Here is a 55,639-nt window from a genome sequence, read left to right on the forward strand (position 1 = left end):
TCCCCCACCCTCCCTCCCCCCGCCCCCCCTCCCACCCCGCCCCCCCCTCACCCTCCTTCCCGGCGCCGCCCCCCCCCGGGCCCCCCCCCCCGCCCCCCCCCACCGCCGTTCACCTCACCTCACGATGTGTCAGACGAGCTGCGCATCCAGCGTGATGTTCTTGACCCCCGCCAGCGCCTGGCTCACCGGGCAGTTCTTCTTGGCGTCCTCGGCGGCCGCCTGGAATTCCTCCTCGGACAGGCCCGGGACGCTCGCGCGGACGGTCAGCACGATGCCCGTGATGCCCTCGCCCGGCTGGAAGGTGACATCGGCCTGGGTGTCGAGCGCGGCGACCGTGTACCCCTTGCCCGCCAGGCCGTGGGAGAACGCCATGGAGTAGCAGGAGGAGTGGGCCGCCGCGATCAGCTCCTCGGGGCTGGTGACGCCGTTCGGCTGCTCCGCGCGGGCGGGCCAGTTCACGTCGTACGTACCGACCTTGGAGGACTCCAGGGCGACGGTGCCCTTGCCCTCCAGGAGGTTGCCTTCCCAGTGGGTCTTGGCGGTGCGTGTGGTTGCCATGGTGGATAGCTCCTGGTTGTGGGCGATAAGCGTCTGCCGGGCCAGCTTAGTGATCCCCGGGCCCCGCGACCGGGTGATCGGGCCGCCGCCCGGTAGCATCCGAGGCCGTACGCACGGTGCGTACGACGTGTGCGTACGGCGCACACGGCGCGACCTCGAGGGAGCCCACCGGTGGCGGGAGAACCGCAGGCCGACTGCCTGTTCTGCAAGATCGTGGCGGGGGAGGTGCCCGCGACCATCGTCCGGGAGACCGAGACCACCGTCGCGTTCCGCGACATCAACCCCCAGGCCCCGACCCACGTCCTGGTGATCCCCAAGGTGCACTACCCGGACGCCGCGGCCCTCGCCGCCGCCGAACCGCAGGTCATCGCCGACATACTGCGCGAGTCGCGCGAGGTCGCCGCCGAGGACAAGTGCGAGGACAGGGGCTACCGGGTCGTCTTCAACACCGGCGCCGGCGCCGGCCAGACCGTCTTCCACGCACACCTGCACGTCCTGGGCGGCCGCGGCCTCCAGTGGCCTCCCGGATAACCAGCCATGTCCGTACGTGAACTGGTCGTCCTCGGCACCGCCAGCCAGGTCCCCACCCGGCACCGCAACCACAACGGCTATCTGCTGCGATGGGACGGCCAGGGGGTGCTCTTCGACCCCGGTGAGGGCACCCAGCGCCAGATGCTGCGCGCCGGGGTCGCCGCGCACGACCTCAACCGGATCTGTGTCACGCACTTCCACGGTGACCACTCGCTGGGCCTGGCCGGGGTGATCCAGCGGATCAACCTGGACCGGGTGCCGCACCCCGTCACCGCCCACTATCCGGCCAGTGGCCAGCGCTTCTTCGACCGGCTGCGGTACGCCACCGCCTACCGCGAGACGGTCCGGCTCAAGGCGCGCCCGGTGGCCGAGGACGGCGAGCTGGACCGCTCGAAGTCGTACGCCCTGGAGGCGCGCAAGCTCTCCCACCCGGTCGAGTCGTACGGCTACCGCCTGGTGGAGCCGGACACCCGGCGGATGCTGCCCGACCGGCTGGCCGAGCACGGCATCACCGGCCCCGACATCGGCCGCCTGCAGCGCACCGGCGAGCTGAACGGCGTCCGCCTCGAAGAGGTCAGCGAACTGCGGCCCGGCCAGAAGTTCGCCTTCGTGATGGACACCCGGCTGTGCGAGGGGGCGTACGCGCTGGCGGCGGGCGTGGACATGCTCGTCATCGAGTCGACCTTCCTGGACGAGGACATCCAACTGGCCATCGACCACGGTCACCTGACGGCCGGACAGGCCGCTGGCGTGGCCCGGGATGCGGGCGTACGCCATCTCGTCCTGACCCACTTCTCGCAGCGCTACGCCGACCCGGACGAGTTCGAGCGGCAGGCACGCGCAGCGGGGTTCACCGGCGAACTCACCGTCGCCCAGGACCTGATGCGCGTGCCGCTCCCCAAGAGGCACTGACCGCCCCCGGACGCCCGCGGCCTGCGGCTAAGGCAGGTAGTACATCGGGTTCGGCATCTTGAAGGTGCGGTCGCCGAAGCCGCCGTTCAGGTCGCTGTACTGGTCCCCGAAGTTGGCGACGATGTGGTAGCCGAGGGACTCGATGTGCTGACGGGTGCCCGACTTGAACTCGGTGGTCGTGCAGTCCGCGCCGCAGGGGAGGTACGGCGGCGGGTTTTCCTTGTTCTTCAGGTAGACGTGCGTGAGGTCCAGCGGCACCCCGTAACCGACGTTCTTCAGGTTGCGCACGCTCCACTCGCGCTGCGCCTCCTTGCGGCCGGTGAGGAAGAAGACCTCGGCGCCCTTGCTGTGCGCCCAGTTGACGAGCCGGTTCATGCCGAAGACCGGGTCCATGTCGGTCGTGGCGAGGTACTTGTCCTGGCTCTCCGGGGTGAAGTGGAAGCCCACCTGGAGCTCGTAGTTGTACGTGAGCAGGGTGGTGTCGTCCATGTCCAGGACGATGGCGGGCCTGGTGTGCTTGCCGGAGCGGGCGGCGGGCTTCGCGAGTTCCTTGGTCAGGTAGCTGCGGGCCTTGGCCTCGATGCCGCGGACCTGGCGGGCGTAGTTGCTGCGCGGGGAGGCGTAGTGCTGGCCGTCGGCCGTCACCGTGTCGCCGTAGTACGCCGTGATCTGGTCCTGCACCCGGGTGAGATTGGGAATCTCCTTGTCGGTGCGGGGGACCGAGTGCTCGGCGGTCGCCTGGCCGATGCCGAAGACGGCGGTGCCGGTGACGAGCGCGGCGACCGTCGCGGCGCCGAGGCGGGCGCGACGGGAGAGGCGACGGAAGGGGGCGGGACGGGGCATGCGCGGCTCCTTCGGATGACATGGACAGAATCAGAACGGCATTCAGGTAGGTGTCTAACAGAGCCGCCAATTCTGTATCTACGCGCGAAGATTAAATGGTTGGTAAAGCCTTATGGGGGTGGGGTGTTGACGTCCACTGCGCGGGCTCCTTACGCTCCGGATTCATATACGGACTGCACCCACATATACGAACACCCCTTATGGCGCCCCATGAACGACCGCCCATGGCCCTCGACCGTGCAGGAGTCACCCCGTGGACAGCCTCACCATCACCGAGGTCCGGCTCACCCCGGTCCTGGTGGCCGATCCGCCCCTGCTCAACACGCAGGGCGTACACCAGCCGTACACCCCCCGGCTGATCGTCGAGGTGGTGACGGAAGGCGGCGTCGCCGGGCTCGGTGAGACCTACGGCGACACCAAGTACCTCGACCTGGCCCGCCCGTTGGCGACCGCGCTCGTCGGCCGTACGGTCACGGATCTGAACGGGCTGCCCGAGCTCGCCGCGCAGGTGTGCGGGGAGTCGTCCGCCGCAACCGGTGCCGACGCCGTCGACGCCGGCGGACTGCGTGGCGCGCAGACCGCCGGCAAACTGCGCCTGTCGGTGGTCTCCGGCTTCGAGGTGGCCTGTCTGGACGCCTGGGGTCGCGCCACCGGTCTGCCGGTGCACGCCCTGTTGGGCGGCAAGGTCCGGGACCGCGTCGAATACAGCGCGTACCTCTTCTACCGGTGGGACGCACACCCGGGCGGCCGCGGCGAGCCCGACGACTGGGGCGCGGCGCTCGACCCGGCCGGCATCGTCGCGCAGGCCCGCCGCTTCGCCGACACCTACGGCTTCACGTCCTTCAAGCTCAAGGGCGGCGTCTTCGAGCCCGCGCAGGACATCGCGGCGGTCCGGGCGCTGGCCGCCGCATTCCCCGGCCGGCCGCTGCGTATCGACCCCAACGGAGCCTGGAGCGTGCCGACTTCGCTCCAGGTGGCGCACGAGCTGCGCGATGTCCTGGAATACCTGGAGGACCCGGTGAGCGGCACCGCCCGGATGGCGGAGGTGGCCGCCGCGTTGAAAGGTACGGGGCGAAACCCGTCCGGCGGGGGCGGTGGCGGGCGACGGGAGGGCCTCCCCCTGGCCACCAACATGTGCGTGACGAGCTTCGACGAGATCCCCGAGGCATTCACCCGCGACGCCGTCCAGGTCGTGCTCTGCGACCACCACTACTGGGGCGGCCTGCACCGCACCCGCGAACTGGCCGCCATCTGCCGCACCTTCGGCGTCGGCCTGTCCCTGCACTCCAACACCCACCTGGGCATCAGCCTCGCCGCCATGACCCAGGTCGCGGCGACCGTCCCCCGCCTCGACCACGCCTGCGACACCCACTACCCGTGGCAGACCGAGGACGTCCTCACCGAGCGCCACACCTTCCGCGACGGCCGCCTGGCCGTCGGCGACGCCCCGGGCCTGGGCATCGACCTCGACCGGGACCGGCTCGCCGCGCTGCACCGCCGCTGGCTGGAGGACGACGGCGGATATCGCTCCCGTGATGATGCGGCGGCGATGCGGGTGGCGGATCCGGGGTGGGTGAAGCCCACGGTGCCGCGCTGGTGAACCCGGGGCCCGGCGGACGCCGCCGCCCGTCCGCCACCTGGCCGAGCGGACCTCCTCCCCGGCCATACCGCACCCGCATGCGGTATGGCACGGCTCGGTCGCCATGCGCCACAGTGGTCCCCAGGTGATCTTTGAGAGGGGCTGTTCATGGCACAGGAAGTGCGCGGCGTCATTGCGCCGGGGAAGAACGAACCGGTCCGGCTGGAGACGATCCTGGTGCCGGATCCCGGCCCCGGAGAGGCCGTGGTGAAGATCCAGGCGTGCGGGGTGTGCCACACCGATCTGCACTACAAGCAGGGCGGGATCAACGACGAGTTCCCGTTCCTGCTGGGGCATGAGGCGGCGGGCGTGGTGGAGTCGGTCGGGGCGGGTGTGACGGATGTGGCGCCAGGGGACTTCGTCGTCCTCAACTGGCGTGCGGTGTGCGGGGCGTGCCGGGCGTGTCTGCGCGGGCGTCCGCAGTACTGCTTCGACACGCACAACGCGCAGCGGAAGATGACCCTGAAGGACGGCACCGAGCTGAGCCCCGCGCTGGGCATCGGAGCGTTCGCCGACAAGACGCTGGTCGCCGCCGGGCAGTGCACCAAGGTCGACCCCGAGGTCTCGCCGGCCGTCGCCGGGCTGCTGGGCTGCGGGGTGATGGCGGGCATCGGCGCGGCCATCAACACCGGCGGTGTGGGGCGCGGCGACTCCGTCGCGGTCATCGGCTGCGGCGGGGTGGGCGACGCCGCCGTCGTGGGCGCGCGGCTGGCAGGGGCGGCGAAGATCATCGCGGTGGACATCGACGACCGGAAGCTGACGACGGCCCGCTCCATGGGCGCCACCCACACCGTCAACTCCCGTACTACCGACCCCGTCGCGGCGATCCGCGAGCTGACCGGCGGCTTCGGCGCCGATGTCGTCATCGAGGCGGTCGGCCGGCCCGAGACGTACCAACAGGCCTTCTACGCCCGCGACCTCGCCGGAACCGTCGTCCTGGTGGGTGTCCCCACCCCGGACATGACCCTGGAACTTCCCCTCCTGGACGTGTTCGGGCGCGGCGGCGCCCTCAAGTCCTCCTGGTACGGCGACTGTCTGCCCTCCCGCGACTTCCCGATGCTGATCGATCTGCATCAGCAGGGGCGGATCGACCTTGCCGCGTTCGTCACCGAGACCATCGGCATCGAGGACATCGAGCAGGCCTTCGAGCGGATGCACGCGGGCGATGTCCTGCGCTCGGTGGTGACGCTCTGATGACGGCGCGCATCGATCACCTGGTCACCTCGGGGACCTTCTCCCTCGACGGCGGCACCTGGAACGTCGACAACAATGTCTGGATCGTGGGCGACGACGTCGAGGCGGTCGTCATCGACGCGGCGCACGACGCCGAGGCCATCCTGGCGGCCCTCGGCGGCCGGACGCTCCGCGCGATCATCTGCACCCACGCCCACAACGACCACATCGACGCCGCCCCGGCGCTGGCCGCCCGCACCGGCGCACTGATCCATCTGCACCCCGACGACCTGCCGCTCTGGAAGCAGACCCACCCCGACTCCGCCCCCGACGCGCACCTGTCCGACGGGCAGGTGATGACCATCGCCGGTACGGATCTGACCGTGCTGCACACACCGGGGCACGCACCGGGCGCGGTCTGCCTCTACGCGCCCGACCTCGGCACCGTCTTCACCGGCGACACCCTCTTCCAGGGCGGCCCCGGCGCCACCGGCCGGTCCTTCTCCGACTTCCCCACGATCATCGACTCGATCCGCGACCGGCTGCTGACCCTGCCGCCGAGGACCGAGGTCCGTACGGGGCACGGCGATCCGACGACCATCGGGGACGAGGCCCCGCACCTGGAGGAATGGATCCAGCGCGGCCACTAGCCGGCCGGGGCCTGCCGGCGGGACGGCACAGGGACCGCATCCTGCGTGCCGTCCGGACGGACGCCGGTCCCTACCCCTCCCCGGCCGCCCGCTCCAGGATGCGGGCGGCCACCGCGGGGGAGTCCACCAGCGGATGCAGCGCCAGTGCCCGCAGCGCCGCGCCGCGGTCCTTGAACGTCGCGGCCTCCACCGCCGCCCGCTCCACCGCCTTGACCTGCAGCATCAGCCCCAACTGGTCCTCGCGCAGCGGCGCACACGGCAGTGGGCGGGCCCCCTGCGACGTCACCTCGCACACCGTTTCCACGATGGCGTCCGGTGCCAGCTGCGGCACCGTCGACCCGTTGCGGACATTGAGGATCAGCCGGGTGCCGCGGTCGCCGGCGATGGCGTGCATCAGGGCCAGCGCGACCCGGTCGTAGCCGCCGCCCTCCAGGTCATGGCTGTCGCGCTGCCACCCGCCGCTCGCCTCCCGGCTCTCCGCCATGTACGTCTCCTCGCGCTCCCGCCGCGTCCGCTCCCACAGCTCGTACGCCGCCTGGGGCCCGCCCGCCGCCGCGGCCCGCTCGAAGAAACCGCCCTGCTGGTGATCGAGGAATTCGCCGCGGGTCTCCTTGGCGGCCCGTACGGAGTCGAGGGTCTCGCGGCGGAAGTAGTAGTAGTGCAGGTACTCGTTGGGGAGCGCCCCCAGGGTGTGCAGCCAGTCGGCGCCGAAGAGCCGGCCCTCCTCGAAGGAGCCCAGCGCGGCTTCGTCGGTCAGCAGCCGCGGCAGCAGCTCGGCACCGTCGAGGGTCAACGACCGCAGCCAGCCGAGGTGGTTGAGGCCGATGTAGTCGTATGCCACCCGGTCCGGGTCCGCGCCTGCCGCGCGGGCCGCCCGCCGCACCAGCCCCACCGGTGAATCGCAGATCCCGATGACGCGGTCGCCCAGCACCTGCGACATCGCCTCGGTGACCATGCCCGCCGGGTTGGTGAAGTTGATGACCCAGGCTTGGGGGGCGAGGGCGGCGACCCGTTCGGCGAGATGCAGCGCCACCGGGATGGTGCGCAGGCCGTACAGGACGCCGCCCGCGCCGACCGTCTCCTGCCCCAGCACCCCCTCGGCCAGAGGGATGCGCTCATCGCGTACCCGGCCCGCCGTACCGCCCACCCGGATCGCGGAGAAGATGAAGTCGGCGCCGGTCAGGGCCTTGTCCAGGTCCTGGGCGACGCGTACGGTCACCGGATCGGGACGGCCCTGCGCCAGCCGCGCCAGCACGTCGGCGATCACCGCCACCCGGCGCGCGTCGGTGTCGTACAGGGTCACTTCGGAGACGGAGCGCGCCGGGTCGTCCAGCAGCGCGCGGTACACCAGGGGCACCCGGAAACCGCCACCGCCGAGAATCGTGAGCCTCATGAGGCGGAACGTACCGCAGCATCGGGCAGACTGGCGGCACGTGCCGATAGGAGAGGGGCGAGCGCGGTGAGCAGTGGCCGACGCGATGTCCAACCGCCTGCTGCGGGCCCGGCCGCCGTGCCGACGGCCCTCGACCCGCTGGCCGAGGTGCGCCGCGCGGACGATCCGCCCACCGACGTCTATCTGACCGGCACGGTCTTCCTGGACATCATCTTCACCGGCCTGGATTCCGCGCCGGTCCGCGGCACCGAGTCCTGGGCCCGCGGCATGGGCTCCAGCCCGGGAGGCGTCGCCAATATGGCCACGGCGCTGGCCCGGCTCGGGCTGCGCACCTCTCTGGCCGCCGCATTCGGCGACGACATGTACGGCGAGTACTGCTGGGAGGCGCTCGAGAGGGGCGAGGGCATCGACCTGACGATGTCACGTACGGTTCCCGGCTGGCACTCCCCGGTGACGGTCTCCATGGCGTACGAGGGCGAGCGCACGATGGTCTCGCACGGCCACGAGGCGCCGCCGCCCGAGTCCGCCTTCGACGGGGCGCATGCGCCGGGCTGCCCGCCGCCCTCCCGCGCCTGCGTCGCCTCGCTGGTGCCCGGCCGCCGGGAGGGCTGGCTGGGCTGCGCGGCCGGCCGCGGCAGCCGGATCTTCGCGGATGTGGGCTGGGACGACAGCGGCCGCTGGGACCCGGCCGACCTCGCCGACCTCGAACACTGCGAGGCCTTCCTGCCCAACGCCGAGGAGGCGATGCGCTACACCCGCACCGACTGCCCGCGCGCGGCCGCCCGCAAGCTGGCCGAACGCGTCCCGCTCGCGGTGGTCACCATGGGCGCCGAGGGCGCCTGCGCCGCGGACGGGCGGACCGGCGAGAGCGCCGAGGTGCCCGCCATCGCCGTCGAGGCGCTGGACCCCACCGGCGCCGGGGACGTCTTCGTCGCCGGGTTCGTCACCGGCACCCTCGCCGACTGGCCGCTCGCCGACCGGCTGGCCTTCGCGGGCCTGAGTGCCGCCCTGTCGGTGCAGGAATTCGGCGGCTCGCTCTCCGCGCCCGGCTGGGCCGAGATCGCGGCCTGGTGGCAGGGGGCGCGGATGGGTGAGGCCCCGGCCGCGCTGCGCCGCCGGTACGGGTTCCTGGACGATGTGCTGCCCGCTGCCTACCGGCCGGCACCGCTGGCCCGCGCCGTCCCGACGATCGGCTTCCGCCGCCCGGCCTGAGCGGCGGCGGGGGCCCCTCCCTTTCCCGCCGCGAAAAGCCTTCGGCCTTGTCAGTGCCCCGTCGTACTCTTGTATCCCAAGGAGAGGTCAGGCCGCGGGCGCCTTTTCGCGAGCGCAGGCGCCTCCGAAGAGCAAAGGATGGGGGTTGAGCAGGCTACCGAGCCGGCCCATGACGCAGACACCCATGCAACCGCAGGCGAGCGCCCAGTTCACCGTTCCCGCCAAGCACCCGATGGTGACGGTGCTGGGATCCGGGGACTCGCTGCTGCGGGTGATCGAAAAGGCCTTCCCGGCGACCGACATCCATGTCCGGGGCAACGAAGTCAGCGCCGTCGGGGACGCTCATGAAGTCGCCCTCGTCCAGCGCCTGTTCGACGAGATGATGCTGGTGCTCCGCACCGGACAACCGATGACGGAGGACGCAGTGGAACGCTCCATCGCCATGCTGCGCGCGGCGGAGGACGGTGGGGGCGCGATAGGCGAGACCCCTGCCGAGGTACTCACCCAGAACATCCTCTCCAACCGGGGCCGCACGATCCGCCCCAAGACCCTCAACCAGAAGCGCTACGTCGACGCCATCGACAACCACACCGTCGTCTTCGGCATCGGCCCGGCCGGCACCGGCAAGACGTACCTGGCCATGGCCAAGGCCGTCCAGGCGCTCCAGGCCAAGCAGGTCAACCGCATCATCCTGACCCGCCCCGCCGTCGAGGCCGGCGAGCGCCTGGGCTTCCTGCCCGGCACCCTCTACGAGAAGATCGACCCGTATCTGCGCCCGCTCTACGACGCCCTGCACGACATGCTCGACCCGGATTCGATCCCGCGGCTGATGGCGGCGGGGACGATCGAGGTGGCGCCGCTGGCATACATGCGGGGCCGCACCCTCAATGACGCCTTCATCATTCTCGACGAGGCGCAGAACACCAACCCCGAGCAGATGAAGATGTTCCTCACCCGCCTCGGCTTCGAGTCCAAGATCGTCATCACCGGTGACGTCACCCAGGTCGACCTGCCGGGCGGCAAGAGTGGTCTGCGCCAGGTGCGGGAGATCCTGGACGGCGTCGAGGACGTCCATTTCTCCCTCCTCACCAGCAAGGACGTGGTCCGGCACAAGCTGGTGGGCCGTATCGTCGACGCATACGAGAAGTACGACAGCCGCAACGGCAGCCAGTAGGCCACCTCGCGGGCACGCCAGACCGAGAAGCGAGACGAAACCTCCCCATGTCGATCGACGTCAACAACGAGTCCGGATGGGACATCGACGAGCAGGCCGTCCTGGACGTGGCCCGCTTTGCCATTGCCCGGATGCGTATCCACCCGCTGTCCGAGCTGTCCGTCATCGTCGTGGACGCCGAGGCCATGGAACAGCTCCACATCCAGTGGATGGACCTGCCGGGTCCGACCGATGTCATGTCCTTCCCGATGGACGAGCTGCGTCCGCCGGCCAAGGACGACGAGGAGCCCCCGCAGGGGCTCCTCGGTGACATCGTGCTGTGCCCCGAGGTCGCCAAGAAGCAGGGCGAGGAGGCCGCGACGGGGCATTCCATGAACGAGGAGCTCCAGCTGCTCACCGTCCACGGCGTGCTGCACCTCCTCGGCTACGACCACGAGGAGCCGGACGAGAAGGCCGAGATGTTCGGCCTGCAGGCGGCGATCATCGACGGCTGGCGGGCCGAGCGGGGCCTGACCGGTCCCTCGCCGGCCCCCACCGTGTCCTGACCGGGCGCCCCCATGACCACCCAGCTGATCGCGGTCGCGGTCCTGCTCGTTGTGATCGCCTGGCTCGCCGCCTGCGCCGAGGCGGGCCTCGCCCGTACGACGAGCTTCCGCGCCGAGGAGGCCGTCCGTTCCGGCCGCCGTGGCAGCGCCAAGCTCGCCGCCGTCGCCGCCGACCCCACCCGCTATCTGAATGTCGCGCTGCTGGTGCGGGTCGGCTGCGAGATGGCCGCGGGCGTCCTCGTCACGTACGCCTGCCTGCGGTCCTTCGACAAGACCTGGCAGGCCCTGAGCGTCGCCATCGCCGTGATGGTGCTGGTCTCCTATGTCGCCGTCGGCGTCTCACCACGCACCATCGGCCGCCAGCACCCGCTGAACACCGCGACCGCCGCCGCCTACGTCCTCCTCCCGCTGGCCCGCATCATGGGCCCCATCCCGCAGCTCCTGATCCTCATCGGCAACGCCCTCACTCCCGGCAAGGGCTTCCGCAAGGGTCCGTTCGCCTCCGAGGCCGAGCTGCGCTCCCTGGTGGACCTGGCCGAGAAGGAGTCGCTGATCGAGGACGAGGAGCGCCGGATGGTGCACTCCGTCTTCCAGCTCGGCGACACCCTCGTCCGCGAGGTGATGGTGCCGCGTACGGACCTGGTGTCCGTCGAGCGCTTCAAGACCATCCGCCAGGCGCTGACCCTCGCGCTGCGTTCCGGTTTCTCCCGTATCCCGGTGACCGGCGAGAACGAGGACGATGTGGTCGGCGTCGTCTACCTCAAGGACCTGGCCCGCAAGGTGCACATCAGCCGGGACGCGGAGACCGAGCTGGTGTCGTCGGCGATGCGGCCGGCGGTGTTCGTGCCCGACACGAAGAACGCCGGTGATCTGCTGCGGGAGATGCAGCAGGACCGCAATCACGTCGCGGTGGTGATCGACGAGTACGGCGGCACGGCCGGCATCGTCACCATCGAGGACATCCTGGAGGAGATCGTCGGCGAGATCACCGACGAGTACGACCGCGAGCTGCCGCCCGTCCAGGACCTCCGCGACGGCCGCTACCGCGTCACCGCCCGCCTCGACATCGGCGCGCTCGGCGAGCTCTACGGCCTGGCCGAGCTGGACGACGAGGACGTCGAGACGGTCGGCGGGCTGCTCGCCAAGCTCCTGGGGCGGGTGCCGATCGCGGGTGCCACGGCCGAGGTCGATCTCTCCGACGACGCCTACGACCCGGGGCTCAAGGCGCTGCGGCTGACCGCGGAATCCCCGGCCGGCCGCCGCAACAAGATCATTACGGTGCTGTGCGAGCCGATCCGCCAGGAGGCCGGCAGCGGCGCCGGCGCACAGCGCTCCGGGAACTGATCCCGCTCCTGCCCTGCGGCGGCGTACCCTCCCCGCAAAGCGGCCGTTTTCCCTTTCCCTCGTACTGATCCCGAGTGCACCACAACTTTTCTGCATTCCATGTTTCGGGAAGCTAGATTCCGTCATGACGGCCATGGAAAGATCGCTCGGGAGGTCGCCGATAACGCGCCGACCGCTCTGTGGGAGAGGGACGTGGCAAGGAATGCGTGCGAGCAGGGCCACGGTGGGTATGGTCGCCGTGGTAACCCTGCTGGCGGGCTGTTCCGGCAGCTCGGAGGGCAAGGGCGGCGCCCCGGGGAGCGGTGCGGGGAAAGTTTCCGTGAAGTTCACGGTGACGTCGAATCTGTCGCTGAATATCGCCATGACCGGCACCAAGGGTTCCGGTGGCCACACCGTGGAATTCAAGAAGGTCAAGGCGCCGTGGTCCGCGACCGTGCGGGTGGAAAAGGGCCGCTATCCGGCCGTTGCCATTGCGCCGCTGGACGCCGCCAAAAAGGGGGAGGTGGGGTGCGAAATGCTGGTCGACGGCAAACCGGCCGACGAGGATTCCGGCAAGGGCACCGGCCCCTCCCTCGTTGTGGACTGCAGCAGCGCCGTATGACGGCCGCTGCCTGCTGAAGAGCGGTTGCCCCGGCGCAGGGGAGCGGGGCAACCGCCGTCTTCAGCCTCATCCGGCTCGGGGCCCGTCCGGCGGACATGGCCCGACGCGCCCTATCCGCGCGCTGGCGTACGGGCCCTCCGCAACCCGGTGGCGACCAGTACCGCAACCACTGCCACCACGGCCGCGTCCACGCCGAGTGCCGGCTTGATGCCGCCGAGGGTGGCGTCCGCGAAGCCGTCGCCGTCCGCGCGCAGCGCGGCGCTGTGTGCCGCGGCGACCGCGCTCAGCAGGGGAATGCCGAGGGTGATCCCCACCTGCTGCGAGCTGGTGACCAGGCCCGTCGCCAGGCCCTGTTCGGCGTTCGGCACACCGGAGGTGGCGATCACGCCGTACGACACGATCACCCACAGGTGGAAGACGCTGCCGAGCGTCACCGCGACCAGGGCCAGCCACATCCCGGGGCCCGCGTCCCGCCCCAGCCCCAGCAGCGCGGCGGTGAAGGCGGCCTGCAACGCCAGCCCGGCCACCAGGGTGTTACGGGCGCCGAGCCGCCCGATGACCTTCGGCGCGACGATGCCGGAGGCCGCCGAGAACACGCCCTGCACGCCGAAGACCAGCCCGGTCCGGGAGGCGGACAGCCGCAGCACCTCCTGCAGATACAGCGTGAGCAGGAAGACGACGGTGCTCATCATCGAGAAGGTGATCAGCCCCGCCAGGTTGCCCCAGGCGACGCTGCGGCGGCGCAGCATCGGCAGCGACACCAGCGGCTGGGCGGCCCGCGATTCGACGACGACGAACAGGGCCAGCAGCACCAGCCCCACGACCAGCGCCGCCACCACGCCCGGCCGGCCGAAGCCCTCCTCGGCGGCGGTGGACAGGGCGTAGATCACGGACAGCAGACCGCCGGTGACGGTGACCGCTCCGGGGACGTCGATCCGGGGACGGAAGGGGGGCCGGGATTCGCTCAACAGCAGCGGCGCCGCGGCCAGTACGCCCGCTCCGGCCACCGCCGGCACACCCATTGTCGAGCGCCAGCCCAGTACGTCCGTCATCACACCGCCGAGCACCATGCCGACGGTGAAGCCCATCGAGAGCAGTGTGCCGCTGATGCCCAGCGCCCGCTCCCGCTGCGGCCCCTCGGCGAAGGTGGTGGTCAGCAGGGACATCCCGGTCGGCACGATGACCGCCGCCCCCACACCCTGAAGGGCGCGCCCGGCCAGCAGCACGGCCGGCTCCCAGGCCAGCGCGGCCAGCACCGAGGCCCCCGTGAACAGCGCGAGCCCGGTCAGGAACAGCCGACGCCGCCCGAAGAGGTCGGCGATCCGTCCGAACAGCAGCAGAAAGCCGCCCGACGGCAGCGCGAAGGCGGTGACCGCCCATTGCAGATCGGCCTGCCCCATACCGAGGTCCTTGCCGAGGACGGGCAGCGCCACATTCAGGATGGAGAAGTCGAGCGCGACGATGAACTGCGCCGCGCACAGGAGCAGCAGGATGAGCTTGGCGCGGGTGGTCATCCGCGCCGCACCGGGGGCGGCGGCCGTCCGCGCAGCGGCGGCGGCCGGGGTATCGGTAACTGACATGCAAGGAGCCTGCGGCCGCGGAAGGCGCCATGGGGAGCGGCAACTTATCGTGGTGTCCGCACCACCAGCCACGCAGACAAGGGGGAGCCACGTGGCCTCGAACTCCGCCGCCCAGGACTCCTCGCGCCGCCGCCAGGAGCTGCGCGACTTCCTGATGAGCCGCCGGGCGCGGGTCAGCCCCGCCGAGGCGGGGCTGCCGGCCGGCGGCCGCCGCCGTACGCCCGGACTGCGCCGCGAGGAGGTCGCCGTCCTCGCCGGCGTCGGCGCCTCCTGGTACCAGTGGCTGGAGCAGGGGCGGGACATCAGCGTCTCGCCGCAGGTGCTGGATGCGGTGGGGCGGGTGCTCCGGCTGCGCGACGCCGAACTGCGCCATCTGTACGTCCTGGCGGGCCTCAACCCGCCACTGCCGCGCGCCGAATACGGTGCGGACCATCTCCGCGACGGGCTGCAGCGGCTGATCGACGGCTGGATGCCCTTCCCCGCGCACATCATGGATGTGTACTGGAACAGCATCGCCTTCAACGAAGCGGCGAAGCTGGTCCTGCGGCACGGCCGCCCCGGCGTCTCGTCCAACTGCCTGATCGCCTTCTTTACCGACTCCGTCTACCGTGCTCGCGCCCTGAGCTGGGAACGCAACGCCCCGGTGGTCGTCGCCCAGTTCCGCGCGGCGTACGCGCAGCGTCCCGGCGACGAGGGCTTCGAGGCGCTGGTGGACGAACTGTCGTCGGTCAGCGAGGACTTCGTACGGCTGTGGGCACTGCGCGACATCGAGGACAGCGGCCAGATCCACAAGGAACTGGAGCACCCGCTCGTCGGCACGCTCCACTTCGAGAGCACCAAACTGCGGGTGCCGGCCCGGCCCGACCTGTCCATCGCGATGCACAACCCGCTCCCCGACTCGGACACCGCGGCCAAGATGGAGTGGCTCACCTCGCCGGAGGGCCGCCGCGGCCACATGTATTCGGTGGCGGGCTGACAGCGGGGCGTCGGGCCGCCCCGCATATGCTCGGCCCCATGACCGACTCCGCACCGCTGGACCCCGAAGACCGCAAGATCATCACGCTCGCGCGCTCGGCGCGGGCCCGTAACGGTGTGCCCGAGGGGGCCGCCGTACGGGACGAGACCGGCCGTACCTATGTCGCCGGGACCGTCGCCCTGGACTCGCTGCGGCTGAGCGCGCTGCAGACGGCCGTGGCGATGGCCGTGGCCAGCGGTGCCACGTCCCTGGAGGCCGCGGCCGTGGTCACCGAGGCCGAGCAGGCCGCCGACGCGGACCGTGCGGCCGTCCGGGACCTCGGCGGGCCCGGGACGCCGGTGCTGGTGGCGGGCCCCGACGGCGCCCTGCGCAGCAGTGTCCCCGCGGGCGGGCCCGGGGCCTGACCCCCCGCGATGGTCGGCGTGGCCCCGGCGATCAGGGAGAATGGGCGCCATGAGCGTCCGTACAGACTCCTCCGTCCCGCACCGCGCCGGCTTTGCCTGCTTCGTCGGCCGCCCGAACGCGGGCAAGTCCACCCTCACGAACGCTCTTGTCGGTACGAAGGTGGCCATCACCTCCAACCGGCCGCAGACCACCCGCCACACCGTGCGCGGCATTGTGCACCGCCCCGAGGCCCAGCTGGTCCTTGTGGACACCCCCGGCCTGCACAAGCCGCGCACCCTGCTCGGTGAGCGCCTCAACGACGTCGTACGGACCACCTGGGCCGAGGTCGACGTCATCGGCTTCTGCCTGCCCGCCGACCAGAAGCTCGGCCCCGGCGACCGCTATATCGCCACCGAGCTGGCCGGGATCAAGAAGACCCCCAAGGTCGCCATCGTCACCAAGACCGACCTGGTCGACTCCAAGGCCCTGGCCACCCAGCTGATCGCCATCGACCAGCTCGGCAAGGAGCTGGGCATCGAATGGGCCGAGATCATCCCGGTCTCGGCCGTCGGCGACAAGCAGGTCTCGCTCCTCGCCGATCTCCTCGTCCCTCTCCTCCCGGAGAGCCCGGCGCTCTACCCGGAGGGCGACCTCACCGACGAGCCCGAGCAGGTCATGGTCGCCGAGCTGATCCGCGAGGCCGCGCTGGAGGGCGTACGGGACGAGCTCCCGCACTCCATCGCCGTCGTGGTGGAGGAAATGCTGCCCCGCGAGGACCGCCCGGCCGACAGGCCCCTCCTCGACATCCACGCGAATGTCTATATCGAGCGCCCCAGCCAGAAGGGCATCATCATCGGCCCCAAGGGCAAGCGCCTGAAGGAGGTCGGGGTGAAGTCCCGCAAGCACATCGAGGCGCTGCTCGGTACGCCCGTCTTCCTCGACCTCCACGTCAAGGTCGCCAAGGACTGGCAGCGGGATCCCAAGCAGCTGCGCAAGCTCGGGTTCTAGAGTCTTTTCGGGCTTTATGGCCTATTGCGCTCTGTTGTGGTCCTGCTGAACCGCCTCCGCCCGGCCCAGCAGGTGACCTCAACATCTCGAGAACAGAGTGATCCGGAGAGCTGAGCTGTCCGGAGAGCGGAACCGTCCGGAGAACGGGACTGTTCGCGGTCTCTGTTTCAACTATTCGTAAACTTCCTCCATGTGCACGATCTGACCATTTTGGACCTTCACTTCGTAGAAGTTCCCGCCGTCGCAGTATTCTCCGGACTCTTCCGCGCTCTGGTGCTGCCCATCACCTTCCGGCTCTGCGCAGGTCTTGACGTGTGAGACGGCGGTTTGGCTCTTCGCAGGCTGCTCATTCCTGTGCCCGCGCTTGTCATCGATGAAGGTGATGGAGGCGTTGACAATGGAGGAGTACGTCTTCGATTGGCCCACGGGGTACAGGGGAGCTCCGCTCGTCCCCGGACGGTCGATGCACCGCCTTGCGGCATCAGTGGCGGTGAGGTTGTTGTCCGCGCCTGTGATGCTGTCGACCTTGATGAGCTTGGCACCCGGGGATATCCGCGGGCAGTTGTTGGCCGGAGGATTGCCGTCGCCGTCGTTGTCCTGGCTGGGCGACGACGGCTGCGCGCTCGGAGGGGCTGTGGTGCCGCTGCCGCCGCTCGTGCCGTCGTTCTCCTTCTTCTTGCCGTCACCCGGCGTGGCGGTGGCGCTCGCCGGGGTGTCCTTGCCGCTCGCGGAATCCTTCTTCTCGTCCGCGTTGCAGGCGGTCAGGAGCAATGCCGCGGAAACCAGCGCGGCGGTGGTGGCCATATGGCGTACGGAAAAGATCTCCAACTCCGTTTCTGTGCAGGCGATTTCGCATGAGTGGCCCCATGGTGGGGCGATGCCGAAGCTTCAAGATCGTACCGGCGGAGAGGGCATGCTCATGTCATTCGACTGCGCCGGGAAGCTGCTTTCCGGCAGCCCGTCCGCGCCGCACAACCCCTACGCCACACCCCGGATACGCCGTACCAACAGCGCCCCCACCAGCCCGATCGCCGCCGCCACCATGTACAGGACGCGATAGCCGCCGAGATGGTTCACGATCGGCGCGGCCAGTGCCGGAGCGGCCACCTGGGGCAGTGAGTTGGCGATGTTGATCAGGCCGAGGTCCTTGCCGCGGTGGGCGGCGGCCGGGAGGACGTCCGTCATCAGGGCGAAGTCGACGGAGGTGAAGACGCCGAAGCCGATGCCGAGCAGCGCGGCGGCGCACAGCGCGCCGGTCCAGGTCTGCCAGGTGCCGAGCAGCAGGGTGGCCGCCGCCATGATCACCCCCGCCCACAGGACGAACGGCTGCCGTCGGCCCGCCCGGTCCGACCAGATGCCGCCGACGACCACGGTGGCCAGCAGGGTCACGCCATTGACCGCCGTCAGGATCAGCACACCGCCGTCCGGGTCCGGGTGGTGCAGCGCATCCCGCAGGTAGTACAGGAGATAGAGCAGCGCCAGCGCATTGCCGAGGTTGATCAGGAAGCGGGTCAGCCAGGCCCAGCCGAGGTCGGGGTGGCGGCGGGGGCTGAGCCAGAAGCCCGCGAGGAAGGCGCGCCAGGTCAGCGGCGGGCGGGCGGCGGCCGGCAGCACCGGATCCCGGTGGAGGAGCGGGTGGGGGAGGGTGCCCAGGAGGGTGAAGGCGGCGCAGGCCAGATAGCCCGCGGTGATGCCGCCGGCGACGGTGGCCAGGCCCGCGCCGACGACGACGCCGAGCACCTGGGCCGCGCCCAGCCAGCCGCCCACCGCGCCGCGCTGGAGGCGCGGGACCCGGTCCGGGACGGCCGCGGTGACGGCCGCGAACGCCGCGTTGAGGGTGAGCTGGACCAGGCACCAGCCGACCGCCATCACGGGGACCGTACGGGCTCCCGCCAGCAGCGCCAGTGCCGCCGCCCCGCCCAGCACACCGGCCAGGATCCAGGGCGTACGGCGCCCGTACCGCGAGGTCGTACGGTCCGAGAGGGCACCGAACAGCGGGTTGGAGAGCAGGGAGACCGCGGCGCCCAGGCCGGTCACCCAGGCCAGCACGGATTCCTTGGACGTGCCGGGCGGCGCGAGTTCGGCGGCCTGGAGAGCGAGCAGGATCTGGATCGGGCCGTACCAGCCGACCCAGATCGCGCCGTTCGCCAGCGAGAGGGAGGCTGTCCAGCCGCGGCCGACCCGCTCGGCCGGCTCCGCCGATGCCGACACCGGCGAGGAGGCCGGCGGGCGCGCCGCGGCAGCGCTCACCCCTGGGCCTGGTGCCGCAGCGCGTCCCGCAGCCAGTGGAACGAGGCCTTGGGGGTACGGGCCAGCGTCGCGTAGTCGATGTGGACGAGCCCGAACCGGCGGGCGTACCCCTCCGCCCACTCGAAGTTGTCCATCAGCGACCAGACGAAATAGCCGCGGACATCGGCCCCGGCGTCCATCGCGTCGTGCAGCGCCCGCAGATGTCCGTCCAGGAAGGCGATCCGGTCGGTGTCCTCGATGCCCTCGTAGGAGCATCCGTTCTCGGTGATCATGACCGGTGGCAGGCTCGCGCCGTAGCGCTCGCGGAAGGAGCCGAGCAGTTCGGTGAGGGCATGGGGGACCACGGGCCAGCCGAAGTCCGTTTGCGGGTAGCCCTCGATCTCCCGCGGGGAGAAGGGGAGTTCGGGGGGCAGCGCGATCCCCGCGAAGTCGGCGGGGCCGGCCGGGTCCGCCACCGGGGCGCCCACCAGCGTCGGCTGGTAGTAGTTGATCCCGTACCAGTCCAGCGGCTGGGAGATGATCTTCAGGTCGTCGGCGACCGGGCCCGGCAGCATCGCCGCGAGGCCCTCGTCCGGATAGCGGCCGAGCAGGATCGGGTCCGCGAACAGCCGGTTGAGCAGGAGGTCGTAGAAGTCGGCGGCCTCGGTGTCGGCCGCGGATTCCGACGCCGCCCAGGTGGGGCCGTGCGAGTTGGCGATGCCGATGCTGGTGGCGCCGCGGGCGCGCAGGGCCTGGACGGCGAGGCCATGGCCGAGGAGCTGGTGATGGGCGGCGGGCAGCGCGTCGAAGAGCAGCGTGCGCCCGGGGGCGTGCTGCCCCAGCCCGTAGCCCAGCAGGGTCAGTTCGGCGGGCTCATTGAGCGTGATCCACCGCTCCACCCGGTCCCCGAGCCGCGCCGCCACCGCATCCGCGTACGCCGCGAAGTGCTCGGCGGTCTCCCGCAGAAGCCAGCCGCCGCCCGCTTCCAGGGCCTGCGGGGTGTCCCAGTGGAACAGCGTCGGTACGGGCGTGACGCCGGCCGCAAGGAGCGCGTCCACCAGCTGGTCGTAGAACTCCAGCCCGGCACCGTTGACCCGCCCGCTCCCGTCGGGCACCACCCGCGGCCAGGCGACCGAGAAGCGGTACGCGCCGACGCCGAGCTCCTGCAGCAGCGCGACGTCCTCGCGATAGCGGTGGTAGTGGTCCGTGGTGACCCGGGCATCGGACCCGTCCTTGATCCGCCCGGCCCGGGCCGTGAACTCGTCCCAGGCGGACCGCCCCCGCCCGCCCTCGTCCACCGCGCCCTCGATCTGCGCGGCCGAGGTCGACACGCCCCACAGGAAGTCGCGGGGGAAGCGGGGGAGGGGTGACGACGCCGGCTCGGTTGTCATGCGCCGGATCTTCGTTTACCGCCGGTAACAGAGTCAAGGGGCCTGCCGGGCCCCGCGGTTGTGCGCGATCGGGTGGTGGTGTGTGATCACGCGGCGGTGCGTGATCGGGCAGCGGGGGCCGGCCGCCGGGGCCCACGGGGACCGGCTACGCCCCCTCCTTCATCACCCGCGTGATCAGCTTCTTCTGCTCGTCGGTCAGCCGGGGATCGGCGCAGTACACCGTCCGCCCGTCGACGGTGAGCTGATAGCTGAAGCCGTCCGGCACCCCGACGGGGGGCGTGTCGTGGGCGGCGGCCAGGGACTCTTCGGCCAGGGTGTGCCAGTCGCCGGCATCGGGCCGCCCCGAGGTGTCGACCTCGGCGCGGCGCTCGATGCCCGCGAAACCACCGGTGCGCCGGATCTCAATACGCATGGTGGGCTCCTACCCCGTAGGGCGCGGGGGAGTGCTCCCGGTCCGCTACTTGCCCTGCTTGGCGGTCACCCCGACCTGGGTCCACGCCTTGACCAGGGCATCGTGCTCCGCGCCGGCGCCGAACCGGGCCTGCGCGGCGGCGATGGTGAGCTGGGCGAAGTCGGCGAACTGGGCGTCCTTGGCGAGCTCGCCGCCGGTCAGCACGTCGTACCAGACCTGCCCCGCCCTCTCCCAGGCATTGCCGCCGAGCGCGGTGGCGGCCAGGTAGAAGGCGTGGTTGGGGATGCCGGAGTTGATGTGTACGCCGCCGTTGTCGTCGGTCGTGTCCACATAGCCCGCCATCGTCGCGGGCTGCGGGTCCTTGCCCAGCACATCGTCGTCGTACGCGGTCCCCGGCTCCTTCATGGAGCGCAGCGCCGTGCCGTTGTCGATGCCCGGGCCCAGCAGCCCGGAGCCGATCAGCCAGTCGGCCTCCTCGGCGCTCTGGCCGAGCGCGTACTGCTTGATCAGGGAGCCGAAGACGTCCGAGACGGATTCGTTGAGCGCCCCGGACTGGCCCTGGTAGTCGAGATTGGCGGTGTACTGGGTGACGCCGTGGGTGAGCTCATGGCCGATGACGTCGACGGCGATGGTGAAGTCCACGAACAGATCGTTGTCGCCGTCGCCGAAGACCATCCGCTCGCCGTCCCAGAAGGCGTTGTCGTACTTCTCGCCGTAGTGGACGGTGGCGTCCAGCGGCAGGCCGGCGCCGTCGATGGACTTGCGGCCGTAGACCTTCAGGAAGAGGTCGAAGGTGGCGCCGAGGCCGGCGTGCGCGCGGTTGACGGAGATGTCCGGGGAGGGGCCGTCGGACTCCGTGTGCACCTTGGTGCCGGGCAGGGTCTCGTGGTGCTTGGCGTCGCAGATGGTGCGGTTCGGCTTGTCGGCGCCGGCGCCGGGCTCGCCGGGGGTCAGGCCGCGGGCGGCGACGCCGCGGCGCCGGGAGCGGTGGGCGTCGTCGTGCTCCAGGGTGCGGCGGGCGTGTTCGTGTGCCGCGGCGAGATTACGGAGGATGTGCGGCGGGACGATGGTGCAGAACACCGGGGTGGCGGCCGTCTCGGTGAGGTCCATGTGAGTGAGGTCCATGAACAAAAAGGTGGCACCCTGTAACCCGGTTGTCACTGCCAGCCGCCAAGATTCCCGAAAACGTGTGGTTCGTCGCAGTTATGCCGTTACGTCCTCCGAGTCCCGCATACTGATACGCGACGACCGATCGCCGGGGCCTCGGATACGCTGCTGAGCATCATGCGTTTCGGGCTGCTTCTCCTTAGCTGCCGCGGCGAGGGCCTGTAGTCGTAGGCCGACCCCCTCCCCGCGGAGTTCGGTGTTGCGGAATTTCGCCGTCGGCCTCCCCCAAGCTCTTAAGGAGCAGGGGGACACCCATCCTTAGTGGACACACGAGGAGCCCTACGCACCATGACGAATCCGTCGAGCCCCGCCGAGAACGCCGTCGGTCGCCGTACCCCCATCACGGCTGCGACGCAGCGGCAGCGCCCTTCCGGGATGCCGATCCACAAGTACGGCCGCTACGAGGCCGTCGAGATCCCCGACCGCACCTGGCCGGACAACCGCATCACCGTCGCCCCGCGCTGGCTGTCGACGGACCTGCGTGACGGCAACCAGGCGCTGATCGACCCGATGTCGCCGGCCCGTAAGCGGGAGATGTTCGACCTCCTGGTACGCATGGGCTACAAGGAGATCGAGGTCGGCTTCCCCTCGTCCGGGCAGACGGACTTCGACTTCGTCCGCTCCATCATCGAAGAGGGCGCGATCCCCGAGGACGTGACGATCTCCGTCCTCACCCAGGCCCGCGAAGAGCTGATCGAGCGCACCGTCGAGTCGCTGCGCGGCGCCCACCGCGCCACCGTGCACCTGTACAACGCCACCGCGCCGGTCTTCCGCCGGGTCGTCTTCCGCGGCTCGAAGGACCAGGTCAAGCAGATCGCCGTGGACGGCACGCGCCTGGTGATGGAGTACGCCGACAAGCTGCTGGGCGACGAGACCGCCTTCGGCTACCAGTACAGCCCGGAGATCTTCACCGACACCGAGCTGGACTTCGCGCTGGAGGTCTGTGAGGGCGTGATGGACGTCTGGCAGCCGGAGGACGGCCGCGAGATCATCCTGAACCTGCCCGCCACCGTCGAGCGCTCCACGCCCTCCACGCACGCCGACCGCTTCGAGTGGATGTCGCGCAACCTGTCGCGCCGAGAGCACGTGTGCCTGTCGGTCCACCCGCACAACGACCGCGGTACGGCGGTGGCCGCGGCCGAGCTGGCGATCATGGCCGGCGCGGACCGTATCGAGGGCTGCCTGTTCGGCCAGGGCGAGCGCACCGGCAACGTCGACCTGGTCACCCTGGGCATGAACCTCTTCAGCCAGGGCGTCGACCCGCAGATTGACTTCTCCCAGATCGACGAGATCCGCCGGACGTCCGAGTACTGCAACCAGATGGAGGTCCACCCGCGCCACCCCTACGCGGGCGACCTGGTCTACACCGCCTTCTCCGGCTCCCACCAGGACGCGATCAAGAAGGGTTTCGACGCGATGGAGGCCCAGGCGGCGTCCGTCGGCAAGACCGTCGACGACATCGAGTGGGCGGTCCCGTACCTGCCCATCGACCCCAAGGACGTCGGCCGCTCCTACGAGGCCGTCATCCGCGTCAACTCGCAGTCCGGCAAGGGCGGTATCGCCTATGTCCTGAAGAACGACCACAAGCTGGACCTGCCGCGCCGGATGCAGATCGAGTTCTCCCGGATCATCCAGGAGAAGACCGACTCCGAGGGCGGCGAGGTCACCCCGGCCGCCATCTGGTCCGTCTTCCAGGACGAGTACCTGCCCACCCCGGACAACGCCTGGGGCCGGATCGCGCTGCGCTCCGCCCAGACCTCGTCCACCAGCGACGGCACCGACGCACTGACCGTCGAGGCCGTGGTCGACGGCGACGACACGGTGCTGACCGGCACCGGCAACGGCCCGCTGGCGGCGTTCTTCGATGCGTTGCACGCCGTCGACGTGGACGTCCGCCTGCTGGACTACGTCGAGCACACCATGAGCGAGGGCGCCGGCGCCCAGGCCGCCGCGTACATCGAGTGCGCGATCGGCGACAAGGTGCTGTGGGGCGTCGGCATCGACGCCAACATCGTCCGCGCCTCCATCAAGGCGGTCGTCTCGGCGGTCAACCGCGCGGCGCGCTGACCCGGATGGGATTGCCTACCGCGCCCCCGCTGCTCGACCAGAGCGGCGGGGGCGCCGTACGTTGTCCACCTGATGGGCCGGGACCCCCCTCGTTCCGGCCAAGACCGCGATCCTTGTCAGAAGGCGTTGCCGCCGGTGGCCGGGTGCGCCACCTGCTCCCGGCCCCGTGCCATCCGGCCAGTTGTCCGGCACGAGGTACTGACGGCGCATCAACGATGTGGCTAACATCACGTCCCATGACGGCAACGGGGCCGCAGGGTGACGGAGGGCTGACGTGATGCACAAGATGTGTGTGATGGGCGTGCGCACGTCCTGGCGTACCGTCGCCGACGGGGAATTCTTCTGTCCGGACTGCGGCGGGGACCGCAACTACCTCCGCCGGGCGGGCCGCCGCCGGCTCACCGTCCTCGGCGTGCCCCTCCTCTCGCGCGGCGCCGCGGGTCCCGTTCTTGAATGTTCCGCCTGTCACGGGCACTTCGGCCTGGACGCCCTCGATCACCCCACCACCGTCCGCCTCTCCGCGATGCTCCGGGACGCCGTCCACACCATGACGCTCGCCCTCCTCGCCGCCGGCGGCACCTCTTCCCAGGCCGTACGCGACACCGCCGTCATCACCGTGCGCGCCTCCGGGTTCGCCGACTGCTCCGAGGACCAGCTGATCACCCTCCTCGCCGCGCTCGCCGCCGACACCGGGCGGCTGACCGGCACCTACGACGCGGTGACCGGCGGCAACTGCAGCCATCCCGGCCTCGACCCGTGCGGCACCGCGCTGGCCATAGAGCTCCATGAATCCCTGGAACCCCTGGCCCCCCACCTCGCCCCGGCCGGCCGCGAATCGCTCCTCCTCCAGGGCGCCCGTATCGCCCTCGCCGACGGCTCCTACACCCCCGTCGAACGCGAGGTCCTGGCGACCGTCGGCGCCGCGCTGACGCTCCGCCCGGCCGAGGTGAACCGGCTGCTGACGGCGGCGCGGACGTAGCCGTCCTCGACGGGGGCCGACTGCGGCACGCGGGCGCCACGGCGTCCTTCCTCGCCCATGCGGCGGGCGACGGTGTGCCGTCCCGTGTCGCCGAGGATGCGTATACGGCGATTCTCGATGCGCGGACGCACGTGCAGGGCGCCGACGGGCGGGACGACGGGGTCCGACCGCGGGCGCGCAAAGCGGCCGGCCGCTCGATGCAACCGAGCGGCCGGCCGTGGTGTTTCACCTGTGTGGAACGAACTACGGGGGTAGCGACGATGAACTACGGGATATCTGTCAGGCCGAGGCCGGAGCGGACACCGACGTGGATGCCGATGCCGATGCCGTCGCGGACGTGAGCCTGACCGGCAGGGTCCGGTAGCCGCCGGAGATGAAGCCCTCGATGGGGACCAGGTCCTCGCTCGGGACGGCCAGTTCCAGGTCCGGGAAGCGGTCGAAGAGGGCCGGCAGGGCGATACGGGCCTCCATGCGGGCGAGGGGGGCGCCCAGGCAGTGGTGGACGCCGTGGCCGAAGGCGAGGTGTTCCTGGCCGGGGCGCTGGATGTCGAACTCGGCGGCCTTGGCGCCGTGCTGCTCGGGGTCGCGGCCGGCGGCCACGTACGACGGCATGATCGCCTCGCCCTTGCGGATGGTGGGGCCGCCCGGGATCTCGATGTCCTCGACGGCGAAGCGCAGGGGGAGATTGGCGATGCTGGGGTCCCAGCGGAGGGTTTCCTCGATGACGTCGTTCCAGGAGGCCTTGCCGGTACGGACCAGCTCGAGCTGGTCGGGGTGCGTCAGCAGGGCGTGCACCGCGTTGCCGATCAGGTCGACGGTCGTCTCGTGTCCGGCGACGATGACGAGCAGGAGCGTGTCGACGAGCTCCTGCTCGGTCATCCGCTCGCCGTCGTCGTCCCGCGCGGAGACCAGAACGCTGGTCAGGTCGTCGTCGGGGGTCTCCCGCTTGATGGAGACCAGCTTGCTCAGCAGCGTATGGATATCGATGGCCGTCTGACCGGCCTGTTCGGGGGTGAGAGTGGGATCCATGATCGCATCGGAGAGCCGGGACAGCTCGATGCGCATCTCTCCGTCCGGGACGCCGAACAACTCGCAGATGACCTGCATGGGGAGGGGGTGGGAGAAGGCCCCGCGGAGGTCGACGACATCGCCGGCCGGGGCGGCGGCGAGGCCGTCCAGCAGTCCGGTGGTGATCCGCTCGACGCGCGGGAGCATCGCGTCGGTGCGGCGGGCGGTGAACGCCGGGGCGATCAGCTTGCGCAGCCGGCGGTGGTCGGCGCCGTACGCGGTGAACATATTGGTGACGCCGACCCAGGTCTGCAGCCAGCTGTCGTGGTATTCGCCGCGCTGCCAGGCGGGCCAGTGCTGGCGCGGGTCCTTGGAGACCCGGTGGTCGGTCAGCAGGTCCTTGAGAAGGGAGTGATCGGTGATGGCCCAGGCCTGTACGCCGGCGGGTATCTCTATCAGGACCGCGGAGCCTAGCTCGCGGAGGCGGGCTGCCTCTCCGTGGATATCGGCTCCGGACGGGTCGATGACGACGGGCTGCTGTCCCATGGGGTAGCTCCTGCCTGATCGGGGGTGATGGGGGTGAAGCGGGCCGGAAGGGCTGCGAGTGCGCGCTGGAATGCGCCGGTACGCCATTCCAACTGGTCCGGTGTCACGGCGAGTTCGATGTCCGAGAGCCAGGCGGTGAGCCGCTCGATGGCGGTGGTGGCGATCACCAGGGCGTGTCGCTGGACGGGGCAGGCGTGCGGTCCCGAGGCCCACGCCAGATGGGAGCCGCCGCCCGTACGGGTCTGATCGAGCGTCGTCTGACCGAACTGGCCGTTGGCCGCCGCGTAGGAGACCAGCACCAACTGCCCCTGGCGCACCCAGGTGCCGTGGAAGAACACATCACGGCGCGGATAGTGCGCGGAGTAGTTGGCCATCGGCGGGTCGTTCCACAGCACCTCGTTGATGGCGTCCTGCGCGGTGAGGGCTCCGCCGGAGAGGGTGTTGTAGTAACGGTCGTCGGACAGCATCCGCGAGAGGGAGTTGCCGATGAGGTGGGTGAGCGGTTCGTTGCCCGCGGCCATTGTCAGCACGATCTGCTGAATGACTTCCTCGTCGGCCAGCCCGTTGGGGTGGTCCAGGAACCAGGAGGTCAGGTCCGGCCCGCGCTGGGCCTTCTTCGCCGCGATCAGTTCCATGATGTAGGACGTGAAGGCGGCGTCCGCGGTGAGGGCCTCCTCGGGGGACGCGGCGTCCATCAGCCCGCTGATGGCCGAGATCAGCCGCTCGCTGTAGGAGTCGGGCATCCCGAAGAGGTCGTTGAACATCATCAGCGGCAGCAGCCGGGCGTACTCGCTGACGAGGTCGACCTCACCGTTGGCGCCGAACGCCTGGATGAGGGTGTCCGCCGCGTGCCTGACCTTGGTGCGCAGGATGTGCGGCTCGACGAGCTCGAAGCTGTCGGAGATGACCTGGCGGTAGCGCCGGTGCGTCTCGCCGTCGTTGAAGAGCGCATTGGGCCGGTAGCCCAGCATCGGGACGACCTGGGAGTCGGCCGGAATGGTCTTCTGCCAGTCCCGGGAGTCCTTGGACCAGGTGGCGGTGTCGTTCAGCAGGTCCAGCGCGGCCCGGTAGTCGATGACCAGCATGGCGGTCACGTCCGGGGCGATCTCGACGGGCGCGAGCGCTCCGTACTGGCGCAGATGTTCGTAGAAACGATTCGGCTCGGCGGCGAACTCCGGCCCGTACAGCTTGAGGGGCGCGTAGGGGTCGGGCCCGTCGAGCGGGTGGTGGGCGGGCTGCCGGCCCATGGCGTCGGTACCGCCGTGGGCGTGCGCCGGGCAGCCCGGCGGCGGGGTGGCACCGGGAGGGTGCGGGGAAGTCACGAGTTCTCCTGGGACGGGGACGTCTTTACGGGGGGCCGGGACGTCACGGGTCGGGTTCTCCTGGGTGGTCACCGGGGTCACCGGTGACGAGAAGCCCGTTTCTGGTTCCGCCGGGCCTTTACTGGTTTTCCTGGGCAGCCACGAGTCATGTGTGCCCTGGCGATATTCCTGCGCCGTGACGGGATTTCCGTGGTGCTACCGGGGCTGCCGGCGTCACCGGTGGCATCGGTGTCACCGGCATCACCGGCATCACCGGCGCTACGGGCTTTCCTGTGGCGTGTGCGCCAGTACATGCGTGACCAGCGCGATCAGCGCGTCGACGGACTGGTGCCGGTCCCGGGCGTCGCACATCACCAGCGGCGTATCGGGGTGCAGATCGAGCGCATCCCGCAGCGCATCGGCCTCGTAGTGCGGCGCATCCGGGAAGGCGTTGACCGCGACGGCGTACCGCAGTCCGGCCTCCTCCACGATGTCCATCACCTCGAAGGAGTCCGCCAGCCGGCGGGTGTCCGCGAGGACGAGGGCGCCCAGCGCGCCGCGCGCGATGTCCGCCCACAGGGGACGGAAGCGCTTCTGCCCAGGTGTGCCGAAGAGATACAGCACCAGGTCACCGGGCAGCGTCAGCCGCCCGAAGTCGATCGCGACGGTGGTGGTGGTCTTGTCCCGGACCCCGGCCAGATCGTCGACGACCGCGCCGGTCTGCGTCATGACCTCTTCGGTGTGCAGCGGCGGGGTTTCGGACAGCGTACGGATGAGCGTGGTCTTGCCGACTCCGAACGGCCCCGCGACCAGGAGCTTGACGAGTGTCTGGTCGGCGCCGGACAGGTACATGCTGCCGGTGTTAGGACTTGAGAGAGCGGAGTCCATCGAGAACCCTCTCCAGGATCTGCCGGTCGAATTGCTCGGCTTCGGGAATGGGGACACGGGCGAACAGCCGCCCGGCATCGACGAGATCGGCCACCAGCACCTTCACCACGCTGACAGGCAGGTGAAGATGGGCGGCGACCTCCGCCAGAGACAAGGCCCCCGGCTGCAACAGCTCCAGAATGCGGCGCTCTTCAGGACGTACGTCGCTGGTGACCGGCATCCCCGAGCTGTGCAGCAGGGAGAGCCGGTCCAGGGTGTTGCGGCTGGGGAGGGCGCGGCCGCTGGTGGCCAGATAGGCCGGTACGAGGCGCCTGTTGCTCTGGCGGGGGGTCATGCGGAATTGCCCAGATCTCGCGCCGGGCTGTTCATGACCTTGCTGCCGAGCGTCGACACCTGGATCTGCATATGGTGCGCGACGACGCCCATGTTGACCTCCGGCGCCGCGAAGACGGCCAGGCAGGTGTTCTCGCCGGCCGGGATCGCGAAGACCCAGCCCTCCTCCGACTCGATGACGGTCTGCCGCAGCTTGGCGTCATGCTGCTCGGCGAAGGCCGCGGTGACCGCACGTCCGGCGCCCTGGAGCGCGGACATCATGGCCGCCACACCCTCGGCGGCATCCCGCTTGAGGCCGGGCGAGGAACCCTCGATGAAACCGTCGCCGGAGATAACGGCTGCGTGGATAACATGCGGCAGCTCCAGAAGAGGCGCCAGCACCCAGGACTTGTCCTCGATGCTACGGCGGCGAGCGGGGGCGGGGGTGTTCATGACTGGGGGTTCCCTTCGGTACTGCGAGGGGGCTGTGACTGTTGTGCTGCGGCCCGGCCGGATTCGGTGCCCTGCTGGAGTGCGGCCCAGCGGGAGGCGGTCTCCTCCGGGCTGCGCGCGGGCTGCGGTTCGCTCCGTGGGACGTTCTGGTCGAGCTCGGACACCGGCTGACGGCGGCGGCGCCGCGGGAGCGCGGACTCGTCACCGCCAGCGGGCCCGGCATGCGCACCGTAGGAGGGTCCGGCAGCGGCGGGGGAGCGGGTGTCGAGCAGGTCCGCCGGGTCCGGCGCCGGGGGCGCGACGGACGACGCGGGTGCGACGGGCGCGGAAGGCGTGGCGGGCGCGGGAGGCGCGACGGGCGCGGGAGGCGCGACGGGCGACGCGGGCGTGGGAGCGGGGGGCGGGGTCTGGGACAGCGTCGAGTGACCCGGGTTGCGGGTCGGCAGCGTTCCCCGGTCCTGTGCACCGGACCGGTGTGGAACAGGAGCCATCACGGACATGGGCTGTTGGCTCTCGTCGAGGATGGTGAGCAGGGGGTCGCCCGGGATGTAAACGATCGCGCGCACACCTCCATAGGGAGACGATTCGATGTGCACCCGGTAGCCGTACTGCCGGACCAGCTGGCCGGCCGCCGCGAAACCGGAGCGCGGCGGGTCGCCGAGCTGGGTGAGCAGCAGGTTCTCGTCGCCGGACAGCAGCTTCGCGGCATGCTTGAGCTCTTCCTCGTGCATCCCGACGCCGTAGTCGTCGATGATGACCGAGGCGCCGCGGTTGCCCTGCTGGAGGGTGACGCTGACGGGCAGTTCCTGGTGCGAGTGGTGCAGCGCGTTGGCCAGCAGCTCGGTGACGGTGATCGCGATCGGCTCGACGGCGCGGGCGACGACGGCGATCGGGTCGCGCAGCTGGTTGGTGACCTGCACGCGCTCATAGCCGCGCAGCCGGGAGGTGGCGCCGACGACCAGCTCGGCCAGGTACGAGTCCTCACGGGTCAGACCGGGCCAGGCGCCGCACACCACACCGGTGGCCTGGATACGCCGCAGCGCCTGCTCGTTGAGGAAGTCCGCCGCCAGCAGATCCTGCGCGACGGTCGGGTCGTCGTAACGGTGCTGCATACCCTGCAGCTGGGTCTGAAGCTGGTACAGCAGTGCCTGGATGGTGGTGGTCGCGCCCCGCAGCGTGGACTGCGCCGCGGCGTCGACCCGCTCCCGCTCCTTGGTGACCGCCTCGGCGATCTGCTCCAGTACGGCGCTGAGCGCCTGATCGGTCTCCGACCCGGAGAACCGGGAGTCCAACAGCCCCCGTACGGGCACATGCGGGTGCGCCAGCGCCAGGGTCAGGTCCGGGAGTCGTGCCCCCGCCAGATGCCGGATCTCGGCCTCGGTCGCCCGCAGCCGGGCCGTCAGTTCCGTATTGGCGTGCAACGAGGCGGAGTTCCGCTCCTCAGCGGTGCTGATGCTCTGTCTCAAGGCGGCGCTTTGCATCCTCGCGCGGATCACAAAAGCCGCGAGCACCAAGGCCGCGGCCGTACCTGCGCTGAGGCACCACAACAGCGCCTCGGGTATGGATGTCATCGGGATCCTCGGGTGGGGGAATGTGGTGGCCGGCCCACAGCGATGTGTTGCCGATCATCACGCGATGCTACCGGGGACCTGACGCGTTGTAAGGCCCATGCCAAGCCCTGTGCGAGAAATACCGGAAGGTCGTGTTCCCCCCTTTGTGGGCGGACGGTGACGTGTTTCGGCCCCGCGGTCGTGGTGGCGACGGCGGGGCCGGGTTCGCTTCCTGGGAGCCCATCAACTGGCTTGCATGCCACCGCACTTGATGGCCGTGACGAATGCGGTCCAGCCGGCGGCCGGGATGACCAGGGTCGGGCCGTGGGGGGCCTTGCTGTCGCGGACGGGGACGACGCCGGGGAGGTCGTCGCGGACCTCGAGGCAGCTGCCGCCGTTGTGGTCGCTGTAGCTGCTCTTACGCCAATGAGCCGCGCTCAGGTCGTAGTCACGCATCGTCTGTATTCCTCAGCCGCCGATTCGATCAGGGAGAGGGACGCCTCCGGGGAGAGGGCGACGGCCCTCAGCAAATCGTAGTCCCGTTGTACGCGCCTCACCGTGGTCGGTTCGTCCAGCAGATTCCCCGAATACGCGCCTTCCGTATAGACCGTTGGCGGAGCGTCCTCGAACTCCATGAGCGTCAGCATCCGGCCGATGAAGGGAACCGGTCCCGCCGCGAAGGGGAGGATCTGTACCAGGCCCCTGCGGTCGCGGATGAGGCGCGCGATGTGGTCCAACTGCTCGGCCATGGTGGCCGGACCGCCCACGGGCACACGCAGCACGGCTTCGTGCAAGATCGGCCGGTAGTCGAGCCGCGGGGTTGCGTCGAGGATGCGCGCCCGCTCTATCCGGGACGCCACCTTCTCCTCGACGTAGTCGTCCTCCGCGAGCGGGTTGCCCGCGATCGTGATCGCCCGCGCATACGCCGCCGTCTGCAACAGGCCCGGTACGGTCATCGACTCGAAGTCGCAGATCTTCGTAGCGAGCTTCTCCAGTTCCGCGGCCTTCGCGAAGTAAGCCGCGTACGGCGACTCCTCCAGCAGCTTCCGGCACAGCCGCTCAAAAAAACCGCCCGTCTCCAGGGCCGCATCGATCTGGGTCGCCAATTCCGGAGACGGCTTGCGGCCCACCGTCTCGAAATGGGCGATGTAGGAGCCGGAGACGAACGCCCGCTCCCCCAGCTCGCCCTGGGTTAAGCCGGCCGCCGTCCGACGACTTCTGAGCTCCGAAGCCAGGAACTCCCACCCGGCCTCCTGTGAATCACGGGGTCGGCGTTTGGACATGGGCACCACCTTCCTTTCGCGGGCCTTTCTCAAGCCAGGCTAGTGCCGCTGCGTCACCGCGAGGATACGAACGGTGAAAACCAACCGGCGCGAGGGGGCCCGCGCCCCCATGCGCGAGAATGACCCCCATGAGCCTGTTCCGCGACGACGGCATCGTGCTGCGCACCCAGAAGCTGGGTGAGGCGGACCGGATCATCACGCTGCTCACCCGTGGCAAGGGCCGGGTGCGGGCCGTGGCCCGTGGCGTACGGCGGACGAAATCGAAGTTCGGGGCGCGGCTGGAGCCGTTCTCGCACGTCGATGTGCAGTTCTTCGCGCGGGGCAACGAGCTGATCGGGCGCGGGCTGCCGCTGTGCACGCAGAGCGAGACGATCGCGGCGTACGGCGGCGGGATCGTGACGGATTACGCCCGCTATACGGCCGGTACGGCGATGCTGGAGACCGCGGAACGGTTCACCGATCACGAGGGCGAGCCGGCCGTCCAGCAGTACCTGCTGCTGGTCGGCGCGCTGCGCACGCTCTCCCGCGGTGAGCACGCGCCGCACCTCGTGCTGGACGCCTTCCTGCTGCGCTCCCTCGCGGTGAACGGTTATGCGCCAAGTTTCGACAGCTGTGCGCGGTGCGGAATGCCCGGCCCGAACCGGTTCTTCTCGGTCGCGTCCGGCGGTGTGATCTGCGGGGACTGCCGGGTGCCGGGGAGCGTCGTACCCTCCTCGGAGGCCATCGTCCTCCTGGGTGCGCTGCTGACCGGTGACTGGGAGACGGCTGATGCGTGTGAGGCGCGGCATGTCCGGGAGGGCAGCGGGCTCGTCGCGGCGTATCTGCAGTGGCACCTGGAGCGGGGCCTGCGCTCCCTCCGGTATGTAGAGAAATAGCAACGTCAAGGCACATAGGAGTTGTGGGGCGCATGGCACGACGCGGGATTCTGGGGCGTAACCGGCGCCAGTACGAGACGCCCGAGCCGCACCCGTCCGGTGCGCGTCCGCCGAAGATTCCCGGCGAACTCGTCCCGAACCACGTGGCGGTCGTGATGGACGGCAACGGCCGCTGGGCCAAGGAGCGCGGGCTGCCGCGTACCGAGGGCCACAAGGTCGGCGAGAGCGTCGTCCTGGACGTCCTCAAGGGCTGCATCGAAATGGGCGTGAAGAACCTCTCGCTCTACGCCTTCTCCACGGAGAACTGGAAGCGGTCGCCCGACGAGGTCAAGTTCCTGATGAACTTCAACCGGGATGTCATCCGCCGGCGCCGTGACGAAATGGATGCGCTCGGTATTCGTATCCGCTGGGTCGGACGGATGCCGAAGCTGTGGAAGTCCGTGGTGCAGGAGCTCCAGATCGCCCAGGAGCAGACCAAGAACAATGACGCAATGACGCTGTATTTTTGCGTGAATTACGGCGGTCGCGCGGAGATCGCGGATGCGGCGGCGGCCATTGCCGCGGACGTACGGGCCGGAAAGCTGGACCCGTCGAAGGTCAACGAGAAGACCGTCGCGAAGTACATGTACTACCCGGACATGCCGGATGTGGATCTCTTCGTGCGGCCGTCGGGCGAGCAGCGGACGTCGAATTACCTGATCTGGCAGAGCGCCTACGCCGAGATGGTGTTCCAGGACATTCTCTGGCCGGACTTCGACCGCCGGAACCTGTGGGAAGCGTGCCTGGAGTACGCGAAGCGGGACCGTCGGTTCGGTGGCGCGCAGCTGGCGGCCGGGGAGTCCGCGACGTAGACGGCGCACCGACGGGAAACGGGCCGCCTCCCCTCGGGGAGGCGGCCCGTTTTTGCGTCATCAGGGGTGCCAGACCTCGGTGAGGTGAGAGATCTCGCCGGAGCTGTTAACGGTGATTTCGTAGTTGTCCCCGCTGCAGGAGAAAGGCTCCTTGACGCTTTCTTCCCGCACACACGCGGTGACGTGCTCGCTCAGCTGGGCGACGGTCACCGTACGGCGCTTGATCGGGCTGTTCAGGGCCAGCTCGGCCGTGGCCCCGGAGGCCAGCCGGAAGCGGGCGGCCTTCCCTGTCCCGATGTACCCCCCGCCGTTGGGGTCGCAGCTGAACTTCGCCTCCTTGGCGAGCAGTGCGCCGCCGGACGGCGCGCCCGTGATCTGCACCATCCGGTGGCCCTTGGCGAGCTTGCGGGGCGTGCAGTCGAAGGTCGGTTCTCCCGTGCCGGGCGCCGGGTCGCTCGGCGGCGAGGCCTGGGACGAGGCTGGAGCCGAGGCGCTGGGGGAGGCCGCCGGGTCGGCGGGATGGGAAGCCGAGGGTGCGGCGGACGACGCGGATGCCTCCGGGGAGGCGGCCTTGGGGTCGTCCTCACCCTTGCAGGAGGTGAGCGTGACCAGTGCCGTGGCAACGGCGGCTGCGGCGAGCAAACGGCGGGTGAACATGTAGGCGCTCTCTCTTGTGTGCGGCCTAGAGGCCGTTGCGGCGGAAGGGCAAGTACGGATGGCCGGTTGCCTCTTCCTCTGCTGCGTCACCGGGGAAGTACGGGTACGGGATGACCTGGGAGACGGTGCCCTGGGAGCCGTTGTCCTCCAGCGCGATGTACTTGGTGTGTGATTCGTCGGCCCAGCCGCCGAAGACGACGGTGTGGTTGCGGGCGATCAGTGCGTCGCCCGGCTTGAGATCGTCCTTGGTGATCTGATGGGAGACATCGTCCTTCATCAGGCCCATCGTGTCCCGGCCAGGCGGCTCCAGGCCCCAGGCGGCGGCGACGAACCCCGAGCAGTCATCCCGGTAGCCGTTGGTGGTGGCCGACTGGCTGTAGCCGATCCGGTGGTTGATGCGCTCAAGGGCGCGGTCGATGACGTCCTTGCGCTCCTTCGGGAGCCCGTCGGTGTGGGGCTCGGCCAGGACGCCGGCGCCGGTCGTCGTGTGGTGCTTGCCCGGCGACCAGGCATCCCAGTCGCCGACTGTCTTCCACTTGCCGTCGCCTTGCCCCAGCTTGGGGTCCTGACCGGTGGCGCCACCGCCGCCGTTGCCGCCGCCTCCAGCGCCACCGCCGCCGTTGCCGCCGCCACCACCACCGCCGTTGCCGCCACCCCCACCGCCACCGGTGCCCTGCAGGCCGGTGTGGGGCGACTTGGACTTGCCGTCGGACTCGTGGTCGTCCTTGATCTTCTTGAGGTGGTCCTCGATCTTCTTCTCGTTCGCCTCGTACTCGGCCTTGACCTTCTTGATCTTCTCGGCGTCCGCCGCCAGCTCCTCGAGCAGCTTCTTCTTGCTCTCCTCGAGGCGCTCGCTGATGTCCGCGATCTCCTTCACGTCCGCGACCACCTGGTAGGCGATGCCGAAGCCGGGGAGCGAGGCGAGTGGCGACGCCGCGAGGTCGATCGACGCCGCCTGCACGAGCGTGATCTTGATCTCGACCAGCCGCTTGGTCAGCTCCGCCATGTGCTTGCTGGCCGCGTGCCAGTCCTTCTCGATCTTGCCGAGTTCCGCCATTTCGGCGCCGAACGCATCTTTTGCCATTCGTACAACCCCCCCGTGGTGTTCGCGGTGAAACGCGCAGAACCTGCGCTCCGGGCCCGGGTGGAGCCGGGCCCGGAAAAGATAGTGACGGATCGTCAGTGGGCCGTTGGTGGGCCGTCGGTGGACCGTTGGTACGGCCGTCGATACGGCCATCAGCCAGGCCGTTGGTTCGGCCGTCAGCTCGCCGTCAGCTCGGCCGTCAGTAGATCTCGGACAGCCGGGTGACCGACTTGCCCAGCGCCGACAGATCGTCGGAGATCTTGTTCATCTCCTTGACGCGGCCGTGGGCGACGTCGACGAAGGCGTCGGATGCCGGGCCGTGCCAGGTGAGTTTGCCGAGGGTGGCGTTGATCTCCTTGGTCAGCCCGTCCATCTCCTTGCTCAGCTTCTCCAGATCGCCCGCGATCTTCTGCAGGTCAGCGTCGCTGCCGCCGAACATCTGGGTCAGCACCCAGTGCGCGATCTCGGCCGGCGCCATCATGATGTCCTTGCCGACCTCGACGACGCCGCTTACCAGCTGCTTGCCGTCGTCCCAGAGCTCTCCGAGAAACCCCACTGCTACCCCCCGTGTCCTGCGCGGATGTCCGCGCCGATGCCTAGCCGAAGGCTAGCGCATCGTGCACCTGTCAACTTTCAGGAAAAGGTAAAGGGTCGCCTCCCTGACCGGGAGACGGCCCCTTCGCGTGCTGCCGTTATTCCTTTTCGGACTGCTTGGCGGACTGCTTGGCGGCGGCACACTCCCCGCACGTCCCGAAGATCTCGATCGTGTGCGCGACATCGCGGAAGCCGTGCTCGGCGGCGATCTGGTCGGCCCACTTCTCGACCGCGGGGCCCTCGACCTCGACGGCCTTGCCGCAGGCCCGGCACACCAGGTGGTGATGGTGGTCGTCGGTGCTGCACCGGCGGTAGACGGACTCGCCGTCGCTGGTGCGCAGGACGTCGACCTCGCCGGCGTCGGCGAGCGACTGGAGCGTTCGGTACACGGTGGTCAGCCCGACCGAATCGCCCCGGTGCTTGAGCATGTCGTGGAGCTCCTGCGCGCTGCGGAACTCATCGACCTCGTCGAGTGCGGCCGACACCGCGGTCCGCTGCCTCGTCGACCGGCCGCGTACCGGAGATCCCGCGCTCGTCGCCACCGTTGCCTCCCTAGGACGTCAGGACTTCAGGAATTCCCCTGCACGATTCCCCCTGCCCGTGCGTCGGCCATTGTGCCAGGCGACGACGGGAAAGCCGGTCGGGCACTCCACCTGCCCGTCTACGCCTGCCCGCCTACACCTGCACATCGTCCGCGACAGCGGTGCGGCTGCCGGGTACCTCCAGGGTGCACCCCTCGCCCGTCTCCGAGGCAGTCCTGGCGCGTTTTTTCGCCAGCGGCGCGGCGAGGGCCGTAAAGATCACGAAGAGGCCGATCGCGAAGAGCACGATGGTCGCGCCGGACGGGACATCCACGTAGTACGAGGTGGCGGTGCCGGTGAGGGTGACCGCGACGCCGATCGCGATGGCCACCCCGAACGTCGCCGCGAAGCTGCGGCTGATCTGCTGGGCGGCCGCGACCGGGATCACCATCAGGGCGCTGACCAGCAGCAGGCCGACGACGCGCATGGCGACGGTGACGGTGACCGCGGCGGTGACGGCGACCAGCAGATTCAGCAGCCGTACGGGCAGGCCCGTCACCCGGGCGAACTCCTCGTCCTGGCAGACCGCGAACAGCTGGCGGCGCAGGCCGACGGTGATCGCCAGGACCAGGGCGGCGAGGACGCAGATGGTCGTCATGTCCTCGGGCGAGACCGTGGTGATCGAGCCGAAGAGGTAGGTGCTGAGGTTGGCGTTGGAGCCCGCGTCGGAGAGGTTCATCAGCATCACGCCGCCCGCCATACCGCCGTAGAACAGCATGGCGAGGGCCAGATCGCCGCGGGTCCTGCCGTACCAGCGGATCAGCTCCATGACGACGGAGCCCAGGACGGCGACGGCGGTGGCGACCCAGACCGGGCTGGTGTTGAGGAGGAAGCCGAGGCCGACGCCGGTGAGGGCGAGCCACGTCCACAATCAGCTGGTGACCGGACTGGGACACCCGGAACGGCAGCTTGGCCCGGACGCCCAGGCCGACCTGGGTCTGTCCCTCGAAGCTCGCACCGAACTTGGTGTCCTTGAACGTCTTGTATCCGCTGATGTTCACACCCGGCAGCGGCTTCCCGGCCTTCCCGGCGTAGGACGGCTTGCCCGTCGCCGGGTCGTAGCTGGGCGCGGACACAAAGATCTGCAGGATGGCGCCGCCCTTTACGGGTATCTGCTCGCCGGATCCGTCCTGGTAGAACTTCTTGACGTAGCCGACGTGGTAGCCGGCCTTGTCACCCGTACCGCTGATGTCGAAGACCATGCGGTCGTAGCACGCGTGCCGACCGGTCGTGATGTTCTTCAGCGGCTTGGCGTACCCGTGCGTCGCCGACTTGGTGCCACTGCCCCAGGCCGTCGAACAGGCCGTGGCCGAAGCCGCCTTGACCGCAGGGCCGGACGCGGCGCTGGCCGCCCCGGCCGTGGTCGCCAGCCCGGCGCCTGCCAGTACGAGCGCCGCGGCCGCTGTTCCCCATCGTCGCAAGATTTACCTCCACAGAAGAATGGCGTACAGGTGCATGCGGGAGGAGGGCGGGGGCGCCGACGGCGTTGCGTTCCGGTCGGGTTTTGGCCAACGGCGGGCGGAAATTGTCGCGAAACGGGAGTTTGTTGATCACGGGGTGCGCTGTGGAGCGAGCGCGGTGGGGCGCGCTCCGGCGCCGGCTGTCCGCCGACCCGCGTCGGCAGTCGCCATCCGGCGCAGCGGGACAAACCCCCTTATCTCGTTAGGATACAGCGAAATTCGTCACCCGGCACTGGAGTCACGGTCCAGCAGAAAAGGGATATTGCGCCACGGACTGGCAGGGTCACGGGTGAGGATGCGGTGCGGCGACAGCGCGGAACTGTACATATGGCCGAAGGATTCCTCGTCGAAGCGGAGGGCGCGGCCGAGGATGTACCCCGCCGAGAACTCCTCCCAGGAGGAATAGTGCTTGCGGCAGAGTTCGCCGACGCGGATCACGGCCTTCTCGACCTCGGGCACATCGGTGAAACGGGCGCTCAGGCCCCAGCGGGCGAAGTTGACGGCGCGGCCGAAGTCGTAGCCGAGGGCCGAGGTGACATAGCCGTCGGGCGGCAGGATGCCGTCGGCCCGGAAGCGGGACTCGTAGCGGACGATCTGGCCGATGAGTGACATGGTCTCGGCGATCGACTCTTCGTCCGCGCCGCGTTCGTGGAGATTGGCTGCGGTCGTCCGACGCCAGAACGGCGCATCGGTGTGCGCCCCGGGCTGTCGGCGGGCGATCTCGCGGCGGACCATGAGCGCGAATTCCGGGAGGGGTGGGCTGTTACGGCCCTCCAGCAGGTAGTTCAGCTGCCCGAGCCACCTCGCCCGGTCCACGACGTCCCAGGAGTCGCGCAGTATGGAGACGTCTCCGCGGTAGTCGCCGCAGACATCGCCGAGGTCGTTCCACAGCACCTGGTTGTGTACGGCCAGATGCGTGCCGCAGGCCAGGCCGTGCGCGAGGGGGCCGTCCAGTGGGCCGCTGTACTTGGTGATCAGTTCATCGTCGTCGTGCCCGCGCTCCGGCACCTCGTCCACCAGTGCCTGCCAGTCGTCGTCCTGGCCGCGGTAGCCGGGGAAGAACGCCTCCTCGGGCCACCCGGGGTTGACGAGGAGGCCGGGGATCCGGCCGTCCTCGTCCACCCCGTCCTCTTCGGACACCGGTGGCAGGTCGATGGTGCACAGGACGAGCTTCTCCCTGCGGTCCGGCATCTGGCCGCGGGTGTGGACGACGAAGCAGCGCCCGCCGTCGGGAGCCTTGAACACCAGCATCGAGGCCTCGCCGCCGACCTCGTCGACGTCCTCCTTGAGCGCGTACGTGAAGGTGTCCGCCGCCAGCAGGATGCGCTTGTACGCGTCCCAGTCCTCGCGCGACTTGGCTTCGTACAGGTCGAGTTCGACGTCTGTCGGCGGTATCCATCCGTTTGCCATGCTCCCCGTTCCCCCTGGTTGATGCGCTGTTTCGGCTGTTTCGGCTGTTCTGCTGATCAGCCTGATGGGTCTGATCATTGTGTGGCCGGTGAGAGTGAGACCTTAACGGGCGGGGGTGGGCACGTCGGACGGCCCCTGGAGTGGCAGGCCGTCTGCCCCTCCCCGGTGGCAGATCATCCCGTCGCGGTACGGAAAGCGCAGGTCACGGCCGTCGCCCGGAGTGCGGACAGTGGCGCAATACTGCGGCAACACCACTGGCCGGAACACGTCGGTATGGTCCGCCTCATGCCTGCCGAACGCACCCGCCAGCACACCGGCCCGGTAGCGGCCGCCCGCCGCCGCCGGCTCCGCGCGGACCGTGCCCGGCAGCTCGCCACCCTGCTGCGTCACCAGGTGCATGGACTCGACCGGTTGATGGGACTGGCCGAAACCCTGCACCCGCACGGCAGGGTCACCCATCTCGCCGACGACTGTCCCGTCGACCTGGAGTTCATCAGTCCCCCAAGGCCTCAAGGGCCAAGGTGGGACCCCCATCGCGGCGATCGCCTCACCCTGCGCGGCCTGCTGCGCCGCACCGTCTGAGCCCCGCCCCCGCCCCCGCTTGCCCCTCCCCGACGCCCCTACCCGGAGACCGCCATGCCTCTTGCGCCCCAGCGGGCCGATGTGCCCGTGACCATCGACGAGTCCAAGTGCATCGACGGCTGCACGCTCTGCGTCGACATGTGCCCGCTCGACTCCCTCGCCATCGACCCGGCCAGCAACAAGGCGTATATGCACGTCGACGAGTGCTGGTACTGCGGCCCGTGCGCCGCGCGGTGTCCCACCGGCGCGGTCACGGTCAATATGCCCTACTTGTTGCGATGAGAGGCACGTCCCCATGCAGCGCACGTCCATGAAGCGCACGCTCACGAAGCGCACCTACCAAAAAAGTACGATCTCCCTCGCGGCCGCGGGCCTGCTGCTCCCCCTCGGGCTCACCGGCTGCGGCGGCGCCGCGCAGGCGGGCGACGGCAAGAACGTCACCGTGACCATCGGCTACCAGTCCAAGACCATCAACACCGTCACCGCCGGCACCCTGCTGCGCTCGCTCGGCTCCTTCGAACGCGAGCTGCGCGCGCAGGGCAAGCGCGACGGCAAGACGTACAAGGTGGTCTGGCAGGACTACGCGACCGGGGCGCCGATCACCGCGCAGATGGTCGCCGGGAAGATCGACATCGGCTCGATGGGCGACTTCCCGCTGCTCATCAACGCCGCGCGCGGCAAGCAGCTGCGCGCCCCGACCCGGCTGATCGCGGTCACCGGCTACAACCTGCGCGGCGCGCTCAACACGATTGTCACCAAGCCTGGTTCACGCCTGCACTCGCTGGCGGACCTGCGCGGCAAAAAGGTCTCCAGCAGCGTCGGATCGGCCTCCGACGGCACGCTGGTACGGGCCCTGCAGCGCGCGGGGATCGACCCGGAGCGGGACGTCCACAAGCTCAACCAGCAGCCGGCCGTGGGCGCCTCGGCGCTCCAGTCGGGCAGTGTGGACGCGCTCTCGCAGTTCGTCGCCTGGCCGGGGCTGCTCGCTTTCCAGGGGAAGGCGCGGGCGCTCTACGACGGGGGCGCGCTGAAGCTGCCCACTTTCCACGGTGTGACGGTGGCCGAGCGGTTTGCCGGGCAACGGCCGGCGGTGGTCAAGGCGTTCCTTGCCGCGCAGCGGGACGCCACCCGCTATCTGCAGGCCCATCCGGTCGACGCCGCACAGCGGGTCGCCAAGGCCACCGGGCTGCCGCCCGAGGTGGTCTACCTCTACAACGGCGCGGGCGGCATCGCCACCTTCGACCCCACCCTCAAGCCGCGGCTGATCGCCGCGCTGAAGAAGGATGTGGCGGTGCTGCGGGCAGCCAAGCTGACCGGGCCGGTGGATGTGGACTCGTTCGTCAACGACCGTTACCTGAAGGCGAGTTACGGGAGCGGGTACGCCAAGGCCCGGCGCTCGACGGCCCATCCCTCGGCCGATGAGGTCTGGCTGCGGGGCGAGGACCGTACGCACTCCTTCCGCGATCCGGCGGCGCTGCTGCGGTTCGTCCGGGCGCACCGGGAAACGGTACGGGCGGCGTATGTGGCCGATGCGACGACCGGGACGCGGTGGTTCGCGGACAAGGCCCTCTGGGTGCGGGACGGTGCGCGGCTGCTGCCGTTCGCCACGCAGGCCACCGCCGACGCCTGGGTACGGGGCCACGATGGGGCCCGCACCCTCGGCTACGCCGACGCGTTGAAGCAGGTCCGGTGAGCACGGCCCGCGTGGCCCGGCGTACGGGGGCGGTCCTCGCGGCGCTGGCCCTTTGGCAGGTGCTCGCGCAGTTCCGGGTGCAGGCCTGGCTGCGCTTCTCGCAGATCCCCACGGTGGCGGAGACGGCCCATGCGTTGATGCAGCGGCTGGGCGGGGCCGCGTACTGGCAGGACCTCGGCGAGAGTCTGACCCGGATCGTGAGCGGCTTCGCCCTCGCGGCCGTCCTCGGCGTCGCCGTCGGCACGGCCGTCGCCCGCTCACCGCTCGTCGCCGATCTGCTGGGCCCGTTGCTGGAAATCGTGCGCCCCATCCCGGCGATTGCGCTGGTCCCGGTGGCGATCCTGCTGTTCCCCAGCAATGAGCAGGGCATCGTCTTCATCACCTTCGCCGCGGCGTTCTTCCCGGTGATGGTCGCCACCCGGCATGCGGTGCGGGCGCTGACGCCCGCCTGGGAGGAGGCGGTGCTGACCATGGGCGGCGGCCGGTGGCGGGTGCTGTGGTCGGTGGTGCTGCCGGGGGCCCTGCCGGGGATCTTCGGCGGACTGTCGGTGGGACTGGGCGTCTCGTGGATCTGTGTGATCTCCGCCGAGATGATCTCCGGGGAGTACGGCGTGGGGTACCGGACCTGGCAGGACTACACGATCGTCGACTATCCGGGCGTGTTCGTCGGGATGGCCACGATCGGGCTGCTGGGCTGGGCCACGTCCACGGCGGTGGAGGTCCTGGGGCGGCGCCTGACGCGCTGGCTGCCCCGTACGGCGGGACGGCAGGCGCCGAGGTGGGGTCTGCCCCGTACGGCGCGCAACGCGGGCCCGTACAAGGGGGTCCGGGGCCGGCTGCGAGCCGGCCTGGCGACGCGTGGAGGGACGCGATGACCAGCACCGATACCACCGCAACGGCCCGCCCGCAGGCGCCCGCACCCGGCATCCGGCTGTCCCTCGCCGGTGCTGTGCTCGGCCACCCCGGTGCGCCCGTACTCCGCGGCCTGGACCTCGAGGTCGCACCGGGCGAGATCCTCACCGTCGTCGGGCCGTCCGGCTGCGGCAAGTCCACCCTGCTGCGCACCCTCGCCGGTCTGCTGCCGCTGCTCGGCGGCCGGCTGAGCCAGGACGGCGGGCCCGTCGACGGGCCCGCCGCCGACCGGGCGCTGGTCTTCCAGGAAGATGCGCTGCTGCCCTGGCGGAGTCTGCGGGCGAATGTCGAACTCCCCCTTGCGATAAGGGGGTTGACGCGTGTGGAGCGCCGGGCGCGGGCCGTCGAGTGGCTGGGCCGGGTGGGCCTGACCGAGCATGCCGCCCGCCTGCCGCACCAGGTCTCCGGCGGCCAGCGGCAACGCACCCAGCTGGCCCGCGCGCTGGCCGGCCAACCGCGCGCCGTCCTGATGGACGAGCCGTTCGGCGCGCTCGACGCCCAGACCCGGGCCGGGATGCAGCAGCTGCTGGTGACGGCGCTGCGCGGCACACACGCCACCGTCGTCTTCGTCACCCACGACGTGGACGAGGCGCTCTTCCTGGGCGACCGGGTCGCCCTGCTGGGCACCGGCCGGGTGCTGCCCGTACCGCGGCCGCGGGTCCGGGAGGCGTATGCCGACCCTGCGACGGTCGCGCTGCGGCGGGAGGTCCTCGCGTCCCTGGGCGACCGGCCGGACGATCCGCCCGACGCCTGACCTGTCCCTCTCCTGGCAGTCGACTGCCTGCCGCTCGCCGCCCCGTACGCAACCGCCACACCCCGCGCCCCAGACCCCGCGCCCCGCCACCGAAAGGCACCCCATGGAGATCCCCACCCCCGACGCCCCCGAGGAACTCTCCTGCGATGTCCTCGTCATCGGCGGCGGCACCGCCGGCACCATGGCCGCGCTCACCGCCGCCGAACACGGCGCGGACGTCCTCCTCCTGGAGAAGGCGCACGTCCGCCACTCCGGGGCGCTCGCCATGGGCATGGACGGCGTCAACAACGCCGTCATCCCCGGCCGCGCCGAACCCGACGACTACGTCGCCGAGATCACCCGCGCCAACGACGGCATCGTCGACCAGGCCACCGTCCGCCAGACCGCGACCCGCGGCTTTGCGATGGTGCAGCGGCTGGAGTCGTACGGCGTGAAGTTCGAGAAGGACGAGCACGGCGAGTACGCCGTCCGCCAGGTGCACCGCTCGGGCTCGTATGTGCTGCCGATGCCGGAGGGCAAGGACGTCAAGAAGGTCCTCTACCGGCAGCTGCGCCGGCGCGAGATGCGCGAGCGGATCCGTATCGAGAACCGCGTGATGCCGGTGCGCATCCTGACCGGCGACGACGGCCGGGCGATCGGGGCGGTGGGCCTCCACACCCGCACCGGCGGCTTTGTCGCGGTCCGCGCGGGCGCGGTGATCCTCGCCACCGGGGCGTGCGGCCGCCTCGGCCTGCCCGCCTCCGGCTATCTCTACGGCACGTACGAGAACCCCACCAACGCGGGCGACGGCTATGCGATGGCGTATCACGCGGGTGCCGAACTGACCGGCATCGAGTGCTTCCAGATCAACCCGCTGATCAAGGACTACAACGGCCCGGCCTGCGCGTATGTGGCCAACCCCTTCGGCGGCTACCAGGTCAACCGGCACGGCGAGCGGTTCGTCGAATCCGACTACTGGTCGGGGCAGATGATGGCCGAGTTCGCGGCCGAGGTCGCCTCCGAACGCGGCCCGGTCTATCTGAAGCTGAGCCACCTCCCGGAGGAGTCCGTCTCCGCCCTGGAGACGATTCTGCACACCACCGAACGCCCCACCCGCGGCACCTTCCACGCCGGGCGCGGCCACGACTACCGCACCCATGACATCGAGATGCACATCTCGGAAATCGGGCTGTGCGGCGGGCATTCGGCGTCGGGCGTACGCGTCGACGACCACGCCCGGACCACCGTGCCGCGGCTGTACGCGGCGGGTGATCTCGCCTGCGTCCCGCACAACTACATGATCGGCGCGTTTGTCTTCGGCGATCTGGCGGGCGCCGATGCCGCCCGATTCGGTTCCTACGAGGGTGCGTTGCCCGCCGAGCAGTTGCGCGCCGCGCACGACCTGATCTACCGGCCGCTGCGCAGCCCCGACGGCCCGCCCCAGCCCCAGGTCGAATACAAGCTCCGCCGCTTCGTCAACGACTATGTCGCCCCGCCCAAGAGCGGCGCCCGCCTGTCGCTGGCCGTCGAGCACTTCGAGCGGATGCGTACCGACATCGCCGCCATGGGCGCCCGCACCCCGCACGAGCTGATGCGCTGCGCCGAGGTCACGTTCATCCGCGACTGCGCCGAGATGGCCGCCCGGTCGTCCCTGGCCCGGACCGAGTCCCGCTGGGGCCTCTATCACGAGCGTACGGATCACCCGGACCGCAACGACGGCGAGTGGCTGCACCATCTCGACCTGCGCAAGTCCGCCGCGGGGACGATGGAGTTCACGGCCCGGCCGGTGGCGCCGTATCTCGTGCCGGTGGAGGAGTACGTCCCGACGGGCGGCGCGTCCCGCTTCCTGGGGGAGGTGCATCCGGAGCGGGTCGCCACGGCGGGGGCGCGGGACACGGCGCCGGTGGGGTCCGGGGCCCGGCCGGGGGCGAATGCCGGGCCCGGGGACGGTTCCGCGCCCGGAGCCGAGGGCACGTCCGGGACGGGGCCCCGCCCCGATGCCCCCTCCCCCGGCTCCCCCTCCCCCTCCCCCCGCATCCTCGAACTCCTCACCCTCGCCGAGGACCAGCCGGACCTCCCGGCCCTGCGCCCCTACCTCGCCGACCCCGACCCGGCCGTCCGCCGCGCCGCCGTCGACGCGCTCACCGAAAGCGTCCCGATCGGTACGGGACAGGCCCTCGCCGCCCTGCTCGCCGATGCCGACCCGGCCGTACGGGCGGCCGCCGGCGCCTCGCTGCGCGAACTGGTCGAGGTCCTGCCGCCGGCAGCCGAACTGCGCGAGCCGCTGGTCACGGCCGCAGCGCACGGCGCCGACCCCCTCGTCCGCGCCGCGGCCCTGAACGTCCTGTACGTCCTGGGCCTCGGCGACCGCCCCCGCTACGCCGCCGCGCTCGCCGACCCCGCGGTGGACGTCCGCATCCAGGCCCTCCGCGCCCTGGTCTCCGTCGACGCCGCCGACGACCTCCGGCGCGCCGTCACGGACCCCTCCCGCGAGGTCCGGGTCGCGGCCGCGCACGGGCTGGGCACCGTCGGGGCGCCGGAGCACCTGGCGGATCTGCTCCGCGACGAGGACCTCCTCGTACGGGCCGCAGCGCTCGCGGCCCTGGCCACCACCGGCTGCCCGCCCCCGTACGACGCCATTGCCCTCACCGCCCTCGAGGACCAGGCCTGGCAGGTCCGCGCCGGCGCAGCCAGGGCCCTGACCGCCGCCGCCCCCGAACCGGCCGTCCCTGCACTGCGCTCCGCCCTCACCGACGGCCACGCGGACGTACGCAAGGCCGCGGTCCTGGCCCTGGGCGGCCACACCTCAAGCCCGGACGCCCTGCGCGCCCTGGCCACCGTCGCGCACGACCCGGACGCCGATGTCCGCGCCCACGCCCGGCTGGCGGCGACCGGCCGGCGCCGCGTATCCGCGCCATCGGGCACGATGGACGGATGAGCCCGACCGTCGAGCTGCCGGGACGGCTCGCCGAGCAGGTAACCAGGAGCGGGGAGGCCCGGGTTGGAGAGCGGACAGGTCGATGGGCGGGCTCGGCGGAGCGTCCTGGACTCGCTGGAGCCGGGGCAGGTCCACCGGGGTGTCGTCTCGGCGGTGCGGCCCTTCGGGGTGTTCGTGGACCTCGGGGGCCTCGACGGGATGGTGAACGTTTCCGAGCTTTCCTGGGTGCGCTTCGATGATCCCGCTCAGATCGCGGACGTGGGGCAGGAAGTGACGGTCATGGTGCTGGACGTGGACAGGCAGCGCGAGCGGGTGGCGCTGTCGCTGGCCGGCCTGTTCCCGGATCCGCTGCGGGAGTTCGCCCGTACGCAGATCGGTGCGGTGATCCCCGGCCGGGTCACCAAGACCGTTCCGTTCGGGGTGTTCGTGCACGTACACGAGGGGTGCGAGGGGCTGGTGCCCGGCCCCCGGCTCGCCGAGCACGGTGTCGACGATCCCGAAGCCGTGCCGATCGGCACCGAGGTCCTTGTGGAAGTGGCCGAGGTCAATGTCCGGACCCGGCGGATCCTGTTGGGATTGCGGAGGCTTGGCGGCGCGCCGGCCTGATCGGGCGTCGGGCGGTCGCCGCGACCCCCCTCCATACGCCGAACCGGCAGGTCCGTACGGCGGGCTCCTGCGCTGCTGCGCGCGGGCAACGTGCCCGACGAGGTCGGGGCCGGGGCACAGGCGAGTGAAATGGTAGAAATGAGAGGAAAGCTCCCACCGTCGAGAAAGGAGCCGGTATGTCATCGAAGCGACGCCGCAAGAAGAAGAGCCGCCGTAAGCACGCGGCCAACCACGGAAAGCGGCCTCAGTCCTGAGACGTGGCCGAGACCGGACGATGCCTGCGGGCTCCCCGCGCAGTGGTGATGCGGGGAGCCCGACGGGTCAGGCCGTCCCCACGCCTCCGGTGATCTTGTCGATCGCCTGCCGGGCCTGCTCCCCCGGCGAGCGGGCGGGCAGCGACGAGACGGCCGCCGGCGCCACGGCGGGCTGTGGCCGGCCTTGCACCGCGGGTTTGGCGTGAGCCGCGGACGGCCGCCCGCGCAACCGGTGACTGGCGGCCTCATCAAGGGTCACCGGCCGCTTCAGCTGCACGGCAAGCCGACCGGCCTCCTGGCCGAGTGCGGCAACGTCCTCCCATTGCAGCCGGAGCACGACGCGGAGTTCCGCTTCTCCATCGGGCAGGGCGGTGAGCGGCGGGGTGATGGGCTCGGTCATGTGGCCCTCCTCGGACGACGAGTGATGAGTAGTAGTACGAGGGAAGCGGGCCCGGCGTTCAATCGTCCGCGTACGACGGCCGCCCCATATTGCGCCTCGGCACTGCCGATCAGACACTGCCGATCAGACACTGCTGATCAGCCGTCAAAAACCAGTGGCACACGTTCCCTTGTTGCCGCTAGCGTCCCGCCGTGCCCACACCACCCACCGCACCCGCCGTCCCCGTCGCCGGAGGCACGCTGACGCTGATGAATCGCCCGAAGTTCACCGCGCTGCCTGCGATGCGGGCGGATGGTGTGACGCACCTGGTGACGGTTCTGGGCAGGCGCGAGGGGGCGCTGACCCTGCGGAACGCGGCCCGCGCGGCAGGGTTGCAGTGGATCTGGGTGGAACTCGCCAACGGCAACCCTCCCCCGGCGGCGCGAGACCGGGAGCTGATCCCCGTCGTGCGGGACCTCGCGGGGGTGCTCCGGGACGGCGGCAATGTGGTCGTCCATTGCTCCGCGGGAATTCACCGCACGGGCATGGTCGCGTACGCGCTGCTGAGGGCCGGCGGAATGCGTACCGATCGCGCTCGGGAGACGCTGGGGCGACTGCGGACCGTGGCGCTGGACGGGGTGGGTGAGCATCGGCTGGCGTGGGCCGAAGGGTTGTGTGCTCGGGCGGGGTGGGCGTGACGGAGTACCTGATCAGAACCGTCGACGGCAACGATGGGGAGCCTGTCCAGGGGAACAGGCTCGCCGACGTCCTCCAGCCGCGGTCCCTGGTAGGTGAGACCACGACGGCGTGGGGCGATCACGCCTTCCGGCCCAGAGCATCGCGGTCAGCGCATCATGGGAACTGGCAGGCACCTGATACCTGGACATCGAGGGGGCCGACTCGCTCGGTGCAGCGGATCGCCTTGCGGCGGAGATCACCGGGCAGTTGAGTGAGGAAACCGGGCAGCCCGCCGCCTCCTGCCGGATCAGCGACGAGTGAGCCCGGCATCCCCGGCCAGCACCTGCCGCAGGACGCAGAGCACCGCCTCGTCCGGGAAGCGTTCGCGGGCCGCCGCCTCGGCGCCCGCCAGGACGTCGGCGACGTGATCGGGCTGGGCGTCGGCCAGCAGGGACCGGATCCAGGAGGCGAGGTCGTCGATCCGGTCCGGGACGCCGGGCGGCAACGGGCCCTCGAAGGGGGCCAGTTCGTGGTGGACGGTGCGCTTCGTGCGCCTCGTACGTCGTGCCAGCAGCGCCCGTGCGGGTGCCGTGTCGGGACCCTGACGAGGCGGTGGTTCGGCGACCGCAACCGGGGCCGCCGAAGCCACCTCGGCGGCCTCGGGCAGCTCCGGCAGCCGGCCCTCGGAGCGGTACCTGCCCGCCTCCAGGCCGACCCGCTCGGGATGGACGCAGGCCGGCACCCGCGTCACCCGGTGGTAGCGGAAGCCGTCCGCGGCGTCGAAGGGATAGTCATGGCTGGGCCCGTCCAGCACATCGAAGCCGCCCGCAGGCAGGCGCAGGGACGGGCAGAACCAGCAGGCGCGGTGGTCGGTGGTGTCATCGATGAACGGGTCGGTGCGGCGCATACCGGGGCACAATAGCGGGGCGCCGGGGTCCGCCGCAGGTCAACTGGCTTTCGACGGCGGACCGTTAGGGATGCTACGCGCCCACCCGACCGTCGATCCGTTCGCGGAGCAGGTCGGCGTGGCCGTTGTGGCGGGCGTACTCCTCGACCATGTGCACCAGCACCTCACGCAGCGAGACCCGGCCCTCGCCGGTGTCCGCCACCGCGTCGAGGCTCGGGGCCCCGGCCACGTACCGGTCGGTGAACGCGCACTCGGCCCGCCACGCCTCCCATGCCTCGGCCACCACCGCGGGGTCGGCCACCGCGCCGTCGAAGTCTCCGTCGGGCTCGGCGCTGGACTGGAAGAGCCGCGGCGCCCGCTCCCCGGCCAGCACCCTCCGGAACCAGCTGCGCTCCACCTCGGCCATGTGCCGTACCAGTCCCAGCAGCGACATCGTGGACGGCTCCACGGAGCGCCGCGCCAGGTCGGCCGGGGCGAGGCCGGCGCACTTGAGCTCCAGCGTCAGGCGCTGGGTGCGCAGGAACTCGACGAGCGTGGCCCGCTCGTCGCCCAGGGAGGGGCCGTTCTCACGGGGGTCCCGGTCGGGCTCGATGAACACGTCGGCGCGTTTGCTCGGTCCGCTCATCCTTCAAGGATCGCGGTGGCGGGCCGGGCGCCGCCACCGCTTTTCGTGCGCGCGCTCACCACGCCGCAGGCGCGTAGTCCTTCAGGAAGCAGCCGTACAGGTCCTCGCCGAGCTCGCCGCGGACGATCGGGTCGTAGACCCGGGCCGCGCCGTCGACCAGGTCGAGCGGGGCGTGGAAGCCTTCCTCGGCCAGGCGCATCTTGTCGGGGTGCGGGCGCTCGTCGGTGATCCAGCCGGTGTCGACGGCGGTCATCAGGATGCCGTCGGTCTCCAGCATTTCGGTGGCGCTGGTGCGGGTGAGCATGTTCAGGGCCGCCTTGGCCATGTTGGTGTGCGGGTGACCGGCGCCCTTGTAGCCGCGGCTGAACTGGCCTTCCATCGCGGAGACGTTGACCACGTACTTGCGGCGGGCGGGCGAGGCCGCCATCGCCGGGCGCAGCCTGCTCACCAGCAGGAACGGCGCGGTCATATTGCACAGCTGGACTTCGAGGAGCTCGACGGGGTCGACCTGGTCCACCTTCTGGATCCAGCTGTTGGTGGCGTGCAGGTCGGGTACGAGGCCGCCGGCGTCGATCGCGGTGCCCGCTTCGATGCGCGCGGGCGAGGCGGATCCGGAGGTCAGGGCGAGGGAGGTGAGGTGCTCGGCGGTCAGGCCGCTTGCGCCGGCCGTGGCGGCGGGCAGGGCCGCGGGGGTGCCGCTGCCGAAGTGGCCGAGGACGAGGGAGGCGGGCAGTTCCCCGGCGGGGAGGGGGGCCGACTCGGCGGAGATCAGCTGTCCGTACGCCTCGGGGGAACGGCGCACGGTCTGTGCGGCGTTGTTGATCAGGATGTCGAGGGGGCCTTCGGCGGCGACCGAGTCGGCGAGGGCGAGCACCTGGGCCGGGTCGCGCAGATCGATTCCGACGATCTTGAGCCGTTGCAGCCACTCCGCGCTGTCCGGCATGGCCTTGAAGCGCCGGACGGCGTCGTTGGGGAAGCGGGTGGTGATGGTGGTGTGGGCGCCGTCGCGCAGCAGGCGGAGCGCGATGTACATGCCGATCTTGGCGCGGCCGCCGGTGAGCAGTGCGCGTCGGCCGGTGAGGTCCGTGCGGGCGTCGCGGCGCGCGCGGTTCTCCAGGGCGCAGGGGCGGCACAGCTGGTGGTAGAAGGCGTCGACCTCGACGTAGCGGCTCTTGCAGACGTAGCAGGAACGGGGACGTTCCAGGATCCCGGCTATCTCGGTCGTCACGGAGCTGGCCAGGGCCAGGCCCTGGGTCTCGTCGTCGATGCGGTCGGGCGCCCCGGTGGCGGTGGCCGCAGTGACGGCCAGGTCATTGGCGGTCTTGGCGGCCCGGCGCTCCTGCCGGCGGCGCTGCTTGACCTTGCGGTAGATCCCGGCGGTGGCGCGCCGTACGGCGATCGCGTCGGGGTGGTCGAGCGGCAGCGCGTCGAGTTCTTCGAGGACGCTCAGGCAGATCGCCATCCGCTCTGCGTCGATGCCCACGCCCTCGGTCCGGCCTTCTTGGGTCACCGTCATCGCCGCTGCGCTGCTTTCCTGTTTCCTGGGATTGTGTGTTCGAGCTTCGGCGGAACTGTACGTAGCCGGGGGCGGGTCCGCCAAACCCGGCCGGGCTCGCGCAAACCCGGCCGGGCTCGAGAGGGGCCCCGCTGTGCGCCGGAGGACCGGGCGGCCAATAGTGGAAGGGTGGTGCGTGGCGGACCTGGTCTGCGTGGGCACCGGGCCGTGGTGGGCAATGCGGCGCGGGTGACGGTTGCCGCCTGTGCCGCCTTCTATCTCTGCCGTTACGGGCTCGGCGCGCTGGTCATGTCCCTGTATGCCGCCTTCGCGGTGGTGGCGCTCGGCGCGCTCTCCCGGATTCCGGGATCGGGGCGGCAGCGCGCCGCCACCACGCTCATGGCGATCCCCGCGGGAATGGCGCTCGTCACCCTGGGGACGCTGCTGGCGGTGCGGACCTGGGCGGCCGTCGTCGGCATGCTGGTCATCGGCTTCATGGTCGCCTACGCCGGAATCGCGGGCCCCCGGATCGCCGGGGCGGCCCCCGGGATGCAGCTGCTGTACATCCTGCCGTGCTTCCCGCCGTACGCGCCGGACGCTCTCGACCAGCGGGTCTACGGGTTCCTGCTGGGGGCGGTGCTGCTGGCCGCGGCCCAGGTCCTCGTCCTGCCCGAGCCGGCGACGCCGTCGTTCCGGTCGCTGCTGGCCGACGCCGCCGAGGCGGCCGCCGCGCTGGCGGATCACCATGGCGGGCCCGCCCCCGAGCGGGCGCTGGCGCGGGCGCGCGCGGCCACGGACCGGCTGCGTCCCTCCCGCGTACCGCCCGCCGATCTCCCCGCCTCCCCCACCCTGAGGCACAAGGCCATGGCGCACGCCGCGGAGGCGGCCCGCACCCTCCTGGCCCAGCTGGCGGACCTGCACGCCGGGGCCGGAGCGCATCACTCGTACCGGGCGGAGACGGTGGTGTTGCTCCAGGGGATCGGCGACGCCGTACGGGAGGCGGCGCGTGCGCTGCGCGGCCAGGGGCCGCCGCCCTCCGCGGCAGCGCTGCAGGACGAGCTGGCGCCCGTACGCACCCGTCGGGCGGTGGCCGCGCTGGAGCGGCTCGGCGCCGACGACCGGCCGGTCTTTCTGCGGCGCCGGGCGCTGGCGGTGCAGGCGGCCGACTCCGCGGTGGTGCTGGTGCTGGCGATCCGGCTTCTCCTGGGGGACCGTACGGTCAACGAGGTCCGCGGCGGGCACGCCTTCTCGTATGCACGGTCGCGCGCCCCGGAGCTGTGGTGGCGGCGGCTGTCCGCGCACTTCACCCCGCGCTCGGTGATCTTCCAGAACGCCTGCCGGTTCGCCGTCGGCCTGGCCGCGGCGCGGGCCATCGCCGGGCTCCTCGACCTGTCGCACGGCTTCTGGGTCCTGCTGGCGACGCTGACGCTCACCCGGACGACCAGCCTCGAGACCCGCTCCGTGGTCCGGCAGGCGCTCGTCGGCACGCTGATCGGCGCGGTGGCGGCCGGGGCGCTGCTGGCGCTCGTCGAGGACCGGAACACGGTGTACGCGCTGGTGCTGCCGGTCGTGATGCTCTCGGCGTTCACCGTGGGGCCGCTGCGCGGGCCGGCCTGGGCGCAGGGCGGCTTCACGCTGGTCGTGGCGACACTGTTCGCGCAGGTCGCCCCCGTGACGTGGCACCTGGCGCCGACCCGGTTCGCGGATGTGCTCACCGGGAGTCTGATCGGGCTGGCATGCGGGGTGCTGGCCTGGCCGCGGGGTGCGGGGAGCGAACTGCGCCGGAGCATGGCGGGGGTGTGTGCGGCCGTCGCCGATGCGGTGGGGCGGACCACGGCGCGCGTCGTGGAACGGACCGGCAGCGACACCGGCAGTGGCGCCGACGACACGGCGCGCGCCGATATCGCCGCCCTCAACCGCGCCCTCCTCCTCGCCGAGGAGAGCCTGGCCCAGTACCAGAGCGAACCCCGCGAGGAGACCGCCCGGCAGCCGGACTGGCCGACGGTGCTCGCCGCCGGGGCGCACGCCCGGCGCGGGGAGCGGCTGCTGCCCGGCCGTCCCGGACAGATCACCGACCTGGCGGTCGGCGGCTGGCTGCGGCACGCTGCCGGGCAGACGGCGGACGGCTATCGCGCCCTTGCCGAGCACCTGCGTACGGGCGACGCCACAGCCGATCCGCTCGGCGACACCCACCCCCTCGACATCCGCGGTCTGTTGGCCGTCACCCCTCCCCCGCCGCCGGACGACGGCACGGGCCGGGACGCGCGCGCCGTATCCGCCGCGCTGCTCGTCGACTCGGTCATCTGGCTGGACGCCCTCACCGCCGACCTGCAGCGGATCCATGAGGCGATCGGCCGCCGGGCGCCGCGGGCCAACTGATCAACCTCCCGGCCGGGTCCGGCGTCTTTCCCGCCACACGGACTCGACCGGAGGAATGCCATGGAGCAGCGAGCCGCCCGCGCCGTCTTACTCGCCCTGACGACCGCCGTCGCGGTCGGGGCCGGCACCCTGACCGCCCCCGCCGCCCCCGCCCACGCCGCCGCGCGCGGTCACGACGCCACGAGGGCCGCGCTGCGGGCGGTGGTGGAGCGGGGCGGACTGCCCGGTGTCGCGGCCACCGTTCATGACAGCAGGGGGAGTTGGTTCGGGACGGTGGGATCGGCCGATACCGGTACGGGGCGCAAGTGGTCGGCCGGTGACCACTTCCGGGCGGCCAGCAACACCAAGATGTTCCTCGCGACCGTGCTGCTCCAGCTGGAGGCGGAGGGGAGGCTGAGCCTGACCGACACCGTCGAGAAATGGCTGCCCGGCGTCGTGCGGGGCAACGGGAACGACGGCCGCCGGATCACGCTGCGGCAGCTGCTCAACCACACCAGCGGCCTGTTCGACTTCTCCAACGACGCCGAATTCGGGCGGAACTCCTCCGGCAAGGGATTCCCGGAGCACCGGTACGACACCCACCGGCCGCAGGACCTGGTGGCGGTGGCGATGCAGCACCCGCCGGTGTCCGAGCCGGGCAAGGCTCCCTCGTACGCGAACACCAATTACGTCCTCGCCGGGATGGTGATCGGCGAGGTCACCGGCCATTCGTACGCCGAGGAGGCCACGCGGCGCATCATCAGGCCGCTCAAGCTGCACCGGACGTCGTTCCCGGGGACCGATCCGCAGCTGCCGGCACCGCATCCGGTCGCGTACTCCCGGCTTCATGACACGGCGCCGGACGCCCCCGTCCATGATGCGACGGAACAGAACATGACGTGGCTGGGCGCGGCGGGCGATCTGATATCCACCGGCGGTGACCTCAATCGCTTTCAACGCGCCCTGGTGACGGGCGCGTTGCTGCCCGCCGCCCAGATGAAGGAGATGTTCGACGACGGGGTGCCCGCGGGCGAGGGCTATACGTTCGGGCTCGGAATCGACTCGGTCACACTGTCGTGCGGGGTGACGGTGTGGGGGCACACCGGCCGCACCAACGGATCGGTGTCCGCGGTGGCCGGGACGCGGGACGGCAAGCATCAGCTGACGTTCGACATCAACGGCGACTGGCTGGTGGACGGCGAGCTCTACGGGAAGGTGATCGAGGCGGAATTCTGCGGCTGACCCGGCCCCTCCGGCCCGCCGTCCGGCAGCGCCTCCCGCGACGTCTGCGGCAGCCCTTCCAGCAGCGCACTCAAGGCGCCGCCGGCCAGGGCGCAGATCGTGTCCGGGTCGGCGCTCGCCAGTGGCTCCTTTCCGACCACCACTCGCATCAAGCCAATTCCCAGCAGCCAGGAGAGCGCCAGATCGGCCCGCAGATCGCCGTTGTCGGCGTTCGAGAGGGTCGCCAGCACGTCCGCGTACTCCTCGCCGAGCCCCCGCAGCGCCTCCGCGATCTCGTCGCTGCCGCCGATGGAGCGCAGGCAGACCTCCAGTGAGCGGTCCTTGGCCGTGCCGTCGCCGCCCTTGCCACCGCCGCCCCCGTCGTGACCGTCACCGGCGTTGTCGTCGAGCATGCCGCGGAGGGCGACCTCGAAGAGCCGCTCCGGCGGCGTGGTCCGCAGCTGCTCCTGGCCGCCGCGCGCCATCACCTCCCCGAACAGGGCTTTCTTCGAGCCGAAGTAGCGGAAGAGGAGGGCCTGGTTGGCGCCGGCGCGGGCGGCGATATCGCGTACGGTCGCGCGTTCATAGCCGCGTTCGGCGAACAGCTCCGACGCGGCGTCGAGCAACCGCAGCCGGG

At 70.7% G+C, this 55,639-nt stretch carries 53 protein-coding genes and 2 pseudogenes (1 of these 55 cut by a window edge); 27 read left to right on the plus strand and 28 right to left on the minus strand.

Going from position 1 to position 55,639, the window contains the following annotated elements; all coding sequences use genetic code 11:
- Window positions 1–129: 129 nt before the first annotated feature.
- Window positions 130–558: an OsmC family protein gene (locus AB0D04_RS06315; protein WP_362699931.1), complete on the minus strand. Its 429-nt coding sequence runs from the start codon at window positions 556–558 to the stop codon at window positions 130–132.
- Between the two features lie 171 nt (window positions 559–729).
- Here AB0D04_RS06315 and AB0D04_RS06320 point away from each other — a divergent pair, with 171 nt between their 5' ends.
- Together AB0D04_RS06320 and AB0D04_RS06325 are read left to right on the plus strand one after the other, a co-directional pair.
- On the plus strand, window positions 730–1,089 hold the full coding sequence (locus AB0D04_RS06320; protein ID WP_362699933.1) for a histidine triad nucleotide-binding protein: 360 nt from the start codon (window positions 730–732) through the stop codon (window positions 1,087–1,089).
- Between the two features lie 6 nt (window positions 1,090–1,095).
- Complete coding sequence (locus tag AB0D04_RS06325) at window positions 1,096–2,001, plus strand: ribonuclease Z (RefSeq protein WP_362699935.1); 906 nt, start codon at window positions 1,096–1,098, stop codon at window positions 1,999–2,001.
- A 27-nt stretch (window positions 2,002–2,028) separates the two neighbouring features.
- Here the strand turns inward: AB0D04_RS06325 and AB0D04_RS06330 are convergent, their stop codons facing one another.
- Window positions 2,029–2,844, minus strand: coding sequence for an HAD family acid phosphatase (locus tag AB0D04_RS06330; RefSeq protein WP_362699937.1), 816 nt, complete (start codon window positions 2,842–2,844; stop codon window positions 2,029–2,031).
- Between the two features lie 253 nt (window positions 2,845–3,097).
- Between AB0D04_RS06330 and AB0D04_RS06335 the strand changes: the two genes are divergently transcribed.
- The 3 genes from AB0D04_RS06335 to AB0D04_RS06345 all read left to right on the plus strand — a co-directional run bounded on the left by AB0D04_RS06335 (window position 3,098) and on the right by AB0D04_RS06345 (window position 6,306).
- Window positions 3,098–4,444: an enolase C-terminal domain-like protein gene (locus AB0D04_RS06335; RefSeq protein WP_362699939.1), complete on the plus strand. Its 1,347-nt coding sequence runs from the start codon at window positions 3,098–3,100 to the stop codon at window positions 4,442–4,444.
- A 147-nt stretch (window positions 4,445–4,591) separates the two neighbouring features.
- Entirely contained in the window at window positions 4,592–5,677 is a 1,086-nt protein-coding gene (locus AB0D04_RS06340) for an S-(hydroxymethyl)mycothiol dehydrogenase (RefSeq protein ID WP_362699941.1), read from the plus strand.
- Window positions 5,677–6,306, plus strand: coding sequence for an MBL fold metallo-hydrolase (locus AB0D04_RS06345; protein WP_362699943.1), 630 nt, complete (start codon window positions 5,677–5,679; stop codon window positions 6,304–6,306). Before AB0D04_RS06340 ends, AB0D04_RS06345 begins: the two co-directional genes overlap by 1 nt.
- 70 nt (window positions 6,307–6,376) lie before the next feature.
- Here the strand turns inward: AB0D04_RS06345 and AB0D04_RS06350 are convergent, their stop codons facing one another.
- The gene (locus AB0D04_RS06350; protein WP_362699945.1) at window positions 6,377–7,699 is read right to left on the minus strand and encodes a 6-phospho-beta-glucosidase; all 1,323 of its coding nucleotides are present in this window, start codon (window positions 7,697–7,699) and stop codon (window positions 6,377–6,379) included.
- A gap of 66 nt (window positions 7,700–7,765) precedes the next feature.
- On the opposite strand from AB0D04_RS06350, the gene AB0D04_RS06355 reads away from it, so the two are divergent.
- From AB0D04_RS06355 to AB0D04_RS06375, 5 genes are all read left to right on the plus strand, one after another.
- Window positions 7,766–8,911 carry a PfkB family carbohydrate kinase gene (locus AB0D04_RS06355; RefSeq protein ID WP_362699947.1) on the plus strand — a complete coding sequence of 382 codons (1,146 nt, stop codon included), beginning with the start codon at window positions 7,766–7,768 and terminating at the stop codon, window positions 8,909–8,911.
- A gap of 169 nt (window positions 8,912–9,080) precedes the next feature.
- Entirely contained in the window at window positions 9,081–10,085 is a 1,005-nt protein-coding gene (locus AB0D04_RS06360; protein ID WP_362699949.1) for a PhoH family protein, read from the plus strand.
- A gap of 47 nt (window positions 10,086–10,132) precedes the next feature.
- Window positions 10,133–10,630 (plus strand): rRNA maturation RNase YbeY, encoded by a 498-nt coding sequence (ybeY, locus tag AB0D04_RS06365; protein ID WP_362699951.1) that lies wholly within the window; start codon window positions 10,133–10,135, stop codon window positions 10,628–10,630.
- Window positions 10,631–10,642: 12 nt separating this feature from the next.
- Window positions 10,643–11,974 (plus strand): hemolysin family protein, encoded by a 1,332-nt coding sequence (locus AB0D04_RS06370; RefSeq protein WP_362699953.1) that lies wholly within the window; start codon window positions 10,643–10,645, stop codon window positions 11,972–11,974.
- 319 nt (window positions 11,975–12,293) lie between these two features.
- Window positions 12,294–12,575, plus strand: coding sequence for a hypothetical protein (locus AB0D04_RS06375; RefSeq protein ID WP_362699955.1), 282 nt, complete (start codon window positions 12,294–12,296; stop codon window positions 12,573–12,575).
- A gap of 110 nt (window positions 12,576–12,685) precedes the next feature.
- On the opposite strand, the gene AB0D04_RS06380 is transcribed toward AB0D04_RS06375, so the two are convergent.
- Entirely contained in the window at window positions 12,686–14,155 is a 1,470-nt protein-coding gene (locus AB0D04_RS06380) for an MFS transporter (RefSeq protein WP_362699957.1), read from the minus strand.
- A 154-nt stretch (window positions 14,156–14,309) separates the two neighbouring features.
- On the opposite strand from AB0D04_RS06380, the gene AB0D04_RS06385 reads away from it, so the two are divergent.
- From AB0D04_RS06385 to era, 3 genes are read left to right on the plus strand one after another with little or no spacing between them, the layout of a single operon-like run.
- The gene (locus tag AB0D04_RS06385) at window positions 14,310–15,131 is read left to right on the plus strand and encodes a helix-turn-helix transcriptional regulator (RefSeq protein ID WP_362700191.1); all 822 of its coding nucleotides are present in this window, start codon (window positions 14,310–14,312) and stop codon (window positions 15,129–15,131) included.
- Window positions 15,132–15,169: 38 nt separating this feature from the next.
- Window positions 15,170–15,535 carry a cytidine deaminase gene (locus AB0D04_RS06390; protein WP_362699959.1) on the plus strand — a complete coding sequence of 122 codons (366 nt, stop codon included), beginning with the start codon at window positions 15,170–15,172 and terminating at the stop codon, window positions 15,533–15,535.
- A 49-nt stretch (window positions 15,536–15,584) separates the two neighbouring features.
- The gene (gene era / locus AB0D04_RS06395) at window positions 15,585–16,523 is read left to right on the plus strand and encodes a GTPase Era (RefSeq protein WP_362699961.1); all 939 of its coding nucleotides are present in this window, start codon (window positions 15,585–15,587) and stop codon (window positions 16,521–16,523) included.
- A 171-nt stretch (window positions 16,524–16,694) separates the two neighbouring features.
- On the opposite strand, the gene AB0D04_RS06400 is transcribed toward era, so the two are convergent.
- The 5 genes from AB0D04_RS06400 to AB0D04_RS06420 form a co-directional block, all read right to left on the minus strand.
- Window positions 16,695–17,327, minus strand: coding sequence for a hypothetical protein (locus tag AB0D04_RS06400; RefSeq protein WP_362699963.1), 633 nt, complete (start codon window positions 17,325–17,327; stop codon window positions 16,695–16,697).
- A 174-nt stretch (window positions 17,328–17,501) separates the two neighbouring features.
- A complete protein-coding gene (locus AB0D04_RS06405; RefSeq protein ID WP_362699965.1) occupies window positions 17,502–18,773 on the minus strand; it encodes an MFS transporter in 1,272 nt (423 codons plus the stop codon).
- Window positions 18,770–20,143, minus strand: a complete 1,374-nt coding sequence (locus AB0D04_RS06410; protein WP_362699967.1) for a GH1 family beta-glucosidase — start codon at window positions 20,141–20,143, stop codon at window positions 18,770–18,772. The genes AB0D04_RS06405 and AB0D04_RS06410 overlap by 4 nt, the downstream gene beginning before the upstream one ends.
- A 145-nt stretch (window positions 20,144–20,288) precedes the next feature.
- Window positions 20,289–20,555 carry a protealysin inhibitor emfourin gene (locus AB0D04_RS06415; protein WP_362699969.1) on the minus strand — a complete coding sequence of 89 codons (267 nt, stop codon included), beginning with the start codon at window positions 20,553–20,555 and terminating at the stop codon, window positions 20,289–20,291.
- A gap of 45 nt (window positions 20,556–20,600) precedes the next feature.
- On the minus strand, window positions 20,601–21,680 hold the full coding sequence (locus tag AB0D04_RS06420; RefSeq protein ID WP_362699971.1) for a M4 family metallopeptidase: 1,080 nt from the start codon (window positions 21,678–21,680) through the stop codon (window positions 20,601–20,603).
- Window positions 21,681–22,010: 330 nt separating this feature from the next.
- Between AB0D04_RS06420 and leuA the strand changes: the two genes are divergently transcribed.
- Together leuA and AB0D04_RS06430 are read left to right on the plus strand one after the other, a co-directional pair.
- Window positions 22,011–23,789 carry a 2-isopropylmalate synthase gene (gene leuA / locus AB0D04_RS06425; protein WP_362699973.1) on the plus strand — a complete coding sequence of 593 codons (1,779 nt, stop codon included), beginning with the start codon at window positions 22,011–22,013 and terminating at the stop codon, window positions 23,787–23,789.
- Window positions 23,790–24,066: 277 nt separating this feature from the next.
- Window positions 24,067–24,768 (plus strand): TerB family tellurite resistance protein, encoded by a 702-nt coding sequence (locus AB0D04_RS06430; RefSeq protein WP_362700193.1) that lies wholly within the window; start codon window positions 24,067–24,069, stop codon window positions 24,766–24,768.
- A 279-nt stretch (window positions 24,769–25,047) separates the two neighbouring features.
- Here AB0D04_RS06430 and AB0D04_RS06435 read toward each other — a convergent pair whose 3' ends face one another.
- The 8 genes from AB0D04_RS06435 to AB0D04_RS06470 form a co-directional block, all read right to left on the minus strand.
- Entirely contained in the window at window positions 25,048–26,322 is a 1,275-nt protein-coding gene (locus tag AB0D04_RS06435; RefSeq protein ID WP_362699974.1) for a cytochrome P450, read from the minus strand.
- Window positions 26,247–27,644 (minus strand): cytochrome P450, encoded by a 1,398-nt coding sequence (locus tag AB0D04_RS06440; RefSeq protein WP_362699976.1) that lies wholly within the window; start codon window positions 27,642–27,644, stop codon window positions 26,247–26,249. Before AB0D04_RS06440 ends, AB0D04_RS06435 begins: the two co-directional genes overlap by 76 nt.
- A gap of 258 nt (window positions 27,645–27,902) precedes the next feature.
- Complete coding sequence (locus AB0D04_RS06445) at window positions 27,903–28,475, minus strand: ATP/GTP-binding protein (protein WP_362699978.1); 573 nt, start codon at window positions 28,473–28,475, stop codon at window positions 27,903–27,905.
- Window positions 28,476–28,485: 10 nt separating this feature from the next.
- On the minus strand, window positions 28,486–28,845 hold the full coding sequence (locus AB0D04_RS06450; protein ID WP_362699980.1) for a DUF742 domain-containing protein: 360 nt from the start codon (window positions 28,843–28,845) through the stop codon (window positions 28,486–28,488).
- On the minus strand, window positions 28,842–29,276 hold the full coding sequence (locus AB0D04_RS06455) for a roadblock/LC7 domain-containing protein (RefSeq protein WP_362699982.1): 435 nt from the start codon (window positions 29,274–29,276) through the stop codon (window positions 28,842–28,844). The genes AB0D04_RS06450 and AB0D04_RS06455 overlap by 4 nt, the downstream gene beginning before the upstream one ends.
- Window positions 29,273–30,847 carry an ATP-binding protein gene (locus AB0D04_RS06460; RefSeq protein WP_362699984.1) on the minus strand — a complete coding sequence of 525 codons (1,575 nt, stop codon included), beginning with the start codon at window positions 30,845–30,847 and terminating at the stop codon, window positions 29,273–29,275. The genes AB0D04_RS06455 and AB0D04_RS06460 overlap by 4 nt, the downstream gene beginning before the upstream one ends.
- Window positions 30,848–31,069: 222 nt before the next feature.
- Window positions 31,070–31,282 carry a DUF397 domain-containing protein gene (locus AB0D04_RS06465; RefSeq protein WP_362699986.1) on the minus strand — a complete coding sequence of 71 codons (213 nt, stop codon included), beginning with the start codon at window positions 31,280–31,282 and terminating at the stop codon, window positions 31,070–31,072.
- On the minus strand, window positions 31,264–32,109 hold the full coding sequence (locus AB0D04_RS06470; RefSeq protein ID WP_362699988.1) for a helix-turn-helix transcriptional regulator: 846 nt from the start codon (window positions 32,107–32,109) through the stop codon (window positions 31,264–31,266). The genes AB0D04_RS06465 and AB0D04_RS06470 overlap by 19 nt, the downstream gene beginning before the upstream one ends.
- 128 nt (window positions 32,110–32,237) lie before the next feature.
- On the opposite strand from AB0D04_RS06470, the gene recO reads away from it, so the two are divergent.
- Both recO and AB0D04_RS06480 read left to right on the plus strand, forming a co-directional pair.
- A complete protein-coding gene (recO, locus tag AB0D04_RS06475) occupies window positions 32,238–32,984 on the plus strand; it encodes a DNA repair protein RecO (RefSeq protein WP_362699990.1) in 747 nt (248 codons plus the stop codon).
- 32 nt (window positions 32,985–33,016) lie between these two features.
- Window positions 33,017–33,835: an isoprenyl transferase gene (locus AB0D04_RS06480; protein WP_362699992.1), complete on the plus strand. Its 819-nt coding sequence runs from the start codon at window positions 33,017–33,019 to the stop codon at window positions 33,833–33,835.
- Window positions 33,836–33,895: 60 nt separating this feature from the next.
- On the opposite strand, the gene AB0D04_RS06485 is transcribed toward AB0D04_RS06480, so the two are convergent.
- The 6 genes and pseudogenes from AB0D04_RS06485 to AB0D04_RS06510 all read right to left on the minus strand — a co-directional run bounded on the left by AB0D04_RS06485 (window position 33,896) and on the right by AB0D04_RS06510 (window position 39,621).
- Window positions 33,896–34,492, minus strand: coding sequence for a hypothetical protein (locus tag AB0D04_RS06485; RefSeq protein ID WP_362699994.1), 597 nt, complete (start codon window positions 34,490–34,492; stop codon window positions 33,896–33,898).
- Window positions 34,493–34,517: 25 nt separating this feature from the next.
- On the minus strand, window positions 34,518–35,576 hold the full coding sequence (locus AB0D04_RS06490; RefSeq protein WP_362699996.1) for a hypothetical protein: 1,059 nt from the start codon (window positions 35,574–35,576) through the stop codon (window positions 34,518–34,520).
- A 199-nt stretch (window positions 35,577–35,775) separates the two neighbouring features.
- Window positions 35,776–36,132, minus strand: a complete 357-nt coding sequence (locus AB0D04_RS06495) for a WXG100 family type VII secretion target (RefSeq protein WP_362699998.1) — start codon at window positions 36,130–36,132, stop codon at window positions 35,776–35,778.
- Between the two features lie 136 nt (window positions 36,133–36,268).
- On the minus strand, window positions 36,269–36,712 hold the full coding sequence (locus tag AB0D04_RS06500; RefSeq protein ID WP_362700000.1) for a transcriptional repressor: 444 nt from the start codon (window positions 36,710–36,712) through the stop codon (window positions 36,269–36,271).
- Between the two features lie 133 nt (window positions 36,713–36,845).
- Window positions 36,846–37,610, minus strand: a pseudogene (locus AB0D04_RS06505) (iron chelate uptake ABC transporter family permease subunit); the annotation flags it as partial.
- Between the two features lie 823 nt (window positions 37,611–38,433).
- Window positions 38,434–39,621 carry a DUF1266 domain-containing protein gene (locus tag AB0D04_RS06510; protein ID WP_362700002.1) on the minus strand — a complete coding sequence of 396 codons (1,188 nt, stop codon included), beginning with the start codon at window positions 39,619–39,621 and terminating at the stop codon, window positions 38,434–38,436.
- A gap of 285 nt (window positions 39,622–39,906) precedes the next feature.
- On the opposite strand from AB0D04_RS06510, the pseudogene AB0D04_RS06515 reads away from it, so the two are divergent.
- The 7 genes and pseudogenes from AB0D04_RS06515 to AB0D04_RS06545 form a co-directional block, all read left to right on the plus strand.
- Window positions 39,907–40,080, plus strand: a pseudogene (locus tag AB0D04_RS06515) (GntR family transcriptional regulator); the annotation flags it as partial.
- Window positions 40,081–40,257: 177 nt separating this feature from the next.
- The gene (locus tag AB0D04_RS06520; RefSeq protein WP_362700003.1) at window positions 40,258–40,485 is read left to right on the plus strand and encodes a ferredoxin family protein; all 228 of its coding nucleotides are present in this window, start codon (window positions 40,258–40,260) and stop codon (window positions 40,483–40,485) included.
- A gap of 28 nt (window positions 40,486–40,513) precedes the next feature.
- The gene (locus AB0D04_RS06525; RefSeq protein ID WP_362700005.1) at window positions 40,514–41,896 is read left to right on the plus strand and encodes an ABC transporter substrate-binding protein; all 1,383 of its coding nucleotides are present in this window, start codon (window positions 40,514–40,516) and stop codon (window positions 41,894–41,896) included.
- Window positions 41,893–42,771 carry an ABC transporter permease gene (locus tag AB0D04_RS06530; RefSeq protein WP_362700007.1) on the plus strand — a complete coding sequence of 293 codons (879 nt, stop codon included), beginning with the start codon at window positions 41,893–41,895 and terminating at the stop codon, window positions 42,769–42,771. The genes AB0D04_RS06525 and AB0D04_RS06530 overlap by 4 nt, the downstream gene beginning before the upstream one ends.
- A complete protein-coding gene (locus AB0D04_RS06535) occupies window positions 42,768–43,562 on the plus strand; it encodes an ABC transporter ATP-binding protein (protein ID WP_362700009.1) in 795 nt (264 codons plus the stop codon). The genes AB0D04_RS06530 and AB0D04_RS06535 overlap by 4 nt, the downstream gene beginning before the upstream one ends.
- Before the next feature lie 103 nt (window positions 43,563–43,665).
- Window positions 43,666–46,479 (plus strand): fumarate reductase/succinate dehydrogenase flavoprotein subunit, encoded by a 2,814-nt coding sequence (locus AB0D04_RS06540; protein ID WP_362700011.1) that lies wholly within the window; start codon window positions 43,666–43,668, stop codon window positions 46,477–46,479.
- A 63-nt stretch (window positions 46,480–46,542) separates the two neighbouring features.
- A complete protein-coding gene (locus tag AB0D04_RS06545; RefSeq protein ID WP_362700013.1) occupies window positions 46,543–47,085 on the plus strand; it encodes a S1 RNA-binding domain-containing protein in 543 nt (180 codons plus the stop codon).
- A 321-nt stretch (window positions 47,086–47,406) separates the two neighbouring features.
- On the opposite strand, the gene AB0D04_RS06550 is transcribed toward AB0D04_RS06545, so the two are convergent.
- Window positions 47,407–47,739 carry a hypothetical protein gene (locus AB0D04_RS06550; RefSeq protein WP_362700015.1) on the minus strand — a complete coding sequence of 111 codons (333 nt, stop codon included), beginning with the start codon at window positions 47,737–47,739 and terminating at the stop codon, window positions 47,407–47,409.
- Window positions 47,740–47,930: 191 nt separating this feature from the next.
- Between AB0D04_RS06550 and AB0D04_RS06555 the strand changes: the two genes are divergently transcribed.
- Window positions 47,931–48,416: a tyrosine-protein phosphatase gene (locus AB0D04_RS06555; RefSeq protein WP_362700016.1), complete on the plus strand. Its 486-nt coding sequence runs from the start codon at window positions 47,931–47,933 to the stop codon at window positions 48,414–48,416.
- Window positions 48,417–48,703: 287 nt separating this feature from the next.
- Here the strand turns inward: AB0D04_RS06555 and AB0D04_RS06560 are convergent, their stop codons facing one another.
- The 3 genes from AB0D04_RS06560 to AB0D04_RS06570 all read right to left on the minus strand — a co-directional run bounded on the left by AB0D04_RS06560 (window position 48,704) and on the right by AB0D04_RS06570 (window position 51,444).
- Window positions 48,704–49,303 (minus strand): hypothetical protein, encoded by a 600-nt coding sequence (locus AB0D04_RS06560; RefSeq protein ID WP_362700018.1) that lies wholly within the window; start codon window positions 49,301–49,303, stop codon window positions 48,704–48,706.
- A 73-nt stretch (window positions 49,304–49,376) separates the two neighbouring features.
- A complete protein-coding gene (locus tag AB0D04_RS06565; protein ID WP_362700020.1) occupies window positions 49,377–49,928 on the minus strand; it encodes a DinB family protein in 552 nt (183 codons plus the stop codon).
- A gap of 55 nt (window positions 49,929–49,983) precedes the next feature.
- Window positions 49,984–51,444: an SDR family NAD(P)-dependent oxidoreductase gene (locus tag AB0D04_RS06570; RefSeq protein ID WP_362700022.1), complete on the minus strand. Its 1,461-nt coding sequence runs from the start codon at window positions 51,442–51,444 to the stop codon at window positions 49,984–49,986.
- Window positions 51,445–51,615: 171 nt separating this feature from the next.
- Between AB0D04_RS06570 and AB0D04_RS06575 the strand changes: the two genes are divergently transcribed.
- Entirely contained in the window at window positions 51,616–53,802 is a 2,187-nt protein-coding gene (locus AB0D04_RS06575; RefSeq protein WP_362700024.1) for an FUSC family protein, read from the plus strand.
- A gap of 60 nt (window positions 53,803–53,862) precedes the next feature.
- A complete protein-coding gene (locus tag AB0D04_RS06580) occupies window positions 53,863–55,023 on the plus strand; it encodes a serine hydrolase domain-containing protein (RefSeq protein ID WP_362700026.1) in 1,161 nt (386 codons plus the stop codon).
- Here AB0D04_RS06580 and AB0D04_RS06585 read toward each other — a convergent pair.
- Window positions 54,987–55,639, minus strand: the 3' portion of a protein-coding gene (locus AB0D04_RS06585; RefSeq protein ID WP_362700028.1) for a TetR family transcriptional regulator. The gene runs 55 nt beyond the window's last position; only the last 653 of its 708 coding nucleotides appear in the window; its start codon lies off the right edge, out of view; the stop codon is at window positions 54,987–54,989. The genes AB0D04_RS06580 and AB0D04_RS06585 overlap by 37 nt on opposite strands.

This window comes from Streptomyces sp. NPDC048483, assembly GCF_040651455.1.
Classification (GTDB): domain Bacteria; phylum Actinomycetota; class Actinomycetes; order Streptomycetales; family Streptomycetaceae; genus Streptomyces.

Bases quoted from the DNA above. Each gene is read 5' to 3' on its own strand.
- AB0D04_RS06450 (WP_362699980.1), bottom strand. From the start codon at position 28,845: ATGACCCCCCGCCAGAGCAACAGGCGCCTCGTACCGGCCTATCTGGCC.
- AB0D04_RS06455 (WP_362699982.1), bottom strand. From the start codon at position 29,276: ATGAACACCCCCGCCCCCGCTCGCCGCCGTAGCATCGAGGACAAGTCC.
- AB0D04_RS06370 (WP_362699953.1), top strand. From the start codon at position 10,643: ATGACCACCCAGCTGATCGCGGTCGCGGTCCTGCTCGTTGTGATCGCC.
- leuA (WP_362699973.1), top strand. From the start codon at position 22,011: ATGACGAATCCGTCGAGCCCCGCCGAGAACGCCGTCGGTCGCCGTACC.
- AB0D04_RS06350 (WP_362699945.1), bottom strand. From the start codon at position 7,699: ATGAGGCTCACGATTCTCGGCGGTGGCGGTTTCCGGGTGCCCCTGGTG.
- AB0D04_RS06445 (WP_362699978.1), bottom strand. From the start codon at position 28,475: ATGTACCTGTCCGGCGCCGACCAGACACTCGTCAAGCTCCTGGTCGCG.
- AB0D04_RS06465 (WP_362699986.1), bottom strand. From the start codon at position 31,282: ATGCGTGACTACGACCTGAGCGCGGCTCATTGGCGTAAGAGCAGCTAC.
- AB0D04_RS06525 (WP_362700005.1), top strand. From the start codon at position 40,514: ATGAAGCGCACGCTCACGAAGCGCACCTACCAAAAAAGTACGATCTCC.
- AB0D04_RS06415 (WP_362699969.1), bottom strand. From the start codon at position 20,555: ATGCGTATTGAGATCCGGCGCACCGGTGGTTTCGCGGGCATCGAGCGC.
- AB0D04_RS06535 (WP_362700009.1), top strand. From the start codon at position 42,768: ATGACCAGCACCGATACCACCGCAACGGCCCGCCCGCAGGCGCCCGCA.
- AB0D04_RS06550 (WP_362700015.1), bottom strand. From the start codon at position 47,739: ATGACCGAGCCCATCACCCCGCCGCTCACCGCCCTGCCCGATGGAGAA.
- AB0D04_RS06420 (WP_362699971.1), bottom strand. From the start codon at position 21,680: ATGGACCTCACTCACATGGACCTCACCGAGACGGCCGCCACCCCGGTG.
- AB0D04_RS06560 (WP_362700018.1), bottom strand. From the start codon at position 49,303: ATGCGCCGCACCGACCCGTTCATCGATGACACCACCGACCACCGCGCC.
- AB0D04_RS06315 (WP_362699931.1), bottom strand. From the start codon at position 558: ATGGCAACCACACGCACCGCCAAGACCCACTGGGAAGGCAACCTCCTG.
- era (WP_362699961.1), top strand. From the start codon at position 15,585: ATGAGCGTCCGTACAGACTCCTCCGTCCCGCACCGCGCCGGCTTTGCC.
- AB0D04_RS06510 (WP_362700002.1), bottom strand. From the start codon at position 39,621: ATGGCAAACGGATGGATACCGCCGACAGACGTCGAACTCGACCTGTAC.
- AB0D04_RS06470 (WP_362699988.1), bottom strand. From the start codon at position 32,109: ATGTCCAAACGCCGACCCCGTGATTCACAGGAGGCCGGGTGGGAGTTC.
- recO (WP_362699990.1), top strand. From the start codon at position 32,238: ATGAGCCTGTTCCGCGACGACGGCATCGTGCTGCGCACCCAGAAGCTG.
- AB0D04_RS06345 (WP_362699943.1), top strand. From the start codon at position 5,677: ATGACGGCGCGCATCGATCACCTGGTCACCTCGGGGACCTTCTCCCTC.
- AB0D04_RS06570 (WP_362700022.1), bottom strand. From the start codon at position 51,444: ATGACGGTGACCCAAGAAGGCCGGACCGAGGGCGTGGGCATCGACGCA.
- AB0D04_RS06435 (WP_362699974.1), bottom strand. From the start codon at position 26,322: ATGGGACAGCAGCCCGTCGTCATCGACCCGTCCGGAGCCGATATCCAC.
- AB0D04_RS06390 (WP_362699959.1), top strand. From the start codon at position 15,170: ATGACCGACTCCGCACCGCTGGACCCCGAAGACCGCAAGATCATCACG.
- AB0D04_RS06520 (WP_362700003.1), top strand. From the start codon at position 40,258: ATGCCTCTTGCGCCCCAGCGGGCCGATGTGCCCGTGACCATCGACGAG.
- AB0D04_RS06460 (WP_362699984.1), bottom strand. From the start codon at position 30,847: ATGACATCCATACCCGAGGCGCTGTTGTGGTGCCTCAGCGCAGGTACG.
- AB0D04_RS06360 (WP_362699949.1), top strand. From the start codon at position 9,081: ATGACGCAGACACCCATGCAACCGCAGGCGAGCGCCCAGTTCACCGTT.
- AB0D04_RS06385 (WP_362700191.1), top strand. From the start codon at position 14,310: ATGAGCCGCCGGGCGCGGGTCAGCCCCGCCGAGGCGGGGCTGCCGGCC.
- AB0D04_RS06490 (WP_362699996.1), bottom strand. From the start codon at position 35,576: ATGGCAAAAGATGCGTTCGGCGCCGAAATGGCGGAACTCGGCAAGATC.
- AB0D04_RS06410 (WP_362699967.1), bottom strand. From the start codon at position 20,143: ATGACAACCGAGCCGGCGTCGTCACCCCTCCCCCGCTTCCCCCGCGAC.
- AB0D04_RS06580 (WP_362700026.1), top strand. From the start codon at position 53,863: ATGGAGCAGCGAGCCGCCCGCGCCGTCTTACTCGCCCTGACGACCGCC.
- AB0D04_RS06430 (WP_362700193.1), top strand. From the start codon at position 24,067: ATGCACAAGATGTGTGTGATGGGCGTGCGCACGTCCTGGCGTACCGTC.
- AB0D04_RS06480 (WP_362699992.1), top strand. From the start codon at position 33,017: ATGGCACGACGCGGGATTCTGGGGCGTAACCGGCGCCAGTACGAGACG.
- AB0D04_RS06540 (WP_362700011.1), top strand. From the start codon at position 43,666: ATGGAGATCCCCACCCCCGACGCCCCCGAGGAACTCTCCTGCGATGTC.
- AB0D04_RS06330 (WP_362699937.1), bottom strand. From the start codon at position 2,844: ATGCCCCGTCCCGCCCCCTTCCGTCGCCTCTCCCGTCGCGCCCGCCTC.
- AB0D04_RS06565 (WP_362700020.1), bottom strand. From the start codon at position 49,928: ATGAGCGGACCGAGCAAACGCGCCGACGTGTTCATCGAGCCCGACCGG.
- AB0D04_RS06340 (WP_362699941.1), top strand. From the start codon at position 4,592: ATGGCACAGGAAGTGCGCGGCGTCATTGCGCCGGGGAAGAACGAACCG.
- AB0D04_RS06380 (WP_362699957.1), bottom strand. From the start codon at position 14,155: ATGTCAGTTACCGATACCCCGGCCGCCGCCGCTGCGCGGACGGCCGCC.
- ybeY (WP_362699951.1), top strand. From the start codon at position 10,133: ATGTCGATCGACGTCAACAACGAGTCCGGATGGGACATCGACGAGCAG.
- AB0D04_RS06325 (WP_362699935.1), top strand. From the start codon at position 1,096: ATGTCCGTACGTGAACTGGTCGTCCTCGGCACCGCCAGCCAGGTCCCC.
- AB0D04_RS06400 (WP_362699963.1), bottom strand. From the start codon at position 17,327: ATGGCCACCACCGCCGCGCTGGTTTCCGCGGCATTGCTCCTGACCGCC.
- AB0D04_RS06485 (WP_362699994.1), bottom strand. From the start codon at position 34,492: ATGTTCACCCGCCGTTTGCTCGCCGCAGCCGCCGTTGCCACGGCACTG.